Below are 47,336 nucleotides of genomic sequence, written 5' to 3'. Positions count from 1 at the left end.
TCGCCGCCAGCCGGTCATCAATGCTCCAGAAGCCTGCTTGCCTCGACATGGCCGCCTCCCCGTTGCGCGGGAAGTGAATCACGTTATCCGCCGATCAACCAGAGGTTTCCGGAGGTGTCCAGCTTACAAGCCATTCACCAGAATGGCGCAGTCATCAGGTCCAGAGAATACAGGCTCTGAGAGACCGCTTTCCGGCCTCTCCTCGCAGGAGCCGGTGCTGACCCCCTCCCGCATAACCCTCGAAAACAACGAAAAAATCCGGCTGCAGCCGGGTCGGGAGAGCGCTTTTGCGAGGGCAAGTGGCGGAGGGGATGGGCCTGACGTCGAACCTTCTCCAACATCTACCGATTGATTTCATTGTGCTTTTCGTCGAGGAGCTCTAGTGGGATTTGCTTCTGGAGTACACAGAGGTCGCGCCTGCCGGAGGTGGATCTCGGGGATCGCCTTCGACCTCAGCTCCGGTGCTCGGGGTTCTCGAAGTCGAAGCGGCAGCCGGCCGACCAGGCCCTGCGGTCGTTGCCGTGGCTGGGAATCCCCCCGGCATCCTCCAGCATCCGCGCCATGTGCATCAGGTTCCAGGTCATGATTGTGGTGTTGCGCTGCGTGAACTCGTTGTCGAACCCCGCGCCGTCGTCGCCGTAGCTCGGGCCGGGCCCTGCCTCGCCGATCCAGCCGCAATCGGCCTGCGGCGGGATCGCGTAGCCCAGATGCGACAGGGAATAGAGCACGTTCATCGCCACATGCTTGATCCCGTCCTCGTTGCCGGTGACCACGACGCCGCCGGTCTTGCCGTAGAAGATGGACTGGCCCTTGTCGTTCAGCATCCCGGACATGGCATAGAGGCGCTCGATCAGGAGCCGGCAGACCGACGATTGTTCGCCCAGCCAGATCGGCGTGCCGATTACGAGAATGTCCGCCGCTTTTACCTTGCTCCACAGAGCGGGCCAATCGTCGTGATCCCAGCCATGCTCGCGCATGTCTGGCTGCACACCGAAGGCGACGTTGTGGGCGGTCATGCGGATCTCTTCCACGGCGACACCGCTCTTGCGCATGATTTCGGCCGAGCTGCCCATCAACAGCGACGTGTGGGACGCCTGGTCGGGATGCTTCAGCGTGCAGTTGAAGAACACGGCGCGCAGGTCGGAGAAGTCGGTCTTGTTCTCCTCGCACAGGGTGTATTGTTTTTCACTAAGATCCATCGGGCATCTCCATGTTCAGTTTCAGGAATGCAGCGGTCTCCTTCCGAGAAGTTTCCGCATCCATCGGGGATGCGGGATGTAGCGGCGAAACAGACCAGCCCCTGCGTCTTTCGCTTCGGTACGATACAACCAGCGAGGCATTATCCAACATTGCGTCAGCCAAGCAAGCCAATTGGCCGCAACGACTTTTGGCCTTGCGGGTCGGCAAGAAGTTCAAGAAGTGCTGCCTCAACTGAAGCTCCGACTCCACGCGTCCTCGCCGGACGCTTACTCGAAATACGGCTTTGCCCTATCGTCCTCCATCTCGCAACGAGCTATCATCCGACCGCAACGCGACCTCATGATCATGAAAAGCCTTCTTCAGCGGCTGCTGGACAGCCTTCCCAAATACGATCTCGAGACGAGCCCCGCCGAGGCATCGAGGCAGGAGGAACGGGCTCCCGATGCGCTCGAGCGGCTTCTAAGCACGTTGCAGGTTGCGGTGCATCCAATGGCCGTTTGCGAAGCTGGCCCGAACTCTACCCTTGCTCTTCCGGGGCTTCCGCACCCTCTGATCCACTACGTCCTCAAGGGATCGGGCGTTCTGCAGGTCGAGGGCAGCGAGGCGATCGTCTTCGAGCCGCACAGCTTCATTGTGCTTCCGCGCGGATCCGCCCATACAATCAGTGCAAGCGCAACGGACTTGGACTCGCGTCGCTCCGAACAACACGTGGCCATGATAAACCACATGCTCCGGATCTCCACCGGTTCGGGTGAGCCACCGGAGGCGATCCTCATCTGCGGCACGCTGGAGGCGAGTTACGGCAACACGATCGGCATGTTCGACTTGATTGATCGACCGATATCGATGGTTCTCCCGCCCGAGGACGCCTTGAGGAGGGCGTTTGAGGCGCTCCTCGAGGAACTGGTGGACCCGCGGCTGGGATCTCGTATTCTGACCGAAGCGCTTCTCAAGCAATGCCTGGTCTTGCTCGTGCGGCGGGTTGTGCCCGATCCGATGCGCTCGAGTTGGCTCCTGGGCTCCATGGACCCACGGCTCGCCAAGCCTGTGCTGGCCTTGCTCGAGGAACCCGCACGCAACTTTACTCTTGACGAGCTGGCACAAGCCTCCGGCATGAGCCGCTCGGTTTTCGCCGCACGGTTCCACTCCACTTTCGGCACGAGCCCGATCGATCTCCTCAAGCGAATACGCCTGCACAATGCCGCCGAACTTCTGGAGCGGACCGAGCTGCCGATCGCGATGGTGGCGCAAAGCGTCGGTTACGAGAGCCGGACGTATTTCTCCCGAGCTTTCCAGGCGGAATTCGGTGTGGACCCCAGGAGCTTCCGGGCCAGACGGCGCGGACCACCTCTCCAACCCTGAGTGCCGGCAGGACGATCAGGCACATTTTTGGGACGTGAGGGCACCGTTGGCTCTCCTAGGTCACCTTTCGGGAACGTTGTCGCCTGCATCCGGTTGGATTGGAGAGTGCAATACGATCCGGCACGGCGGTTCGGGAGCCACCCGGCCAATGCTGCCGACGTCAACTGAAGGAGAACTCACATGCATAAGGCAATCGCGTTTCTTACATCCACTGCCGCCGGTCTGGCCATGGCTGGCGCCGTGGCCGCTCAAGACGCCCAGCTTCCGGACCTCAGCGATTGGCACGAAGCCTCGCAGGCCGCGGCCCAGGACATGGTCGAGAAATACGGCCAGCCCGACGGCACGACCGATACAATGCTAGTCTGGAACGACAACGGTCCTTGGAAGCGGACGGTCATCTACAAGGAAGCCATCCAGCACGACTTCCCGACGCCGCATCCGGACGTGCTTGAACAGACGATCGACTACGACGTGGCCGTCGACATGTTCGACGACCTCGCCGAGTACGATGGCAGCGTCATCGTCGAGCGGACGGCGGCCACCATGGCGGCACGCTGCGACAAGGAGGCGGCCAACTTTCTGGCTCTCAACCTCGCCCACGACATTCTGACGGGCGAGCGCAGCATCGAGGAAGCCCGCACGTTCTACGCCGACACGATGCAGGCGGTGATGGGCGGCGGCGAACCGGAGAACCCGGAGTATATCCAGGGCTTCACCTTCGACGTGCCCCAGGAGGACCTCACCAACTCCGACGAGGTCCTTTTCGAGAAGTCCTGACCGGACAAAAAGCTGCGGGGCCGTTTGGCCCCGTAGCCTCGTCACGCAAAGAAAAGGAGGCGGAAAATGGCAAGGGCTTATCCGACTACTTCACCCGATCGCTTGGACGCGAAAGCAGCAATCTGGGCGGGTCTGATCGCTGGCGTCGTCTTCATGATGATGGAGATGATTTTGGTGGCCGTTACAGGAGGTAGCCCCTGGGGCCCTCCTCGAATGATGGCGGCAATGGTCATGGGAGATGGCGTTCTGCCACCACCGGCAACCTTCGATGCAATGATCATGATGGTGGCCATGGTCGTGCATGTCATTCTGTCCATACTGCTCGCTGTCTTGTTCGCTTGGGCCCTGTCGCTTTGGAGCCTCAGCGCTTGGGCGGCGGTCGCGCTCGGCGCGGGCTTCGGTCTGCTGGTTTATCTCGTCAACTTCTATCCGGTGGCCGCGATCCTGTTTCCGTGGTTCGCGATGGCGCGAAACTGGATCTCGATCATCAGCCATGTCGCCTTCGGCGCCGTCCTCGCATGGGCGTATCTCGCGCTTGCCCGCAGCGAACGAGGCGCGGCGCAACCGCATGCATGACCCGGTAGAGAACTCGGAAGCCCAAGCCAGAACTCTGGGAAAGCGCCGCAAATGCGCACAACGCCCTTGGAGAATTACCTTGGATCCAAGACGACCCCAGAAATTGCGACGGACCCGCAAACTCGGCCCCCTGCCTGAACCCATAGGATGCAAAAGATGAACATCGACAACAAAACCACCGCATTGGTCGTGACCGATCCCCAGAACGATTTCCTCAGCGAAGACGGTGCCGCTTGGGGGCTAGTCGGCGACAGCGTTCGCAAGAATGACACGATTGCCAACCTCGAGACCTTGTTGACCGCCGCGCGAGACGCTGGCTACCGCACGTTCGTGTCTCCGCACTACTACTATCCGGCCGACAAGGAGTGGCAGTTCGGCGGCACGCTCGAAAACAAGATGCACGAGATCGGGATGTTTGCCCGCAGTGGTCCGCTGGACCTGTCCGGGTTCGACGGATCCGGGGCTGACTGGCTGGAGCGGCTTAAGCCGCTGCTGACCGACAGCAACGTTATCGTGGTCAGTCCTCACAAGGTCTACGGGCCCCAGAACAACGACCTGACGCTGCAGCTGCGCAAACATGGGATCGGTAAGGTCGTTCTGGCCGGGATGTCGGCGAACCTGTGCGTCGAGTCGCACATGCGCGATCTGGTCGAACAGGGATTCGAAGTGTTCGTCGTCTCGGACGCCACCGCAGCCGCCATCGATCCGGATCTCGGTGACGGGTACCAGGCCGCCGTCGTCAACTTCAACTTCATCGCCAGCAAGGTCTTGACGACCCGAGAGGCAGTTGAAGTGCTGCAAGAAGGGTAACGGAAAGCTGCGTTGCTCAACTTCAACACGAAAGAGGAAACGAAAATGACAGACAAACCCAAATCCGGCGAGCGCCTTCCCGAAATCACAGTGCCGCAGCTTGGCGGCGGTGAATTGCGCTTCGGGGCTCCGACGGGCGATCACGACTGGCAGATGGTGGTGGTTTATCGCGGCAAGCACTGCCCGATCTGCAAGACCTACCTTGCGGAACTCGAGCGCACGGTGCCCGACTTCGCCAGGGCCGGGGTCGGCGTCGTCGCGGTATCCGGCGATCCGGAAGATCGCGCCCGCAGCTTCACCGATGAGATCGGCGTGTCATTCCCGGTCGGCCATGACCTGACCGTCGATCAGATGCGGACGCTCGGCCTCTATGTCTCGGAGCCGCGCTCGGAGAAAGAGACCGACCGTCCTTTCGCCGAACCGGGCGTGTTCGTGATCAACGCCGAGGGACTGTTACAGGTCGTGGACATCTCGAACGCGCCGTTCGCAAGACCGGATCTCGCCGGCCTCGCCAAGGGGCTGAAGTTCATCCGCGACAACGATTATCCGATTTGTGGTCGTCTGGCGGCCTGAAGCGTCAATGATGCCCGTAACTGACGCGCCGGGCGGGTTACCGCTTCCCGGCGCATTTCCAATCCGTGACTATCGAAAGGACGACATCACCATGAAGCTCGCTGACAAAAGATGCGTCATCATTGGTGCCGCCCGCATATACCGGGAACGCGCTACTCTGCCAAAGCATGGTAGTCAGTCACGGCTGGCGGATGAACAGAGCCATGCGCGAGGTTGATGTTGCCATCATCGGCGCGGGCACGGCCGGCATGGGGGCTTATCGCGCGGCGCGTACGCATACCGACCGGATCGTTCTGATCGAGGGCGGGCCCTACGGCACCACCTGCGCGCGGGTCGGCTGCATGCCCTCGAAGCTGCTGATCGCCGCGGCCGAGGCGGCGGAGGCGGTGCGCGAGGCCGCAGGGTTCGGCGTGCACGCCGCGCCGCGTATCGACGGTGCCGAAGTCATGGACCGGGTGCGCCGCGAGCGCGACCGCTTCGTCGGTTTCGTGATCGAGACGGTCGAAGGGTTCAATCCGTCCCACCGCTTGAAGGGCTGTGCGCGGTTCGCGGATCCGCACACCCTGCGGCTCGACACCGGAGAGGCCGTGCGCGCCGCGCGCATCGTCGTCGCCACCGGCTCGGCCCCGATCCGGCCAGACGTATTCGACGCCGTCGGCGACCGGCTGATCGTAAATGACGACGTATTCGACTGGACCGTTCTGCCCGGCGCGGTGGCGGTCTTTGGCGGCGGGGTCCTCGGGCTGGAGCTGGCGCAGGCGCTCTGCCGGCTGGGCGTGCGTGTGCGGCTTTTCGGCAAGGGCGGCGGGGTCGGACCCCTGTCCGACCCGGCGGTGCGCGATGCCGCCGCCGCTGCGATCGGCACCGATCTGCCGTTCGACCCGGACGCCGACGTGCAGGGGATCACCCGCGAGGGCGACACGGTGGCGGTAAGGTTCCGCGAAGGAGACGCCACGCGCGAAGAGCGATTCGATTGGCTTCTGGCCGCGACCGGTCGGGCGCCGGCGCTTGACGGGCTGAACCTTGCCGCGTCGGGTCTGACGCTGGATGAGCGCGGCGCCCCCCAAGTCGATCCGCTGACGATGCAGGCGGAAGGTGGCCACATCTTCTTTGCGGGCGATGTCGCCGCCCGCATCCCGCTGCTGCACGAGGCCGCTGACGACGGCCGCATTGCGGGCGACAACGCCGGGCGCTTTCCGCAGGTGCAGACCCATCGCCGCCGCACGTCGCTGGGCATCGTGTTCACCGACCCCAACATCGCCACGGTGGGCGCATCCTTCGCCGAGCTTTCCGAAAGGTCATGCGACTTCGCAACTGGAGCGGTTGATTTCGCTGATCAGGGCCGCGCCCGGGTGCTGCGCCAGAACCACGGTCTGCTGCGCGTCTATGGCGAACGCGCCACGGGCCGTCTGCTCGGCGCGGAGATGATCGCGCCGCGGGGCGAGCATTTGGCGCATCTGCTGGCGTGGGCGGTGCAGACCGGCATGGATGTAGAGACGGCGCTGCAGATGCCCTTCTACCACCCGGTGATCGAGGAGGGCCTACGCACGGCCCTACGCGACCTGAGCGTGAATCTGGGTCGTCGCACTGAAAATCCGCCGCGCAGCATTGACTGCGGCCCCGGCGCCTGAGCCAACAAGGAACGGATGTAACCCGATGAACAAGGACGAAATCCAGTCGTTCGGCGGCATGCCGCCGGTGAAGGCCGTGGCTTTCGACGTCGTCGAAACCCTCTTCTCGCTCGACTCGCTCAGACCCCGTCTGGCGTCGGCGGGGCTCGACGGTCATCATCTGGAGACCTGGTTCGCGTCATTCCTGCGCGATGCGTTCGCGCTGGAGATCTCTGGCGAGTACAAGCCCTTCCGGAATATCGCTTCAGCGAACCTGTCGCTCCTGCTCGAGAAGGAATTGGGCAAGGTCGATCGGCAGGCCGTCGACCACGTCCTCGACGGCTTCACCGAGCTCGTTCCCCACGACGACGTGGCGCCAGCGATGGCGGCACTGCGCGAGGCAGGAATCCGCATAGCGACACTGACCAACGGCAGCGTGAAAGTTACAAACGCGTTGCTGGAACGGGCGGGCGTACGGGACCTCGTGGAGCACGTGATCTCTATCGATGAGATCGGGCACTGGAAGCCGCACGCTGCAGTGTATCAATCCTGTGCGGAAAAGCTTCAGCTGCAGCCAGCCGAAGTGATGCTTGTCGCCGCCCATCCATGGGACATTCAGGGCGCCGGCCAGAGCGGCCTGATGACCGGTTACGTCACCCGGGGTGGCGCGCCCTTCCTCTCGGTGATGAGCACGCCGGATGTCGAGGGGGAGTCACTGACCGAGCTGGTCGGCAAGATCACCAATCTCGAGTGAAGCTGTCCGCCGGAACCTGACCCGTCCAGGCGGTCACCGCGACGCTCCAACCTGCAGTCTTCACCCGCATCGCGGCAACCATCGCCGCGGTACCCATTCCAATGATCGCCAGATCGTATTTCTTGCTCATGATCGCTTCCAATACTTAGAGAGTGTCTGCCGGCGCCTGCTCATCCCGCACAACAGGAGAGTTTCGCCACGTCCCGATCAAAGGTCTGGGCGGCGAGCTTCAGGCCCTCGACCGTGGTGAGGTAGGGAAAAATGGTCTCGCCGAGCGCCTTGGTCGTCATCCCGGCTTTCAGCGCCATGACGAGCGTCTGAATGCTGTCGGCCCCCTCGGGCGCCATGATGACGCCGCCGATCAACCGGTCGGTTCCAGCATCCGCAACCAGCTTGATCAGCCCTCGCGTGTCGCGCGCGGCCAGCGCGCGGGGGACGTTGTCGAGGGAAAGCACGCTGGTCTTGACCTCATGGCCCGCATCGCGGGCTTGCGCCTCGGTCAAGCCGACGCCCGCGACCTGCGGATCGCTGAAGGCCACCCAGGGCATGGCGGCGTTGTCGTAGCGCTCCGTGCCGCCCAACACGGCGTTCCTAGCGGCCAGCTTGGCGCCGTAGGCGGCCATGTAGACGAACTGATCGCGGTCGGTCACGTCGCCGGCCGCATAGACGCCGGGGCGTGTCGTGACCATGTCGTTGCCGATCTTGATCGCCCCGCGCGCGTCAGTCTCGACGCCCATCTCGGCGAGGCTCAGACCCTCGGTCTGGGGCGTGCGTCCCACGGTCAGGACCAGATGGTCGGCCGACAGATCCCGTGCGGCGCCGTCCACCGTCACCGTTAGAACCGCACAGTCCCCGTCGCGCCGCGCGGCGTCGTAGGTCGCGCCGTCGAGCACCGCGACGCCCTCGGCGCGCAGCGTCTCCGTCAGCGCCCGGGACACCTCCGGCTCGGTGCGCGGCAACAGGCGCGAGCGGCATACGATGGTGACCCGCGTGCCCATCCGCGCCATCATCTGCGCCAGCTCCACGCCGATGTAGCCGCCGCCGAGGAAGATCAGGCTCTCGGGCAACTGCTCCAGCTCCAGAAGCGACCTGCTGTCGAGCGTTGGGACATCCGGGAGGCCGGAGATGTTCGGCACGGCAGGCCGTCCGCCGGTGGCGACGATGACCTTGGGTGCTGCGATCTTGCGCCCGCCGACCTCTACGCCGCCAGGGACGAGCCGCGCCCGACCCTCGTCGATATAGGTGACGCCCTCGTAATCCGGTAGCAGGTCGGCATATTTCTTCTGCCTGAGAGTCGAGACGAGATCGTCCTTGGCCGAAACCAGCGCCGCCCAGTCGGCCACCTCGGCCGATCCTCGAAGGCCTGGAAAGCGATGCGCCGCCTGCACGCCGTGCACCGCCTCAGCAGCCCGGATCATCGTCTTGGAAGGCACGCAGCCCACGTTCACGCAGGTGCCGCCGATGGTGCCGTGCCCGACGAGCGCGACGCGCTTGCCCCCTTCGGCAGCAGTGATCGCGGCCGAGAATCCGGCCGATCCGGCGCCGATCACGACAAGGTCGAAATCTCCCCTGGGCGCGCAGCAATCGTCTTTCATCAAGTCATCCATCCGTTCGCATGGTCTGTCGCCGCTGCCGCCGCCAGACGGCGTAGACCGTCAGCGCGACGAAGAAGGCGAGCGCGGGCAGCAGCACATAGTCGAGCCAGCCAAGCCAGGCTGACAGGCCCACGGCGCCGAGAAGCACGATCAGCACTGGCGTGAAGCAGCAGAGCGCCGCGATGACGGTGCCGACGATCCCTGTCGCGATCAGCTTGCGGTCGCTCTGCTCGGTCATCCTTTCAGCCCGAGACGCGCGCCGGGTAGCCCGCGTTGGCCGAGGCGGTCGCGATGGCGTCGGCGCTGGTCGCGGCGGTGTCGAAGACCACCGTGGCGGCGCGGGCTTCGAAATCGATCTCGACGGCGCGCACGCCCTCGACGCCCTCCATCGCGCGCTTCACCGTGATCGGGCAGAGCGCGCAGGTCATGTTGTCGACCGCGAAGGTGACGGTCTGCTCGGCGGCGATGGTCTGCGCGGCGGCTGGAATGGCCGTGATCGGCACTGTGGCGGCCAGGCCGAACAGGGCAAGCGCAAGGATCTTCATGAGGGTGTCCTTTCAGCGTCAGTAGAGAAGCGGGGCCCACCAGTCGATGGTGAGCGCGGCGACAACGAGGATGAGGGAAGCCCAAAGCGCGGTCTTGGTGATCCGCGCCGAGGCTGGCCTTGCGCAGTAGGAACCGGGCTCACAGACGGTCGGCTTGCGGACATACACCTGCCGGAAGCCGGCCGCGATGAAGCCGAGCGCGATCACGGCAAAGACCGGCTTGTAAGGCTCCAGCGCCGTCAGATTACCAATCCACGCGCCCGAGATGCCAAGGGCCAGCAGAACCAGCGGCCCGACACAGCAGGCAGAGGCGAGAAAGGCGCCCAGCACCCCGACTGCCGCCAGCCAACCCTTCCGGGCCGGTCGATCCGCGCCGGCGCTATCCGTTCTGTCAATTGTCAGCACCATGTCGCGCACCTCTCGTCTGTGGCTGACGATGGGTGTAAGGTCTGTAGTAGCTACAGGCTCAAGAGGAAATTCGCATGTCAGATCACGAGAGCGAGAGCGGCTTCACCCGCGGAGATCTGGCGCGGGCGACCGGCAGCAACATCGAGACGATCCGCTATTACGAGAAGACTGGCCTTCTGCCCGATCCGCCCCGGACCGACGCGGGCTACCGGATCTATTCCGCCGTGCACGCCACGCGCCTGCGATTCATCCTGCGCGCCCGCGAACTCGGTTTCTCTATGGAGGACATTCACGGGCTGCTGGGGCTCGAAGACGGTACCGCGCCGACCTGCGCCGAGGTCAACGAGCGGACGGAGCGCCACCTTGCGGACGTGCGGGCGAAGATCGCAGACCTCAGGCGGATAGAGAAAGTGCTTTCGGCTACGGCGGCTCGATGTTCGGGAGAAGATGTGCCGGACTGCCCGGTTCTAGAAACGCTCGAAGGCTCATGAGGGGGCCGGGATCTGCCACTTCGGAATCAGCCACCTTCGATACACGCCCGCGCCTGCTCCCGCATCACCGCATAGTCACCCATCATCTCAACGGCGGCCGATCCCTCCGGCAGCACGGCCAGTTCCTTGGCCGCCCGCGTCTGGAACTCGGTGCTGTACTCCACCACGGGCGGACATGCTGCCAAGCCGTTCGCTTCAAAACCCGCCGTTGCGCAGCCGGTCAACCAGCTCGTCGCGACCGCGAGGACGACGAGCCGCCGCCTCCAGCATCCGGCGTTGGATTGCATTGGTCTTCTCCGTGATTTCGAGATGTTCAACGACACGGCCCGTCCGTTCACCGGACCGCCGGAGTGAGAGCAGGAACAGGAGCACGGCAAGCACGGTGGCGCCGTAGCGTAGCGCCGCCCGCATCCACGGGATCGCGGCGATCCCGGTGAGGAGCGCGCCAATCATCGCCGTCCCCGTTTCCAATCGTCGAGCCGTGCGTAGATCGTAACCGCGATCCCACCGAGCGCGATGGCGATAAACACCCAGCGCAACGTGTCGAGATACGGGACCAGCGGCAGGATCGCGGACTGGGTCTCAGCCAGGACGCTCTGCGCGACCTCGACACCCGCCGCACCCATCGTCGCCATTCCGGCAGCACCGCCTCCCTTCATGGTGCGGCTGTCGGCCAGCACTTCGCGCGCGGGCGGCGTCTCGGCTGCGAATGAGGTCTCCCGGACCGGGAACCGCTCGCCCCACTGCCGCGCGGGCCCCAGGTCGACATGGATGAAGCCCGAGCGCGGATAGAAGCCGAAGCCGAGGAATCCGACCTCGCGCGCCGCGGTCTCGAACGCCACCGGGTCGTGGTTCGCCATGGCGATGTCGAAGGCGGCGCCGTCGAGGTGCTTGGAGCGGGTCGCACCGCCTACGGCGCGGTTGTGCTCGGGACTGCGATAGGCCGAGCGCACGATCAGCGGCTTGCTCAGCCGGTCGCGCAGCGCCTGCAGCTTGTCGAGCGCGGGCTCGTTGATCAGCAGCTTGCCAGTGCCCCGGCACGCGATCTCTGCCGGGCTGAAATTCGGCCAGCGCCATGCGCTCTCCGGCACATCGCGCCAATGGTCGTAAAAGGTCGTGGTCATCGTGTCCTCCAGAAACGAAAAACCCGCCTCGAGGGCGGGTGCGGGTTGGTGCGTGAATTGTCGCGATGGGCAGCTACGGGCTGCCACCGAAGATCTTGAGCTTGATGGCGATGCCCGCGAGCAGCGCCAGCATGACGCCGGTGGTGATCATGCGGACGGCGGTCTGCATGGCGGTGCGGCGCACCAAGCGGATGCAGTCCACCAGCGATCGCAGATCGCGGATGTCGAGCGCGGCCTCGTCGCCGTCGAGACCGACATCGGCCAGCGCACGCTTCGCGCCTTCCTCGGCCGCCCGCGTCAGGATCGCCTCGAACTCGGCGTCGGGCATGCGCACGAAGTCCTCGGATCGGGGTGGGTTCATAGGATCCTCCTTCCGCCGCTCAGCCGACCTTGCAGCCCCAGAAGGACGTGTGGTCAGCTGCGAAGTAGCCGTCCGCGACCCGGAAATACCCCTGCAGCTCGACGGTATCGCCCGCGGTGAGCGGCACCATGGTCTGCAGCCAGATCGCGGTGGCGAGCGAGACGTGGGTGGCGGAGATTTCGCCAAGGGAGCCGCGGATTTCGGTCGTACCGTTCAGCACGAGCCGCCCGCGCATTCGGGCCGTGGCGCTGGCGTTGATCTTGTAGAGCAGCGTCGCGCCGAAGAGGTAGGTGCCGTCGACCGGGGCGACGAAGTGGTTGTTCGCGGCGTCGAAGGCTCCCTGATCGTTGGTGTCGGTGTTGTTGAGGCCGATCTTCGTCCAGGTCCCGACGCCGACATAGTTGTCGTAGTTCGTGTATGCCTTGAACCGCGGCAGCCGGGGCTGGTCGACGATGCCGGTGGCGTTGTCGACGCTCAGCCCGTCGAAGAAGGTGCTGCCGTCGGCGGAGACCGCGAGGCGGAACCGGTCGGAGCCGAAGAGGCCCACAAGCGCCTTGGTCACGAAGTTGGTCTGCAGCGTCAGGCCGAGGTCGTCGCCTGCGGACTCCTTGTTCATGGTGTATAAGAGATCGCCGGTCCCGCCTTCTGCGATGGTCTTCGCCGTCCAGAGCGCGGCGTTGAGCTTGGCCGAGAACGGGTTCGACGCATCCGCCGTGGTGCCGAGCCCGAGGAGCGCCATGTTCTGCAGCGCCGCAGGCGTCGTTCCGATCCAGGCTACGCCGTCGTACACCAGCAGCAGGCTCTCGTCCTCGATCCACGCCCGCCAGCCGGTCCGTGGCGGCAGACGCAGCCACGCCCCGTCGGTCCAGAGCGCGACGTTCAGGTCCCAGCCCGCCCAGCCGCCCGTCGCGCCCGAGCCGACGATGTAGCGGTCGCCGTCGGCGGGGCTCGCAGGGGGTGCTGCCAGGTCCCGATCGATAACAGAGAGCTGGACGAGCCCGTCGAGGATCCGCAGTGCCTCGTTGTGGGTGACATGCTTCTGGGCCTGCGCCGCCAGGATGTAGGGCAGCAGGAGATGGGTCGTGGCATCGGACATGGGATGGCCTTCAGAACAAGAGCGTGACGGTCTTGGGCGCGCCCCGCCCGACGAGGGCGGAGAGTTGAGAGATACGGATGTCGAGCGTGTCGCCGGGGGCGAGCGGCGCGCCCCAGTCGGCGGTCTGGGCGGCCGCGGTGTAGAGCGCGCTGGTGGTGGCGGTGCTCAGCGCCCGCTTCACCGTCGCGCCGTCGAGGATCTCAACCTCGTAGGTCTCCAGTTCCTCGCCGAGCGGCACCTCCAGCCCACCCCAGCTGTCGGCCGAGAGGGCGCGGGACCGGCGCGTCCACCGGATGGTCAGATCGCCGGACGTTCGCGGCGTGCGCCACGGCTGCTCGATATGGGCGACGGAGAATGGTCGGAGACCGACACCCTCGGGCGCGAAGGTCTGCGCCACATAGGTCTCGTCGCTGACCGGGCGGCTTGCGGGGCCGATGCGCCAGTTCCATGGAATCCCGAGATCGGCCTCGGCGATCGGCAGCGATGCAAGGCTGTCGTCGAGCACCACCACCCGTGCGCCAGCGGGCGCAGGATTGCCCATGGCGCCCTCGGTGCCGCGTTGGCCACGCAGGAGCCGGGTCAGACGATACCGACCCGGCGCCAGCAGTTCCGCTGCGCCCGCCTGAACGATCTCCCAGACGCCGGGCGCGCTCTCGATGGCCAGCGCGTTGGCCCCGCCGAACAGCGTCAGGTCGGTGACGCTCTCCAGAGTGCCGGTCAGCAAGTCGACCACCAGCGCGTTCCCGAGGTCGAAGCGCGACGTCGGTCCCGCAAAGAAGTCCGAGACCAGTGTGCCGATCCGGGCGCGGCTGCCGAACGTGGTCAGCAGCTCGAAGCCATCCGTGGAGGGGCTGCGGAACACCGCCATCTCGCCCGGCCAGGGAATGGCGTGCGCTGCGACGAGCGGCCGATGCGCGGGCTGGTCCTCGGTCAGCTGCGGCAGGTCCATCAGCACGGCATCCGGCGCGCCGAACACGACGGCACGCGTCAGCGACGCCGCGCGAGGATCGCCGGGCGGCAGGTCGTAGGTCGCGCGGTCTTGGCGGACCGCCTCGATGCCGCGCGCCTCGGCGTCGGCGATGGAGACGAGCCGCAGATCGACCAGCCGCCCGTCATGCGCGAGCCGGATCGCGTCGGCCGGATCGAGCGCGAGCCGCGATGGCGGCAGACGGAACACCGCCGTCTCGCGCCCCACCCACGCCTCCATCAGCGCGCGGCGGCAGCGGCGCTCGGCCTCCTCCGGCGGTACCGCCATGGGGAAGGACTCGGAGGCGATCCGCGTCGTGTCCACGGTGATACGCCGCGCCTCGACGAGGGCCGCGTCGTAATCCTCGTCGGCGCGGGCGACCTGCCACTTCAGCGCCTGCGGCAGTTCGGTCTCCTGGCCGCGCGTCAGCTCCAGCACGTCGCCCTCGCGGGCCGCCACCAGATCGTCGGGCCCGAGAGTGGCGACGGAGGCCCGGCCGCGCATGACGAAGTGGATCACCCCCTCGGTCTCGACGGCGTCGAAGCCGAAGTGGCGCGACAGCGTGGTGATCGAGGCGCGCGGGCTTTCGAGCGCCGTGATGGCGTAGCCCTCGACCGCGCCCCAAAGCCCGGTGACGTCGATCCTCGCCTCGGGCAGCCCGGCGCGCAGGCAGAGATGCCGGACCAGCGCCGCCAGCGACACGGCACCCAGCCGCCCCGTCAGCCAGTGCCCCAGTCGCCAGTTCGCCCCGTCCGTCCAGACGTCGGTCAGTGCGGGGAAGAAGGGATAGGGCCGCGCGTCCCATGTCCAGGCGGCGCATTCCGGCACATGCACCATGCGGCCGCCGTAGACCGAGGACAGCGGGTTGTTCGCCGCCTCGCCCCACCAGAGATAGGTCGCCTCGAGATAGGCGCGCTGGATCGCGTCATCGCGCCAGCCCCGCGAGAAATGCGGCGTGAAGCTCTCCGTGGACTTGGGGTCGAAGAAGACGTTTGGCTGGTTGGTGCCCCGGTCGATGGCGGGACAGCCGAGCTCGGTGAACCAGACCGGCTTGGATTGCGGCGTCCACGCTGTCGGCGTCCCGCTCTCCACCCCGCCCGGGCGGTCATAGTGCGGGTTCGACCACCAGGCGCGCAGATCCTTGTAGCGGAAGACCCAGGGCTTGGCCGCCGCGCCATCCGTGATCGGAGTGCGGACCTGAGCGGAGCGATCGGCGGCGCTCGCGTAGAACCAGTCGAAGCCTTCGCCGCCCGCGATATTCCCCTGCAAATAGGCCCGGTCGTAGATCGCGGGCCAGCCCTCGGCCGCGTCGAGATGCTCGAAACCGTCGCGCCAGTCGGAGATCGGCATGTAGTTGTCGATCCCGATGAAATCGACGTTCCCGTCCGCCCAGAGCGGGTCGAGGTGAAAGAACACGTCGCCGCTGCCGTCGCCCGGCTGGTGACCGAAGTACTCCGACCAGTCCGCCGCGTAGCTGATTTTCGTGCCGGACCCGAGGATCGAACGGACATCGGCGAGCAGGTCCCGATACGCCTGCACCGCCGGATAGGTGGCCGCGCCCGAGCGGATGGTCGTCAGCCCCGGCATCTCGGTGCCGATCAGGAAGGCGTCGACCCCGCCCGCCGCCGCGCAGAGATAGGCATAGTGCAGCACCATGCGGCGCAGGCCCCAGTCGCCGGGCGTGCCGGTCCAGCTGACGCTCTCGCCCGAGATACTGAAGCTGGCGGGCGTGGCCGCACCGAACAGCGCCGCGACCTGGCTTGCGGCCGTGGCGGTCTTGTCGACCGATCCTGCAAATCCCGCCGCAGGCGAACAGGTGATCCGTCCCCGCCAGGGGAACGCGGGCTGCCCTGTCTCGGCGGCGTTGTCGGAATAGGGGTTCGGCAGCGTGTTGCCGGGCGGCACGTCCATCAGGATAAACGGGTAGAAAGTGACCCGCAGCCCGCGGGCCTTCATCTCCTGGATCGCCTGCACCACCGCGAAATCGGAGGGCGTACCGCCATAGACGGGACGATCCTGATCATCGCGGCTGACGAGGAAGGCGCTGGCGCGGCTGACGCCGTTCACCGACCAGCTGGCGGGCGTGGTGGATTTGGCCGAGACCTCGACGCCCGGCCGCACCTTGCAGGAGCCCGCACGCAGATCGTCGCCGAACCAGGCGACGACGAGGCTGACGCTCTCGACCGCCGGGGCCATCGCCTGCAGCCGGTCGAGCGCCTCCACCATGTCGGTGGAGTCTGCCAGCGCGTTCAGGTTCTCGGGCACCGTCGCGCCGCCGTCGGTCTTGCGGATCGCCTGCGTCGCGTAGGTGAATTCGCCGGAGGCCGGGATCATGGTGACGGCGCGGGTCAGTCCCTCGGCGGTGTCGGGATCGGCGAGCGGGCGGAACACCTCGAAAGAGAGTTGCGGCAGGCGGTTGCCAAAGGTGGAAAGCGCCAGCTCCTCGAAGACCACATAGGCCGTGCCGCGATAGGCGGGCGTGCTGGCCGCGCCCATCCTGGCCGCGGTGAACGGATCGGCGGTCTGCGCTTCGTCGCCGGGATACCAGCGCCAGGTGACGCCGGAAAGGTCCATCGGTTTGCCGTCGGCCCAGATGCGGCCGATCCCCGTGATTGGCCCCTCGCAGAGCGCGACGGCGAAGCTCGCATAGTAGAGATACTCGGTGGTCTTGACCTTGCCGCCCCCGCCGCCCTTGCCGCCGCCCTGCGTGGTGGTCTTCGTCTCCTCGCGAAAATCCGTCGCCCAGATGATGTTGCCGCCCATCCGCATCCGACCGTAGAGCCGCGGGATGACCGCGCCCTCGGTGGCCGAAGTGACGCGCAGCGTGTCGAGACGCGCGCCCTCGATGCGCTGCGTCGGCGCCAGCGACGAGATGATCCAGCCGTCGACGACCGAGCCTATGCTGGAGCCGATGAAGCCGCCGATGGTGGCGGCGCTGACGCCGAGGATCGCGCCGCCGATCGAACCGCCAATGGCGGCGCCTGCAGCACCGAGGACGAGGGTGGCCATGTTCGGGTCTCAGCGTTGCGGGAACAGAAAGGCGAAGGCGATGCGCCGCCGCCAGGATGGGGTCAGCGGTTCCTCGATCACGCCGAGCCGCTCGTAGGCGTGGAGGAAGCTGTCGGGTCCGGTGAGGATCCCGACATGCTTGGCAATGGCGCGCGGTATCATGCGAAAGAGGACCAGCGCACCGGGACCGGCGTCGCACGGCTTGATCTCCGGCATCATGCGGCGCGCGCCGTCCGCCAGGACTTCGCGCGGGCCCGTCTCGCCCCAGTCCCGGCTGTAGGGCGGGATCGGGAACGGCTCGGGGCCGACGACTTCACGCCAGACGCCCCGCGCCAACCCGAGGCAGTCGCAGCCGACGCCCCGCAGACTGGCTTGATCATGATACGGCGTGCCGAGCCAGGAGCGTGCGATGGCGATGACGCGCTCGGGATCGGCGGTGGCTCTCGTGCATCGCGATGCGATGCACTGCCGCCCGTCGTTTCCAGCGGAAACAACGTTGGTCACAGCACGGACCCCTCATGCCCGCCATCCTTGGTGGCGTAGCGCAGCACCGCATCTTGGCCGGGGATGTGCGGGAAGCCCCGGAAGTTGGCGGTGTTGGCGAACTTCGCGCCGCAGGTCTCCATCCGCTTGTCGCAGCCAGCGCGAATGGTGAAGGCATCGCTTTCGGCGATGGACCGCACCGGCGCCTCAAGCAGGGTCAGCACGGCGATGCCATCCGTGACGTCATGGCCCAGCACTTCGGTGCGCCGTCCCGCGTTCGCGCCGCTGGTCCAGTCCAGCGTGCCGAAGGTGAACCATCCGGAGGCGAACCCGCCAAGGCCTGAGGCGGTGAAGGCCCGGTCGCGCAGGGGATCGATGACGGCGCCCGTCCCCTTGAAGGCCGGATCCTCGAGATCGACGCCGCAGCGCGCATCGCCGAGGGCGGCGTCGCAGGTCGCCTGGAACGTCCGCCCGATTGTCTGGCCCAGCACATGGGCGAGCGAGCGCACCTCGGCGACGAAAGCCAAGCGCCCGCGCCGGATCTGGCCGATGGCGCCCCGCCGCATCAGCACGCGCTGGCTCGTGTCTGCCCAGTTCGCCCGCCAGACCTCGACCTCGGCATTGTCCCAGCGGCCGTCGAGGATGTCGGTCTCGGTGATCCGGTCCGAGGTCAGCACGCCCTCGGCATCCTGCGCATCGACCGAAAGGTCGGAGCCCGAGCGCACCTCGGAGGCCGTGAGCCCGCTCTCGGGCTCGAAGTCGGTCCCGTCGAAGCTGAGCGTCCGGTCGTGGTCGGTGAAGCCGAAACTCACGCCGTCGGCACGCGCGATCCGCCAGCACCAGGCGAGCGTCGTCGTGCCCTCGTCGAGATGGGATTGCAGGGCAGGATCCAAGTTCTTCATCGGCGCAGTTCCAGCAACGGAATGGAGGTGATCGAGCCGAGCCGCTCGAGGTCGAGCGTCACGTCGAGCGCATCTGTGTCGAAGCGGACGGGCACGTCGAATTCGAAGCCCGCGGTGATGGCGACGCCGGAGCCTGGCGCAGTACCGAAGGTGACGACGCCAGTGGCGGTGTCGACCGACCAGCCGGAGGGCTGCTCGACCCCGCCGAGCGCGATGCGCACGGTGCCCGTCACCGGCTTCGCGATGCCGCGCGTCCAGGATTGCGCGCCCGAGGCGTAGCGCTTCACCAGCTGGAAGGCGGTCGTCGCGCCATCGCCGGTGCCGATCGCCTGATCGGTGGGCGACGGCGTACCCGAAGGCAGGCAGGACTTGTGGTCGCCCCAGTCCTTGAAGCGGAAACCGTGCAGCCGCCCGTTCCGTGCCTCGAAGAACGCGACCACCGCCGCCAGATCGTCGGCGCGGCGGATGCCGTAAGCGACATCGTAACGGCGGCGCGAGTTGGCCCAACTGGCGTTCCTCTCTTCGTCGCCCGAGGCGAGCTCGACGATCTGCGTGCGCCGCTCCGGCCCGCCCCGCGCGCCGCGGCTGATGTTGTCGGGAAACCGGACCTCGTGGAACGCCATCACATTCCCCTCCGCCCGAGCGACACGGCGCGGGCGATGTCGGCCGCAACCTGCGTCCGCGATTGACGGAAGCTCTCGGCGTCGCGGGCCATGATCGTGACGTTGACCCCGCCGCCCGCGCCGTAGCTCTGCGCCTCGCGACGCGAGAGCACCCGCTCGCCGCGTTGCAGGATCGCGGGCACCTCGTCATGGCGCAGCCCCGCCATGCCGCCTGAATGCATTCGCGGGGCGGCAGCGAAAGCCATGGCCGGGACCATCCGCGACGGTCCGGCCGATCCGACCATCCCGCCCGCATGCAGGACGTTGGCGAGTAGCGGGGCCAGGAAAGGCCCCAGTGGGGCGTTTCCCCCCGCTACGCCGCCCGCGCCGGAGAACATGCCGGAGAGCGCGTTTGCGATCGGCCCGAGGATGAACCGCCGCGCCGCGAGTTGGGCGAGATCGGCCAGCAGCGAGGTGACGAGATCGCGGAAGTTCAGCTTGCCGGTCTTCACGAACTGGCCCACCGCGTTCTCGGCCGACTGGAAGGCGCCGACGAGGCTCTGGCCGATATCGCCGCCGATGTCGCGGGCCTTGCTGGCATAGTCGGAGAGCGCCGCCGTGACCGCCTGCCAGCCAGTGACGGCCGCCTCGGTCGCGGGCTCTGCAGCTGCGGCAGTAGCCCCGGCCGCCGCGCCTGCATCTGTTGCAGCGCGCCCGGCATCGCCGAGCGCCGTCTCCAACCTCTCGGCCGCACCAGTGGCCTCGGTCAGCGCATCGGCACCGTTCGGCGGGACAACCGTCCCCCGGACGGTTGTCTGATCCGCCTCACCGTCGGTGCCGCGCACGGCATCGCGCAGCGCCTGCCAGCTTTCGAGAGGCGCACGTGCCCCCTCGGCCAGATCGCGCGCGACGTCACGGTAGAGGTTCGCGGATTCGAGCGCGCGGTTCGCCGCCTCGGTCAGACCGAGATCGGGCGCGGTGAGCGGATTGTCCTCGAAGGCGCGGTCGAACGCCGTCTGCGCGGCGGTGGTCGCAGCCGTCGCCGCACCCTCGAAGCGGTTCTCGATCTCGCCGAGGTCGAGGTCCGGCACCAGCGAGATGCGCTGCTCCGACCCGAGTGCTTCGAGTCCGGCGTTGATGCCGCCGATGAAGCCGTTGATGCGCGAGACCACGCCGTTCAGCATCGCCTCGACGCCATCGACCAGGCTGTTCGCCGCTTGGAACGCCAGATCGCCGATGGCGGCGGGCAGCAGACCCCAGATCGCCTTGATCGCCTCGTAGGCGCCCTCAAACGTGTTGGTGGCTGTATTTCCAAAAGCCACAACGCTCTCGATGGCGCTCTGCATGCCAGAAGCGGCATCCGCCTTCAGATCGAAGAACATTGCCGTGGCCGCAGCGCCCGCCGCCGCAGCCCCCATCTTGATCCGATCCCAGACTTCGACGGCAAGGTCCTTTAGGAGCGACATTGCCTCGCCAAAGCCGCCAGCTCCCGACACAAGCCGGGTGAACTGGTAGACGAGTTCGCCAGCGCCGACGATCAGCGCCCCGATACCGGTCCGGATCAGCGCGCCGCGCAAAACGACGAGCGCGGTTGCAAGGCCACGGACCGAAAGCGCCGCAGCGGCCATTCCCGCCACCCAGCGGCTCGCGAGAAAGGCCGCGAAGGTGGCGGCGTAGGTGGTCAGGCGGCCGATGTTGTCGAAGAGCCCGCGGATCGAGGTGCCCAGCGGACCCGTGCGGCTTGCCACGGCCGCCATGGCGTTGGCGACGGCCTCCAGCGCCGGTGCTGCGGCGACAGCCAGCTGGTTCGAGAGCCCGCGCCAGATCAGCCAGAGCCGGGAGATCGCATCGTTGGTCCGCTCGATCTGTTCAGCGTCCTGCTCGGAGACGACGACTCCGAAAGCGAGGACGTCCTCCGTCGCCTGGCGCAGCGTCGCCGTGTCGATCCGCGACATGGCGATCGAACCTTCCTCGCCGAACAGCTGGCCCGCGACTGCTGCGCGTTCAGCGGCAGGCACGAAGTCCTCGATGGCCGCGTTGATCGCCCCCACGCGTTCGTCGAGCGACAGGGCCAGCAGATCGGAGGCCGAAAGCCCCAGCCGCTCGAGCGCCTGCGCCGCAGGCCCGCCACCCGCCGCGGCCTGGCTCAACCGCCGCGTCAGATCCTTCGTCGCCTGCTCGATGCCGGACATCGACACGCCCGCCAACTCGCCCGCCCGCTCGAGCGTCTGGATCGAGGCGACGGTGGTCCCGAGCGACTGGGCGAGCTTGGCCTGCGTATCCACCGCCTGCAGGCCGGAACGCACCATGGCGACGCCCGCGGCCGTGGAAGCTGCGACGGCAGCAGCTGCCGCAACTCGCACCTGCCGTGCGAAACCTGCGAGCCGGGCGTTGGCCGCCTCCATCTCGCCACTGAGACGGCCGAAGCCGCGCGCGCCGGCCTCGCCGACACCTTCCAGTTCGGCGCGCACCTGTCGGCCGCCAACCGCGGCGAGGCGGACGGACACACGCTTTTCAGCCATCGGGACGTTCCATCTGTTCGTTGAGTTTGGCCACCATCACCGCTTCGATGACCGGCAGCAGTTCAGCCATGGCGAGCGGCGGCACGCCGAGGGCGTTACCGAGCGCCAGTGCCGCCGACATGTCCCAGCCGACGACGGTGCCGGGCAGGACACGGAGCTGACCGCCGAGACGTCCGACAAGGTCCCATACCTGCCAACCCTCATGCGTAAGGGGCCGGTTCAGCCTTGCCGGGCAGTCCGGGCAGGCTTGCGCACAGGCTTGGCAGTATCGCTCGCCCCCGCCGAAGGACCATTCGGCAAGGACGCGGAGACGTTTTTTTCCTGTTCCAGCAGCAGCCCCTTCGAGACGTAGGTTAGCTGGAAGGCCTCAAAGATCGGCCAGACATCGAGCAGCGCGTCGATGGCCTCGGGGCTCGGGTCGATGGGCTTGCCGTCCGCATCGCCGATGCCCTCCCAGGCGAGCACCGCCCGTCGCGCGAGCGCCTTGCCGAAGGCGACGGCGCGTTCCTCGTCCGATGCGTTCTCCGGAATTGCCTCGACGGTCGGGTCGCTGCGCGTCGCCACCATCAGCGCCGTGGTCAGCGGGCGCAGGTGAACGCGGACGCCGGGGGCGAGGTCATGCCAGCGCGGTGCATTCGTCAGATCGAGCGTCAGCATCAGTATACCTCAATGTCGTTGATCAGGGTGGCCGTGCACATCCGGCCGACAACGCTGTCGCGAGCGGCCTGCCAGTCGAAAGTGGCCTGCACGCCCTGCGGCCCGGAAATCTCGATGCGTGGGCGCGGCAGGTAGACGGCGTGGACGGTGAAGGTGAAGCTCTCGCCAGAGGGCAGCAAATAGGCGAACTCGAGCTCGCAGGGATCGCCATTGATCGCTTGCGTCACCAGCGTTTGATCCGCAAACCGGACTTCGATGGAGCCGGTCAGCGCGGCGATAGAGGGGTCTGCCCCATCAATGCGGCCGTCCGACCGGATGGTCTCGATCCGGTCGAGGTTGTTGGCATAGGTGATATCGGCCGAGACGACGTTGCCGAGGGCGGAGCCATTGCGGGTGATCGCCCCATTGAAGTGGCCGAAGCGCTGCAATTCGAGAGCGGCAGGCGTGCCTGCACTGGTCGTAGTTCCAACCGTCTCGCCCTGCGCTACCAACCGCGCGGTGGCGGTCAGGAGCCCCGAGCGCTGCATCTGCCAGGTGATCTGGTCGAGCACGCAGCCGGAATACATCGCATAGCGCGGCACTTCGGGCATGCCTGTCTCGATGGACATGCTGGGCAGTGTCCAAGAACCCGACTGAAACTCGTGCGTCCAGGGGCCGGTACCGGTCGTGGTTGGATCACCAAAAGCCGCCTTCAGCCAGAACCCGAAGCCTGAGGCATCGAGCGGCACAACGACATCGCCGTCCGCTGTCACCGCATCCTTGATCGGCGCTAGCGGATCGCGGCCGTAGCCCAGCAATTCCGAATTGAGCAGCGGCTGCTCCGCCCCCAGCGAGGTGCTGGCGAAGGGCATTTTGGTAAAACCGCCCGCAGGCGGCGTGCCATAGGTCGTCTCGAACGCAAGCGCCATCTGCGCCCGCGCCCCTTGGGCTCGTGCCATCGTTTTCTCCTCGGGTTATCGGGATCAGCTGAGTGGATCAGCCGTGGAATAGTGCAGCACCACCGGGATCACGGCGGCCTTCAGGCTCGCGGCGCCCTCGACCGGCAGATCAACCGGGCGCGGCGCTTCGGCTTCGATCCAGTCGCAGAGGCCGCCCAACGTGCGGTCGGCGGCGATGTTCGTGCCGATGCTGGCGGTCAGCGCGTCGAAGGCGGCGTCACGGGCGGTGCCCTGAATGACCGCCTCGATCTCTGCGCGGTGCTGGTAGTGGTAGCGCAGCGGCGACAGCGTCACCTCGGGCTCTCCCGGCTCACCGTCGCGCAGGATCAACAGCCCCTCGGCTGGCACGCGCTCGGGAAGCACCTCGCCACGCAGTGCTGTGGTAGGCAGCGCCGAAAGCCGTGCGTGCAGCGCGGTGAGGATGGTTTCGCGAACAGTCATGGTGTCTTTCTGGGCTCGACAGTAGAAATTGTTGGCTCGACGCCCCCATGAGCTCCGGCAAAAAAGGCTGCGAACTGCGATGGAAGGAACTCGGGAAAACTACTAAGTCTTGTGTGGGTTTTTCACCGGGAAGTCAGATGATCACAGACAGATTCGAAGATTTTGCGCAATCGCTGCGAGTTTTCATTGAACAGAAATACAGATTCCAAGAACTGTTCCTCATCGATTCAAGCGAGGCGATCGGCAATGTTGAGCTCGCCTGTAAGAGCATGCTCGACACATTCGCCAGCTTGTACGACGCAGTTCAAGAAACTCCGGAAGTCGATTTTGATTTTTATGCACACCCTCTTTGTTGCGCTGTTCTTGCATACAGAAATGCCAAGCATCACAATAAAGCGCACGGCATCCGCAGTGTGCACCGCCATGCGCAGCAGAACGAACGCCAAGACTACCTCCTTGTAGATTTTCCTGCTGGAGACAGCGAAGACGGCGCAGGGTTCATCGACCACTACGCTTCTTGGGGAGACTTTTGTGCGCTCCTCGACATGCCAAGGGATCAAAGCCGCTTGCGCGCAAATGCTCGGAACCTCGTCAGAGACCGCATCGAGGCAGATGGATTTGAACGTTTCGCTGATCAGGACGGAGTTCCAATCCATCGGGTTTTTATAAACATGATTCCAATAATTATTGGCGCTGGATCAGAGTTTATTACCTCTTTAAAGCCGCATATTCGCGTTCATAGTGTGGAAGCCGAGCATTTCGTTTCGCATTTCGAACATGTAGAGCAAGCTAACTTTTCTCGACCTAAATACACGGAGTTGACGAGTTCGGTTTTTGGTTAGGATCGCTGACCAACCCATTTCGCCACGATCAACCCCGGGACGCTGTCGAGCGCCCGTTCGGCATCCCTGTCAAGCTTCAGCCGCTTAGGCAGCTTGACCTGCGGGACCAGCAGGAAGATTGGTGCGGTGACTTGGTTACGGCCGGTCTTTGAGCGCGAGGCCACCGCCTGGCCACGTTTGTTAATCCGTGCGCGGTCGGCCACCAGCAGGCTCGGACCTCGGCGGCGATAGACGAACCGCAGGCGCAGACCGCGCCGCCGCTCCCATTCGCCCGGGGTGATCCGGCGACCGCGCAGGCCTCGACCCGCAGCTTCGGTCGGGATCGCGAGGTAGAACCCATCTTTCGAGCGGATCAGCGGACCAGTGTCGTGGGCCCCGACAATGGTCGGAGCTTTGGACCAGACCAGCGCGGCGGCATCAAGGCTTTCGCCGGAGCGCGGAAAGGTCTGGTTGCGGATCGAGTTGGCGAGCCGTCGCCCGAGACCTGCGCCAGTGACCTGGGTCCGCCACGAAGACTTCAACCCGGTCCCGGCCTCGCGCATCGCTGCGGTGACGGCTTTCTCGCCGGCCTTCACCTCGGCTGCCATGGCGGCGACGAGATCGGGCGTGATGTCGAGTTTCAACTTCATGCTGGGCGCAGGTCCACGGTCCAGACGAGCCGCTCGCGGTCGCGAACGGGCTCGCCTTGTATGAGGAAGGCGTCCCCGTCGATTTCCACGCGGTCGCCGGGACGCGGGTTCGCGACATCGGCCACGCGCAGGTCGATACGAGTGGTCTCGGACCAGAGCCGAGCATCGCCGAAGTCGGTGATCGAATCCGCCTGCCGCGAGACGACGCGTACCAGCACTGGCGCTCTGCCATCAGCGATGTAGACCGCTTCCCGCCCGATGTTGGGATCCGAGAACAGCGCATTAACGATGGCGGAAAACGCTGTCATCAGAAGCTCGCGTTCAGGCGCACCCGTCCTATGGTGTCACCGGCCCCGCCTGCCACGGCTTCGGTTGCGACGCCGATCAACGTGTTCGATGTGGCCACGCTCGTGGTGCGCTTGTTGGTGTCGTCCCAATAGACCTTTGCGCCGACTGCCCAGGCCTGCGAGCCGACCTTGGTGAGGTCAAAGACGCCGACGAGTGCTGCCTCGACAGGATCGTTTAGAGTGGCGTCCGCGGATGCGATGCCGAAGATGGAGCCAACGAGCAGACCGTCGCCGGATGTCACGGCATAGGGCGCGGTCAGGGTGATGGTGTTGCCGGGCTGGACGTAGTTCTTCATTGCAGGATCCTTTGCAAACAGGAACGGGCGGCCCGATTGGACCGCCCGTCAGTGGTGAGATGTCTGGGATGGCCCGGCCTATGCGCCCGGGTTCTTGTAAAGACCGCGCCAGTCGATGGCCTTGGCGCCGAAGTCGAGGCGGCACTTGATCTCGACCCCGTCGACGTCGAAGCCGTTGCGCGTCTCGATGTAGGCGCCCTGCTGGCCTTCAAGATAGGCGTATTCGATGGTGTCGATCTGGTTCGGGCTCGCGGCCAGATACCAGGCGGTTTCGCTGGCGGCGTCAAGCCGCGGCTCGCTGATGGGCGCGAGCGTCCGGATCGACTGCGGCACGACGCTGGACGTCGCGGCGGGCACGAGGTTCTGCGCGACCAGCTGCTCCGCCTTCAGTTCCAATGAGGCGGGCACGATCAGGAAGGCCGGGCGGACGTTCAGCACCGTCTTCTTGTCGAGCCCGGTCTGCTTGGCCATGGCGGCGCGGGCCGCACCGACGCTGCTGACATCGAGCGCCGCCCCGGTGCCCGCGAGGTTCTTGTGCGTGGTGTGGAACAGCGCGTTGCCGTCGGCCATCGCCGGGTTGGCGGTGATGATCCCCCAAACCACGTCGCTCTCCAGCTGGGCGATGGAGTTGCCATACATCGCCGGGATACGGGTGAAGGCGTCGAGATCGTCGTTGATCAGCGTCTGGCGGGTGATCGCGACCACCCGGCCATAGGTCTTGACCTTGTAGCTCTCCTTGCTCTCGCCGAGCGTGCCGCGCTTGAACTCTCCGCTTTCGCTGACTTCCAGTAGTTGCGGTGCCTCGCCGAGCTGCACGCGGTGCATCGCCTTGAAATCGGTGGCGAGCACCTGGCGGCAGAACAGCATGAAGGTCCGGGGATAGGCCTCGTAGGCCTGCCGGAGGGTCTTGTTGGTGACGGCGGAGAGGATCTCCGGGAAGTCCGAGGTCGAGTGGAGCGCGCGCGTCGCCACCTCGTCGCGCGAGAGGCCGCGTGTGTTCACGCCTGCGTTGCCGAGGCTTTCGCGGGCCAGCTCCATGAGCGTCATGCCACGATACTGGCGCGCGGCGTCTTCCAGCTGGAAGAGCGTCGGGCTGTAGCGGTGCAGCAACGCGTTCGCGACGGCATCGCGGCGGGTGACCTGTTCATCGCGGCCGCCCAGCGGGATCGACACTTGGCTGAAGGTCCGCGTTTCTTCGGATTTGGCGGCGACTTGATCGATGATCAGGCGACGGGCCTCATCGACGTCGGTGCCGCGTTTGACCAGATCCTCGGCAAAGCTGCGCTCGAGATTCAAGCGTCCAGCCAGATCATAAATAGTGGAGACGCGGTCACGCTCGGTTTCGCGCGCGCGGGTCGCGACCGTCTCGGTGTCGGCTGCGGCGGCAGTATCGGATTTCTGGGGCTTGGGCTGGGTTCGAGTTTCGACTGTGGCACCCTTTGGATCGGGCGCAGCCGGTTTCGGTTCGGTCATTGTGGTGTCCTCGGTTTTGACCGGCTCGGTCGGCTTTTGCGCTTGGGTTGCGGCGGCGCTCGCCGGATCATTGGATTTGTCCGTCATCGGAGTAGCTCCTGTTTGGGTGGATGGGACGTCCCGGCGATGAAGGACGCAGTCGTGAAGGGGGGATTGTGCGCGAAAACCCGCGGCGGGGTCCGCGCCAACGGGCACGGCGGACACCTCGAAGGGCGTCCAGTCGACCGCGCGCCAAAGCTCGCGGGCCGCCTCGGATTTGGAGACCTCGAAGCGGTGAACCTGGTAGCCGATGGAGACCGCCCGGATGTGGCCCGCCTGGATGTCGCGCCAGATCGGCTCGACATCGGCGCGCTCAGAGATGCGGACCTGCGCGACGCCGCGACCGTTTTCGATGCGTGCGGACCCTGGCACGACCGAGCCGATCACCGCGTCGAGCGTGTCGACCTCGTGCACCTTCAGAAACGGCGCGCCCGCATTCAGCCGATCCAGCCGCACATGGTCGGGATCGAGGCTCAGTTCCTCGTCATAGGGCTCCCCGAACAGGGTCGAGCGGCGAACCCGAGCGCCCGACGACCAGATCACCTCGACGGTGCGAGCGTCGGTGTCGGCTGAGTTCGGCGCAAGCTCCGCCATCCGGCGCAGGGCCGGGATTTCGATCATCGTGTCCATGTTGGTCAGTCCTGTTGGTCGGCCTGCGCCGGGTCGGTGTCCGTGTCGGCGGCGGGCTCGTCGTCGGCCGGTTCGTTTGTCGGGTCGCTGGTTTGCGCGCTGCCGGTCTTGCTGACGCGGCGCGGGTCACTGTCGAGCACCAGCCCGAGGTCATCGAGCTTCGCGTTGGTGGCCGCGATCTCCGCCAGCACGGCATCCGGGTTGCGGCCCTGTTGGGCGATCACCTCTGCGAGCGTCATGGTGCCGGAACGGATCGACAAGAGGTTGGCCATCGCGTCCTTCTGCGGATCGACCGCCTCGAACTTTGGCGGCGACCATTCGACGGGCACCTCAGGCGTCGGGATCTGGCCCGCTGCCCACGCAGCCTCGGTGAACCAGCGCCAGCTGGGCGCGCAGAACATCGGGATGAACAATTGCCATTGCACGGCGTCGATCATCCGGCGGAACTCCACCAGCCCGGCGCGGATCGAGGAATAATTGACCTGGCTAAGATCGCCGGTCAGCAACTCGTAGGGCACCCGGAACCCGGCCGAGATCGTGTGCAGGCTCGCCCGCTTGTACTCGGCGTAGCCGCCAGTGGCCGACGGTTGGTTGAACCGAATGTCCTTACCACCCCGCGCATATGCGATCAGCCCCGGCTCGAACTGCTCGACCCGGTTCCCGTCAGCATCGACCACGGAGGGCGCGATGCCCTGCTGGGCCTCATCATCGCCGAAGACAATGGCAGTGACACAGGCCTCGGTTTTCTTTCGGACGAGTTCCGCCACCTCATAGTCATCCAGATCGCGCAAGCTGCGGATCACAGGCGCGCCCCAAGGCACGCCGCGCGCCTGCGTGCGCTGCTTCTCATAGACATGTGCGATCTCCGTCGCCGGGACCGGGCGGCTCTGCAGACCGTTCTGCAAGGCGCCATAGGCATCGCCCGGATGCTCGGCATGAAGCCAGTAGACCCGGCGCTTGCCAACCGGGTCAAACTCGATCCCTTGGACGAGCCGACCTGTGCCAATGGCGCCAGATTTCGTGGCGTCGAGGAAGTCGGCCTCAAGCACCTGCACTTGCAGCGGCACGGGCAGACCGTCGCTCGCACGGCGCAGACGCCGGCGCACCAGGACCTCGCCCGCCTCGACCATCTCGCGGCAGATCAGGGTTTGCAGCCCATAGAAGTCGAGCTGGCCGTCAGCATCGGCCGTGTCCGACCACTGGGCGAAGAGCGCATCGACCTTTCGATCCAGCTTGTCATTGCCGCTGGCGGCGCGCGGCATGATTCCCGCGCCGATGATGTTGTTGACCAGCACTGCTACGGCCTTGGCCGCATGCGGGTTGTTGCGCACCAAGTCTCGCATCCGGTCGCGCAAGAGCGCCCCGGCCACGCCAACCTCAGTATCGGCGGAGGATCCGGGCGCACGCCAGCTTTCGGTCCGCCGCCCGCCCGCGGCGCCGTCATAGGCACGGGTCAGGGTTTCGAAGGCCTGCCTTGCAAGAACGCGGCGAGCCGCAACACGGGGAGCTACGGTAGCAATCGCATGATCAAACCAGTTCGCCGACATCAGCGATCTCCACGCGAGAAGCCGGCGAGACTAGCGACCGGTAATGGTCGGTTCGTCCCCGCAATGGCACGCTCGATGGTTCGGATCCGGGCGAGCAGATCCTCGGCCGAGCCGTAATCGACGGATTTGCCGTCATAGCTGACCCGGGTCGTACCGCTGGCATAGGCCCGGCGCAGCGCCGAGAGCTCGGTTTCCGTCCAGTCGGTCATCTTCAGAACCATCCCCCACGCCGTCCGAGCCAGTCGGATTGGCGTTTGCCTTGCGACGCCTGCGTTTGCCTGTTGATCTGCCCCGCGGGATCCGCAGAGGCGTCAGCGACCCCGAGCTGATCCTCAAGGTCGCGCCATTTTTCGTCCGTCCAGCGATCCGCACCCGCGATCCAGGCAGCGGCACGGGCATAGACCCGGCAATCCAGCGCTTCGTTGCGTTCGCGCAGCTTCTGCCATTCCAGCCGAGCAAAGCCGCGCTTTGTGCGCACCGTCACCAGCTGTTCGGCCACGAACTGCTTGAGCCATTCGTTCTCGACCCAATGCGGCAGGTGCACCGTGCCCGGTGAGAACGTCGCCCCGGCGGCCATGTCTTCCTCGGTCGGCCGTTCCAGCCGCAGGAAGCGATAGGTCTCGGCCTTGAAGGTCGATACCGCTACGGTCCAGAGCCGCGCGCCGCGCCGCAGACGTTTGCCACCTTCGGTCGCGTCCACATAAGTCGGCCCTGACACCGGGCTGGCCCGGTTGAATCCTTCCACGCCCTTCACGGGTGCGACCTGTGCGAACCCTTGAGCCCGCGACCAGCCATAGACCGCTGGGGCCTCGTAGCCCGTGTCGATGGCAAGCCGCGCAATCTTCAGATGCGCGCCGCGTTCATGCGGCCAAGTGCGACCGAGCAGTTCCGTGAGTTCGCCCCAAGCCTCATGCCGGTCGGGCCCGCCTTCGATAACGATATGATCGACGAGCCAGCTTTCGAGCCCTCGACCCCAGGCCCAGACATCGACCTCGATCCGGTCCTTCTGCACATCGGCCCCGGCGGTCAGGAACAGCCCGCCCGCAGGGACATTGCCCGGTTTCCAGCGTTCGCGCTGGTCATAGAGCCTCTGCCAGTCCGGCGCTTCGCCGGTCTCGACCCAGGTCTCGCCGAGGATCGTGTTGCGAAACGCCTTGATCGCCTCATCCGACCCTTGAGCCGCGTCCCAGGCCCGCACGATCCGCTCCCAGCTCAGCCAGCCGATGGGCGAATAGAGCGCCGAGAGGTGGTAGCCGACGGTATTGGGATCGGCGGCCGTAGCGGTCGGCCGCCATTCGCCTGCTTCCAGCATCGCCGTCTTGTGGTGTTCGGCGATGGGAGTCTCGCAGCCTTCGCAGTGATATTCCGCTGTTTCTGGTTGGCCCCTTTCCCAGCGCAGCCGTTCGAATTTCAGCCACTGCATCGCACCGCAATGCGGACACGGCACGAAGAACCGGCGTTGATCGCTGGCCTCATAGTCCCGTTCGATCCGGCTCATCCCCCGGATCGTCGGCGTCGAGACGAGGAACACCTTGCGCCGGTGCGCGAAGGTCAGCGAGCGCGCTTCCGCCAGCGTCACCGGATCGCCTTCCTCATCGGCCGAGGCCGGATAAGCATCGACCTCGTCGAGGAAGATGTACCGCGCCGGGGTCGAGCGGAGACCTACCGCCGAATTTGCCCCGGTCATGATCAGGATGCCGCCCGCGAATTCCTTGGACAACATGGTATTGCCCGCGTCGCGCGAGCGTGCCGGCTTTACCCGCTCCCGCAGCTCCGGGCTTTCGTCAATCAGCGGATCGATCCGCTGCCGCGAGTTCCGTTTCGCCAATTCCACCGTGGGCTGGACGGCGAGCATCGGCCCTGGTGCCTGGTGGATCGCGAAGCCGATCCAGTTGTTTCCCGCTTCGGTCGCGCCGACCTGAGCGGCCTTCATGAAAACGATCCGTTGGGTCGGATCACCGGGCGACAGCCGATCCATGATCTCGCCCATGTAGGGCGTCCTCGCCGTGCGATACCGGCCCGGTTCGGCCGATGCGCGGCCAGACAGCATCCGGTGCCGATCGGCCCATTCGGACACGGTCAGATCCGGATCCGGCGTGAGGCCCGCGCCCCAGGCGCGCAAGATTTCAGCCGCACCCTCGAAATCCTTATCGGAGATCGGGTTTGACCTCGGCAAGATCGTCGAGCTGGGCACGGACATGTTTCTCCAGAACCTTTTGCATCGCGGCGGGCTCGATCACGATTTCTTGGCCTACCGCTTCGCTGCATGAGGCCGAGAGCTCAGCCGCCATCAGCGCCGCCGCCCGCGCGGGCCAATTGACCCAGACATCACGTTCCTGCCGCGCCAACCGAAACACGAGCGACAGCGCGCGGGCCCGGTCGATCAACTCGCCCTTGAGCTTCTGCAGCCGGAGCCGGCGCTCCTGCGCCTTCAGCACCTCGTTGGCCGTCTTGGCCTGCAGGAACGTGGTGCCGCTGCCGACGGGCGGTGCGGACATCCCTTGTTCGCGGAGCGTTTCGCCCACGGCCGAGACCGCGGCCTCGGAGACTGGCTTGAGCTTCGGCTTCGGCGCCTTGCGAGTCTTCGACGGATCGGTCGCCTGCGCGCGCAAAGCATCACTGGCCTCCGCGTCGATGCTGCCATCGGAATGCAGAACCAGTCGTCCCGTGGTCTTGGCCTTCTGGATTGCTCCGCGTGAGAGGCCGACGCGGGCGGCATACTGGCGCTCGCTCAGACCCTCCATGACGCGCTCCGATTATCATTCAAAATCATGTGCTTATGTAGTTGATAAGCCTCCGCACCAGAGCGAACGTGGTCCTGCGAAAACGATGCAACTCACCACGGAGCCGCCACGATGACCCGCCTGAACCCGCAGACAACGCCCCGCCACGAACTTCGCGCCGAGAAGGTACGCCGCAACAAGGAGGCGGCTTTGAACGCCTTCATCGGCAAGAAGGCCGAGATCGACGAGATGCTCGCCCGGCTCCAGAGCCTCAGCGACGATCACTTCAACTGCCATCCCGACGAGATCGGCTGGGCCACGGTTGGCAGCCTCGAGCACTACGCCTGCCTCCTGAAGCGCATCACCGACAGCGCCTTTGGCGAAGGCGAATACGCGGAGTGAGCCCGATGACCAGCACCCTTGCAGAGCGCTACAACCGCGAAGCCACCCGCCTGATGCCACACATGGGCAACGACCTGCAGGTCGACCCGAGCATCAAAACCGCGAGCGAGATCGACGAGATCGTCTTCCGCCGCAGCGAATATCTCGGCGGCATGGCGGCCGTCCTCCTCGCCCTGATCGCGCGCGACGACTGAGCCATCGCGCGTCGGTCCCGGCCCGCCCAAGCGGCGGGCTCGCCTCGGTAGAAGCCAAGCATTCCGCGCGGCTCAGACCCGGAGGCAACATGACCAAACTCACCGACACCCAAGCCATCATTCTCAGCGCGGCATCCCAACGCGACGGCTATTTGGCCTTGCCGTTGCCCGACAGCCTGCGGGGCGGCGCTGCCACCAAGGTGGTCAGCGCGATGCTCGCCAAAGGCTTCCTTGAAGAGGTCGATGCCGATATGCGCAACGGCGAGCCCGTCTGGCGCGAGACCGGCGACGGTCATGGCGTGACGCTGATCGCCACCGACACAGGCCTCGCCGCCATTGGCATCGAGACTGACAACGCTGCCGACAGCCCAGCCGAGGATGCCGCACCCAAGCCGCGCAAACCACGCGAAGGCACCAAGCAGGCGACTCTAATTGCGATGTTGCGCGCACCAGACGGCGCGACTATCGCAGAGATCATGGCAGCGACCGGATGGCAGTCACACACGGTGCGCGGCGCGATGTCCGGTGCGCTCAAGAAGAAACTCGGGCTCGAAGTGACCTCGGAGAAGGTCGAGGATCGGGGCCGCGTTTACAAGCTGCCCGCCGCCTGACGCTCACGGCCTCAACAAACTGATTGCCGCCGTCCCTTTGGGGCGGTGGTATCTTGCTGCTATTCATACTTGCTGAAAGAGTCGCCGAGAGCAGACATTGGGGACCGGTGAAAAGCTGCCCTACAAATAATGAAGACAAACAGGACTGCAAAAATTGTCATCTCGAGCAACAGTATCACAGCGCATCAGGAATGCAGCACGGCACAGAGATATCCGCTTTCTGCTTCATTTCACTTTGACAAGGAACCTGTCCAACATCGTCCAGCACGGTATTCTGCCTCGAGAAATGCTCTACCCCGCGGAGTTTACAGCCTATGCCGGTGCACAACATCGCTTGGATGCAAGTGATCAGGCGGTGTCATTCAGCATCTCCGGTGCCAGTCAAAAAATCTTCTCCGCCAAGTCGCGTGATTCCAAGCAAGCTGAGTGGGTCATGCTCTTCATAGACCCAAGTATACTCTGGACGCACAACTGCCGTTTCTGTTTTCGGAACGCCGCTACCCGTGAAATGCTTGATCACCGTGGGTTCCTTGGCGGCCCATGGGCTTTCGAGCAGATGTTTTCAGACAAAATGGCCCCCACTCGCTTCAAGGGACAGGCATATCGCGAAGAAACCGGCATCCCGTCTTTCTTACCAACAGATCCCGATGCGGAAGTTCAGATTATTGGATCCGTTTCAGCCGACCAGATTATTGGCGCATGGACTTGCTGCAACGATTATGCTGCCGCGATCCAAGGTGAGCTGGACAAAATCCTTGGTCCCGAACGGGACGTCCTAGTTGAAGACTTCAACACTGCGTCGAATGGGTATTCAGAATGGATCCTGCCTCGCTTCATGTTGTGAACTCGCATAAGAGCTTAATCTGCTGCTCGCATGCGGATCGCCTCGAACACCCGCCGCAGGGCGAACGAACGCGCAATGCTGACCACCGTGAAGATCGCGCCCATTTTCAGGTTCTGCGCCAACGTCGTGTGCAGCCCGAAGATCGGAAAGATCAGGATCTGCGTGATGACCGCGACGCCGTAGCCGACGGCAACATTGGCGACGGCTTCGACCAGCGACATGAGGCGTGATTGCTTCATGCTGGCTCTCCTTCATCCGTCGGCCAGCAATTGAGCCGCGAGAGTTCGGAGCGCATGCGCGGCAACCAGTGGGACCACGCCGTTGCCGCAGAGCCGAAGGCGGTCCACCCGGTGGGCCAACCCATCAGCGCCTCGACGAATGCTGGGTTCAGCGTCCGGCGCTGCTCGGAGGTATCGCGCCCAACCGTCGGCGTCGCCAGGACCTGGCGGCCAAGCAGGCCGTTCACGGGCGTATTCGCCAGTGTCGTGGCCCCGTCCTTGTGATCCCGCGCCGTTGGCGTCATCCACATCTGGCTGGCACTGGTCAGGTCGGCGGACTTGCGGTTGCCCGCGCTCGGCTTGTTCCCGTCGGTCGCCATCGGCGTGGGCCAATCCCGCGCCATGCCGTCCAAGCCCTTCTCGTGTTTCCGGGCGCCGCCCCGGCTGCGAAAGCTGTCGATCTGCGGGGTCGGCCACATGGCGGCCGAGGTCGCCAGGTTCATCCCGTGCTTGCCCGCTTCCTGCGACGGCGTCGGTTTCGTCTGCCGGTTCTCGTTCGCGCTCGCCCGGGGTGTCGGCCAAAGCCGCAGCATCTCGGTCCGGTTCCCACCGCTCGAGCGGGTCCCGGAGCAGGCGCGCGGGGTCGGCCAGTTGGTCATGCTCACGGTGCGCGAGGATGAACAGGCGCTCCCGTTTGTGGGGCGCACCGACTTCCGCCGCCGTAAAGAGGCCTGCCGCAAGCTTGTAGCCCATGCCGACCAATCCGCCGGCGACTTCGGGGAAGCCGAGGCGGAGATGATGGGCGACGTTTTCGAGGAAGACGAAGGGCGGCTGGACCTCTTCAATGATCCTGGCGACATGCGGCCAGAGGTGGCGCGGGTCGTCTGCGCCTTTGCGTTTGCCCGCGACGGAGAACGGCTGGCACGGATAGCCCGCAGTGACGATGTCCACCGCGCCGCGCCATGGGCGGCCGTCGAAGGTTCCAACGTCGTCCCAGACAGGCGCTGGATCCAGGGCCGCCTCTTCCATCCGTGCCACGAGGATGGCCGCGGCGTAGGTTTCCCGTTCGACATGGCCCACAGTTCGATATCCGGGGATGGCGATGGTGAGCCCGAGGTCGAGCCCGCCTGCGCCGGAGCAGAGCGAGAGGCCGAACAGATCTCTGGCTCCGGAAGCGCGCCCGGAGGAAGGTAAAGCCAGGTCATGCATCGCCTCAGCGTGGGTTGGCCGTCAGATCGGCGAAGCTCTCGCCGGTTCCGTCCAGCACGGCCTCTTGGCCGGAGAATTGCTGCCAGCGCTGCACGGCGACATCGACATAGGCCGGGTTCAGTTCGATCCCGATGCAGACGCGGCCTGTGGTTTCCGCTGCGATCAGCGTGGTGCCGGATCCCATGAACGGCTCGTAGACGGCCTGACCCGGGCTGGAATTGTTGAGGATCGGCCGGCGCATGCAATCGACGGGTTTCTGGGTCCCGTGGACGGTTTCAGCGTCTTGATCCTTGTTGGCGATTTGCCAGAGCGTGGTCTGCTTTCGGTCGCCTGCCCAATGGCCTTTGCCGGTTTTCTTCACGGCATAGAGGCAGGGTTCGTGCTGCCAGTGATAGTCGCCGCGGCTCAGCACCAGACGATCCTTCGCCCAGATGATCTGGGACCGGATGTTGAAGCCGGAGGCTTCCAGGCTTTCCGCGACCGTCGTTGCGTGCAGCGCGCCGTGCCAGACATAGGCGACATCGCCCGGGAACAGCGCCCAGGCCTCGCGCCAATCCGCGCGGTCGTCATTCAGCACCTTGCCGGTGCGTTTGGTTGCGGCCGCTCCCGCCTTGTTGCGCCAGCCGGGATCATATTCGACGCCATAGGGTGGATCGGTCACCATCAGGAGCGGCGTCACATCACCCAGCAGTCGCTCGACATCCGTGGCCACAGTCGCATCCCCGCAGAGCAACCGATGCTTGCCCAGCACCCAGAGATCGCCGGGGCGGCTGATCGGGGTTTCCGGGGCCTCGGGAACATCGTCCTCGCCCTCGCGGAAGGCGGTTTCAGGGGCGACCTCACCGGCCAGCAGCGCCTCAAGCTCGGCATCGTCGAATCCGATGAGCGACAGGTCAAAATCCTCGGCCAGCAGGTCGTTCAGCTCGGCCGACAGCAGCGCCTCATCCCATGTGCCGAGTTCCGTCAGCTTGTTGTCCGCGATCCGGTACGCCCGGCGTTGCGTCTCGGTCAAATGGCCCAGCACGATCACCGGTGCCTCGGTCAGCCCCAGCTGCGTGGCCGCCAACACCCGGCCATGGCCCGCGATCAACTCGCCGTCATCGGCGACCAGACAAGGGACGGTCCAGCCGAACTCCGCCATGCTCGCGGCAATCTTCGCGACCTGGTCCGCACCATGCGCCTTGGCGTTCTTCGCGTAGGGCTGAAGCCTGGCCAGCGGCCACATCTCGATCGCATCCGGGGCAAAGCTCAGGGTCATGCGGGTCAGTTCGCCTCAATCAGCTGGACTCCGGACACCGGCTGCCAACCTGGACTCCGCGAGGGGTCCAGCGGCCACCGGGTGTGTCCGATGCCAAAGGTTTGTTTTGTTGCGGTTTTCAGCGGGTCGCGGGTGGATGCCTGCTAAGGGTGGCTTCCCAAAAAACCGGCCCTGTCGCTGGCGATATTGCGCGCTTCGCCCGCCAGCATACGAATATCGCCAGGAAGGAACCGGAAATCAGTGGGTTAGCGGGATGGACCCCGGTTGGATCCCGGTTGGACCCCGGAAGCCAGCCGCGCGGCCTCTGCCTGCGCGCTCCTCTCCCGAGTATGCGGTGATTGATAGGCCAAGATGCGCCTCGCGTCTCGCCCACCGATGTCTCATCGAAAAGTGTCTCACGAAGGTGATTGCGCTTGACGGTTTGTCGGGAAATCTCAGCGGTGGGGGCGCTGCCAAATCACGAAGTTGCGCCCGTTTCGTCGAGAATGAGCCGAGCGGTTTCTGCCGGCTGATCCCACATCGGAAAATGCCCGCATTTTTCAAACCAATGCAGCTTTGCGGATGGAAACGCCTCCATCGCCCTGGCGGCCTGTCGTGGCAGACACAAACGATCCTGCCGACCCCATCCTACGACGACGGGGCGGGATGTCCCTGCCGCCGGTCCCTCCTGCTCCGGGGCGGCTGCGAGGTCGCGCACAAGCGCGTCGAAGGTCTTGGTCGCGGCAAAGCTCTTCAATTCGGTCGCCACGACGTCACCTTCCAGCTTCCAGGGACGTGCCGACAGCTGCGCCAGGAGCATGCTACGGGTCACAGCGGATCGGGAAAGGGTCGGCAGTGCAGACTCGAGACCGCGTACGAGCCGGATCGACGCCAAAAGTGTGGAGCGGAAGTATGTCCGTTCCCAGCCCCGCCAGAAGCCGCCGGGATCGAGAGCGATCGTGGCGCCGACTTTCCCGCGACGCGCCATCTCGAGCACGATCCTTGCGCCGAGCGAGCTGCCGACGATGTCAATGCCGTCAAGCCCCTGTTCGCCGATGAAGGCCTCGACGCTGTCGGCGAGCCCCGTGAAGGTGCTGCTGCTGGTATCCCCCGGTGTTGCGCCATGGCCAGGCAGATCAAGGGCAATGACCTCGCGCGTCTCGGAGAGAGCAGGAAGGATCGTCGTCCAAGACCGCCACGAACCTCCAAGGCCGTGCACAAGGAGGAGCGGGCGGCCCGCGCCTTTGCGTATAAAATTCAGCATTCCTTGCCTTTCCCGAAGTCGACGCAGAATGCAACGCAATGTCACCTTGAACGCTTCGTCCGTTTTCAAGACAACGCACGGATCGGCGATTTGATCCTCTGCTGTCCATCATCCCGCTCACGTCAGGCCGATCACAAACTCCATTGACCGTTTCCCTGCCAGTCGTTTGCCGTTCAGCCGCCAAACGATGACCGCGATGCCGTACTGCCAACGTCGGTTCGCCGTGGCCCGGCTGATGCCAGGAAGCCATGTCGGTTTTCACTAAAAAAAGACGGGGAGAGCCGTCTCCCGACGCACTCTCCCCATCTTGCCTTCGGAATAGCATGGATCTGTTGCAGATGTCGAAGGAAAAAGTGTTGCAACACATTGGAGTCACTGCGCATTCAGCCGCGCAGCGATCTTGGTCAGCGCCAGCTGCCAGCGGCGCCACGCCGTCGTGCGATCGCAGCCGAGCTCACCGCTGATCTGCTTCCAGGGCACACGGGCCGCGCGCGACCAGACCAGCTTGCGCTCCGCCTCCTCGATCCAGAGCACCCAGTCGAAGGTCTGCTCGAGCCGGGTGATTGCTGCTGCCGAGGGCCAGACCCGCATCGGCTGCGGCTCCATCGCCGCGATCTCGCGGCTGGTCCGCACGATGTCGGGCCAGGTGTTGAAGTAGCCCTGTGCCTTCACAGGCGGCAGCTTGCGCAGGGTGCGGAACGCTTCCTCGAAATGATCGGCGACGCAGTCGGCGGTCCATTCGCGATCAGCCATGGCGCGCCTCCCTGTCGGACGGGCGCGGGCCGTAGAGCTTCTCGCCCAGCTGGCGGACTAGTTCACGCTCGGGCCAGGTGAGGCGGTCGTCATCAGCGGAGACCGCGAGGACGCCCTGTTCCTGCCAGCCCTCGCGCTTGACCTGCTCGGGATCCCGGCGCCGGCCGCCGTAGCCATGGGGATGCCATCTCATGCGACACCCCCGTTCGTCTCGATCGCCCAGAGCAGGATGGCGATGGCGTCGGCCTCGTTGTCGTCGGCCGGGCTGAAGCCGCGGGCGCGGACGGCGGCGACCATGGCGGCCTTGTCGGCGTTGCCCTTGCCTGCGGCGTGACGCTTGATCGTGCCGACCGGGACGCCCTCGTAGGGCACGCCGCGCAGTTCCGCCCATGCGGTCAGCGTGGCCATGAGCCCGCCGTAGATGTGGCTTGCGTCGGTGCCCGCGTGGCGGCGGACTTCCTCGAACCAGATCGCGGCGACAGGACCGGACAGCCGGTCGATCTCGGTCAGCCAGTTGGTGAAGCGCAGGTAGCGCATGCCGCCGCCGTCGAATCGGCCGGGGCGCAGCGAGACGGTGCCGCTGGTGATCAGGCCGTCATGGCCGCGGATCGCCCAGCCGGTCGAGGTGCCGAGGTCGAGCGCGAGGATGCAGCGGTTGCGGGGGGTGTCGAGCGGCAGCGATTCAAACCTTGCGCCGTCGCAATTCGGGATCAGAGTCGGCTGAGCCATGATGGGTCTCCTTTGCCGGTGGCCTGTGGTGGTGGAAGACGACGGCGGTCTGGTGCTTGGCGGTACGGGGCCGCCGTCGTCGGATCGGAAAGCACAAGGGAGCGTCACGGCGGCGCGCGCGGCTGACCCGGACGTATGGGAGGAGTGGCCAACCCTGTGGGGTGGCCCTCCCATACGTAGTATGGGGGTTTGACACCTAACTGTTCCGAGGCGTTCAAGTGGCTGAAATCATTGCGGAATAAGACTTCATGAAGTCTTCGGGCATGAGTTAGGGACCTAACTCTTATTTGCCCGTAACCCGTTGATTTCGTTGAGTGCACAGTTGGCGCTGTCATATGAGTCAGGCCTCACTCATATGAGTTGGGTCGTCCTCCAGCCCCTCCGGGTAGACCCAGACGGCGGAGTTTTCGACCTGCAGGCAGAGCCCGGATAGGGGGCATTTGAAGTGGCTGGGCAGGACCGGACGGACCTCCGTGGTGACCTCGCCAGTGGCCGGATCGACATGGTCGACGGGCGCGCCGAACTGCATGCCCTCGACGCAGAGGTAGCCGAACCGGGACCGGGTGACGGGGAAGCCGAACCCCGAGGGGTCGCGCAGGAACTTCACGAAGCCCTTGGTCGCCAGCACGCTGAGGCGCTCGCGAATGGTGTGCTTGCTGCCCAGCCCGCCACGGTTCTCGAAGGTCTCGGCGAACTGCATGGCGGTGTAGAGGCGCTCGCCCGCCGCCTCATCCAGCAGCATGCCGAGGATGACATCGTGCTTGCGCAGCCGTTCGGCATCGAGCCTGGCGCCGACCTCCTTGCGCACCAGGCGCTCGTTCAGCGGGTTCAGCTCGACCCACTCGCCCTTCACCTTGTCGATGAGCTTGCCCGGCAGCGCGGGGCCATTGCGCAGCTCGATCTCCAGCTTGCGGACGCTGCTGTCCTCGTCAGGCCGGTGCATGAGCAGCCCCGAGGTGTAGAAGCCGCGCAGCGCGCTGGCGCCGGAGAGCGCGAGGAAGGGATCGTCCTTGACCTGATGCTTGGTGGCCTTTCGGGTGTGGTGGGCGAGGATGATGCCCGCATCCGGATTGACAGCTTCCCTCAGGAGCTCGACCCGGTCCTTCAGGAAGAACATCATGGCGGTGTTGTCGTTTTCGCCGCCGCCCTCGGGGCCGCCATCGAAGAGGTTGCGGATCGGGTCGATGACGATGATGTCGGGCGGCGCGTCGGGGAATGCGGCCCTGATCGCCTCGGCCACGCGGGCGATGCCCTCCGCGTCGAGCAGCAGCTTCAGTTTCGGGGTGGCGATGAAGGTGTCGCGCGCGGCGGCGATCACGGCAGCGGGCAGCGCGATCTGCTGCATGCGCTCGCGCAGATAGTGATACTGGATCTCGGCCTGCAGGTAGAACACGCACAGCGGCCGGGGCGGCGTGAAGCCGAGGAACGGCACGCCAGCGGCCATGTGCACGAGCCAGCAGATCAGGAAGTCGCTCTTGCCGACCTTGGGCGCGCCGCCCAGCACCAGGAGCCCGCCCGGGGTCAGCACGCGCGGCCCGATGATGTCCTCGGGCATCGGACTGGTGTCGTCGAGGAGAGCGCCTAGGCTGAATGTCGGCAGCGGGCTGGCCGGGGCGTCGGCATAGGCCGTGCGCAGGAGTGGTGGGCCGTTGCGCTTCACATGCAGCGCCCAGAGGCGTTCGGACTCGGCCTGCAGCCGATCGAGCGGCCAGGATGGGCGCATCATCGCGGCGTTGTAGCCGCAGATCGCCTCCCAGCCCGCGAAGGGGTCGAGGCGGCCCTCGTGCACCAGGCGCACATAATGGCCGATGGCGGCGCTGGCCCCCTGAAACCGGGACCAGTCGTCGACCGCGCCCTCGCGCACCGGCGTCGTGAGCACCGCGTCGATGCCGGGCTTCGCGGTCGGCGCGGCAACGTCGCTGGCGAAGCCCACGCCGGGCAGCGGCGGCATCTCGGCGACCTTCTCGGCGAAATCCGCAAGATCCACCTCGACGTCGCGATGTTCGCGGATCTGCACAAGGCGCTGGTGGCCGTGCTTGTGATAGACGGTGCCAGGCACCCGGATCGGCTGGTGCGCCGAGCGGAAATGCGTGTCGCCGCCGACCTTCACGGCGATCTCGCCGCGCAGGCGGCAGAGGGCGACCAGGTCGTCGCTCTCGGCGGGTTCGGTCAGTTTCCACCAGACATGGAGCTTCGCCGCGCCCTCGGGCGTGCGCCCGCCGCTTTCGATGATGAGCGTGGGCGCGCCGAGGTGGCGGGTGACATGGTCCAGCTTGGCCGGGATGTCGCCCGCATCGAGATCGACGACGATGGCCTGCATCTGCAGCACGTCGGCGGCGCGGGCCTGGCCCTGTTCCTCGACCGTGCCGGGAATGACATAGACGGCGGCGCCCTCGCGGTTCGCCCATCCGGCGAAGGTTGCGAGTTTCTCGGGCGCAGTGTCGTCGGCCGGGATCCAGATGTTGTGCGGCTTGCCGTCTCGGCCCTGACCCTTGTCGACGAAGCCGCGGAGCGGGATCAGCCCCTCGCACCAGCTGAACACGGTGTCGAGGAACACGGCGATCTGCTCGGGGTCGGGGTCGCAGCCGAAGGGGTTCTCGGACGGTGGCCCGTCGTTGAAGTCCATCCACGGGTTGAAATGCAGGATGCCGTCGTCGCTCATGCCGGCAGCCCCCAGCAGCGTTCGGACCACGGGCAGAAGCGGCATTCGAAGAAGTCGGGCGAGATGGCGATGCGCGGCAGCAACTCGCCCGCGTCGGTCGCCTGCAGGATCCGCACGCCCCGGTCGGACATGCGCTGCGCGAGATCGGCGTCGAAGGGCACCAGTTCGTGGTGCATCTCGGCCGTGTCCTTGTTGATCGCGGTGAACACGGCGGGCGCGGCGCTGATGCCGGGCACGCTGGTTTCCATGTAGGCCTGATAGACCGCGATCTGGGCGGCGTAGACCGGCTTCGACTTGCTCACGCCGTCCTTGACGCAGGCGCGCCAGTTCTTGGCGTTCATGGTCTTGCATTCCCAGAGAGCGGGAACGGCCAGACCGAAGCCCTCGGGCCCGGCGGCAATGATGCCGTCGACATGACCGCGGATGCGCCCGCCCGCGACCGAGAAGCCGAACTGGCCACCATCGGTACGGTTGCCCTTGCGGGTGTAGAGGTCGAAGCCCGCGCCGCGCAGCCAGGCGACGGCCAGATCCTCGAGCGCGTGGCCGATGGCGAAGATGCGCAGCGATTGGCCGCTGAAATCCTGGCCCTCGTCCTTCGGCGTCGCCGTGAACTCGAACTGCAGGGCCCGCTCGCAGGCATGGCCGAGGCGCGAGCCGCCCAGATAGTCGCGGGGCGGCCGCGTGGTCTGATCGGCGGTCAGCGACCGATCGACTGCGGCGTTGACCCGGTCGGCGAAGCTGGGGCGATGGTTGTAGTCCAGCATCAGAACGGCACCTCCGACGTCTGCGCCCGGGCGATGTCGGACATGGCCTCGCGGAAGCCCTCGACGGCTTCCTCGATCAGCGCGCGCACCTGCGCCTCGGTCAGTTCGGCGAGCGGGGTGGCCCAGCCGATCTCGTCCATCAGCAGCGCCACGCGCTTCATGGTGGCGGTGATCGCGGCGCGCTCTTCCTCGGTCAGGTCAACCATGGCGAAACGCTCCCTGGCCAAGCGCGTCCAGAAGGACTGGCAGGGCATCGAGCAGAACCAGACCGAGGGCCGGCGCCGCTTCGACCGGTGCGGATCGAACCAGCCAAAGCCACGGGTGGGTTGCCGGCAGACAGCACAGAGCGTCCCACGCGGATGCCAGAGCCGCCGCCGGTCCTCGGCCGTGATGGGGGTGGATGTGGACATGGGTCATGCCGCCCTCCGTTCGGGCCGGGCGGCCGTGTCGATCAGCTGGCGGATGGCGCGCTTGTTGAAGCCGAAGGTCATCAGAGCGGAGGCGCGGTAGCGCGTCAGGCCGAAGTCATGGCGGCATTCGGGTGGCAGGTATTGCAGCTGCTTTTCGGTCGGCGGCTGGCGGAGCCAGGAACGGGTCTTGAAGGCGCTCTCGTCGGTCTCGTGCGTGTTCAGCCAGTCGTCGGCCTGTGCGAGGCAGACCGTGCGCTCGCCGACGCCCAGCAGATGCGGGCGTTCGCCCTTCGCCCCGCCGATCGCGTACCAGACCCCTTCCAGCCAGAAGATGCCGCCCCAGGCCGCGAAGCCCGTGGCCATCAGCGCGTCGTCCGTGCCGTAGAGGTCGACCCACGCGAAGCTGGACCGCTTCAGCAGGTCGATCTCGGTCATCATGAAGCCCGAGAGCGGCGCGGCGGCCCCGCCTTCGCCGGCCTCTTCGTCCTCGCGCGGGCAAGCCTCGCCGCAGAGCGGGCATTCGGTGGCGGCCAGCGGGATCTCCGCCTCGCAGGCCGGGCAGGTCTTCGTCGGCGCCTCGCCGGTTTCGGTCTTGCCGTCGAGATCGACATCCTGTTCCAGCGTGCCGTGGATCAGGCTCGACGTCCCGAAATCCAGCACGACGCAGTCGGTCTTGACGATGCCGGGATATTCCTCGGGATCGACGGTGCGCAGGCCGCGCCCGACCATCTGGATCATCGTGGACTTGTAGGAGCTGGGCCGCAGCAGCACGACGCAGGACGTGGGCGGGTGGTCCCAGCCCTCGGTCAGCACCGCCACGTTGACGATGACGCGGATGTCGCCCGCCGCGTAGTCGGCGAGGATCGCCTTGCGGGTCTCGGCCGCCAGATCGCCGTGGATCAGCGCGGCGGAAACGCCCGCCGCCCTGAAGGCGTCGGTGACGTGTTCGGCATGGGCGACGGTGGAGCAGAACACCACGGTCTGCCGGTCGCCCGCCTTCTCCTTCCAGTGGCGGATCACCTCGTCGGTGACGGGGGCGCGGTCCATGATGCCCGCGACCTCCGCCATGTCGAAATCCGACATGGTCTTGCGGACCGAGCGCAACTCGCCCTGCACGCCCACGTCGATGACGAAGGTGCGCGGCGGCACCAGGTGGCCCGAGGCGATCAGCTCGCCCAGCCGCACCTGATCGGCCACGTTGTCGAAAACCTCGCGCAGGCCCTTCCTGTCGCCCCGGTTCGGCGTCGCCGTGACCCCGAAGATGCGGGCGTCGGGATTGGCCTCGCGCACCCGGTCGATGATGCGGCGGTAGCTGTCGGCGACGGCGTGATGCGCCTCGTCGACAACCAGCAGGTCGAGGCGTGGCATGTCGGCAAGGTTCGAAGCCCGCGCCAGCGTCGGCACCATGGCGAAGGCGACCTGGCCACCCCAGGACTTCTCCGTGGCGTCGATCACCGATGTGGCGACGCCTGGCACCACGCGCTGGAACTTTGCGCGGTTCTGCGCCGTCAGCTCGTCGCGATGGGCCAGCACGCAGGCCTTGGCGCCGTCGCCGATCATCTCGCCGGTGACCGCCGAGAGCATGATGGTCTTGCCAGCACCCGTGGGCGCCACGCCCAGCGTGTTGCCGCGGGAAGCGAGCGCAGCCACGCTGCGCTCGACGAAGGTCTTCTGGCGGGGGCGCAGGCGCATCGCTGGTCTCCCCCTTACTGCGCCCAGCTCGGCCGACCGGCGGCGCCGGGGGCGGACGCAGGCTGGCTGGGCTGGGTGACCGTGGTAGGCTGCTGCGGGGCGTGGCCCTGCGCCGGGGCGGCGGTGAACTGCGGCGCGACCGCGCCCATGAGCGCGGCGTAGTCGCGATGGTCGGGGGTGACGGCGGCGCGGATCTCGTTCTTGTCCTCGCCGTTGGTGTCGGTGCCGATGTCGATGCGGGCGACGAATTCGACCCCGTCGAGATCGCCGAACCCGTTGATGCGGCGGCGCGCCTGCGCCTCGGGCGAGTTGTCCTTGTCCGACACGCCGCGCGCCGAGTTGAGGATGCCGCGGATCAGGCCGCGCCCCATGTTGGCCCAGTCCGGGCCCTTGGGGCTGTAGAGACCGATCAACGACCAGATCTTGCGCCGGGCATAGGGCCCCTCGAGCACCGTATATTCGACGTCAAGATAGACGGCGCCGGTGGCGGCGCGGCGCGCCCAGCCGCCGGTCCAGCCCTGCGAGGGGTCGTCGTAGCCGCCGGGCCGCAGTGAGGCCCGCACCTTGGCGAGCGTGCCCTTCGGGATGACGTTGGTGTTGGATTGGGCGGAGTTGAAGTCGTTCCAGGGTCCGGACATTGCGCGGCTCCTTTCAGTTGGAGGGTGGGACGCGCAGCGGCGTCAGTGGGGAAAAGCCACCCCGGCGACCGGATCGGGACACCGGGCGTGGCGCGGTGCGCTCAGCCATGGCCGGGCTCCTGCGCGGGGGCGGGATCGGCGGGCGTCACCGGCGGCCAGGTCAGGCGTTCGGAGGCAGGCGCCGCAGGGCGCTGGATCTTCTCCATCAGCCGGCCGAGATGCGGGGCCTCGACCATGTCGAGGCGACCGGAGCGGTCCTTGGCGGGATAGCCCCAGGGGTTCAGCGTCTGGCAGACGAAGGCGCGCTGCGGCTGGCCGCCGGGGTCCGGGATGTCGGCCATGGTGATGACCTGATCGACGATCCCGGGCAGCTCGAGCCCGGTCTTCGAGCCGTCGATCTGCGGCTGGAAGACCTTGCGGTTGAAATCGTCGAGCCGCTCGTCGAGGATCCCGACGAACCAGACGTGCTTGCCGCGCGTGTGCTGCAGATGGGTCAGCCAGCCTATCATCTCGCGGCCATGCAGCCCGTAGGCGCCGCGGATGTCGGGCTTGCCTGTCTTCTCGGAGAACGCCTCGGGCTGGCCGCGGCACCACTGGAAGCAGAGCCGCCCGGCCACGGTGATCGAGTCGATGAAGACGGTCTCGTATTTCCCGATCACCGTGGGATCGCCGTAGCGGCCGCAGACCTCGTCGAAATGCGCCTGGCTGTAGGGTTGGTCCTCGCGCAGCGCCGGGTTCGGCCCGCCGATGAACACCGCGAAATCGCGGCATTCCTTCCAGGTGCGGGGCCGGAGCGTGTCGATCTCCAGCCCCTCGACCGCCAGATCGCCAGCCTCGAGATCGAGGAAGAGCGTGGTCGAGGCATTCAGCGTCCAGAGCAGGCTGGTCTTGCCGATGCCGGACCGGCCGAAGATGACGCCCTTGATCCCCTTGCGCTGCGCGAGCCGTTCGTCGGCGCCGATGATGGGAAGGGCCATCACTGGCCCTCCTTCTTGATCACGGCCGTGGCGGCGCGGTCGGCGCCGATGCACCCCGCCTCGCGGACGATCTTGTAGAGCCGCTTCAGCGCATCGGCCCGGCGGTAGGCGGCCGTGCTCTCGCGCTCCGCCTCCACGATCGCGAAGGCGATCTCGTCGACGGTCGCCTCGACGACCGGCAGCGGCTCGCGCGGCTCGTCACCGGCGCGCTGCGGGAGGGCGATGGTTTCGGGGAGTTCTTCGAGGGCGTAGCTCGCGGCGCGAAGACGGGTGATGTCGTCCGGCTGGTCCGGCATAGCTTTTCTCCGTGAGATGAGGTGATTGAGGAGGCGCATCACGCGGCCTCGCGGACGTCGGGCGCGGGCTCGGCGACGTAGATCGCCAGGAGCGGCGTCCCGTCGGC

Annotated in this window: 56 protein-coding genes and 1 pseudogene (1 of these 57 running past the window's edge); 13 read left to right on the top strand and 44 right to left on the bottom strand. The window is 66.1% G+C overall.

Annotation, left to right across the window (positions count from 1 at the left end):
* Positions 1-452: 452 nt before the first annotated feature.
* Positions 453-1,199 carry a flavodoxin family protein gene (locus tag ACOHX0_RS16735; protein ID WP_420678283.1) on the bottom strand — a complete coding sequence of 249 codons (747 nt, stop codon included), beginning with the start codon at positions 1,197-1,199 and terminating at the stop codon, positions 453-455.
* 340 nt (positions 1,200-1,539) lie between these two features.
* Between ACOHX0_RS16735 and ACOHX0_RS16730 the strand changes: the two genes are divergently transcribed.
* The 7 genes from ACOHX0_RS16730 to ACOHX0_RS16700 all read left to right on the top strand — a co-directional run bounded on the left by ACOHX0_RS16730 (position 1,540) and on the right by ACOHX0_RS16700 (position 7,662).
* Positions 1,540-2,562: a helix-turn-helix transcriptional regulator gene (locus ACOHX0_RS16730; RefSeq protein WP_420678282.1), complete on the top strand. Its 1,023-nt coding sequence runs from the start codon at positions 1,540-1,542 to the stop codon at positions 2,560-2,562.
* Positions 2,563-2,916: 354 nt separating this feature from the next.
* Positions 2,917-3,339 carry a hypothetical protein gene (locus ACOHX0_RS16725; RefSeq protein WP_420678281.1) on the top strand — a complete coding sequence of 141 codons (423 nt, stop codon included), beginning with the start codon at positions 2,917-2,919 and terminating at the stop codon, positions 3,337-3,339.
* A 66-nt stretch (positions 3,340-3,405) separates the two neighbouring features.
* Positions 3,406-3,915, top strand: coding sequence for a hypothetical protein (locus ACOHX0_RS16720; RefSeq protein WP_420678280.1), 510 nt, complete (start codon positions 3,406-3,408; stop codon positions 3,913-3,915).
* 156 nt (positions 3,916-4,071) lie between these two features.
* Positions 4,072-4,725, top strand: coding sequence for a cysteine hydrolase family protein (locus ACOHX0_RS16715; RefSeq protein ID WP_420678279.1), 654 nt, complete (start codon positions 4,072-4,074; stop codon positions 4,723-4,725).
* A gap of 45 nt (positions 4,726-4,770) precedes the next feature.
* Positions 4,771-5,298 carry a peroxiredoxin-like family protein gene (locus ACOHX0_RS16710; protein ID WP_420678278.1) on the top strand — a complete coding sequence of 176 codons (528 nt, stop codon included), beginning with the start codon at positions 4,771-4,773 and terminating at the stop codon, positions 5,296-5,298.
* 203 nt (positions 5,299-5,501) lie between these two features.
* Positions 5,502-6,929, top strand: a complete 1,428-nt coding sequence (locus tag ACOHX0_RS16705; protein ID WP_420678277.1) for a dihydrolipoyl dehydrogenase — start codon at positions 5,502-5,504, stop codon at positions 6,927-6,929.
* Positions 6,930-6,954: 25 nt separating this feature from the next.
* Complete coding sequence (locus ACOHX0_RS16700; RefSeq protein WP_420678275.1) at positions 6,955-7,662, top strand: haloacid dehalogenase type II; 708 nt, start codon at positions 6,955-6,957, stop codon at positions 7,660-7,662.
* Here ACOHX0_RS16700 and ACOHX0_RS16695 read toward each other — a convergent pair.
* The 5 genes from ACOHX0_RS16695 to ACOHX0_RS16675 are packed head-to-tail and all read right to left on the bottom strand — an operon-like array spanning position 7,646 to position 10,210.
* Positions 7,646-7,792, bottom strand: a complete 147-nt coding sequence (locus tag ACOHX0_RS16695) for a hypothetical protein (protein WP_420678274.1) — start codon at positions 7,790-7,792, stop codon at positions 7,646-7,648. The two genes, ACOHX0_RS16700 and ACOHX0_RS16695, sit on opposite strands and share 17 nt — an antisense overlap.
* A gap of 40 nt (positions 7,793-7,832) precedes the next feature.
* On the bottom strand, positions 7,833-9,257 hold the full coding sequence (gene merA, locus ACOHX0_RS16690) for a mercury(II) reductase (RefSeq protein WP_420678273.1): 1,425 nt from the start codon (positions 9,255-9,257) through the stop codon (positions 7,833-7,835).
* Between the two features lie 4 nt (positions 9,258-9,261).
* A complete protein-coding gene (gene merF, locus ACOHX0_RS16685; RefSeq protein WP_420678272.1) occupies positions 9,262-9,495 on the bottom strand; it encodes a mercury resistance system transport protein MerF in 234 nt (77 codons plus the stop codon).
* 4 nt (positions 9,496-9,499) lie between these two features.
* Positions 9,500-9,802 carry a heavy-metal-associated domain-containing protein gene (locus tag ACOHX0_RS16680; RefSeq protein ID WP_420678271.1) on the bottom strand — a complete coding sequence of 101 codons (303 nt, stop codon included), beginning with the start codon at positions 9,800-9,802 and terminating at the stop codon, positions 9,500-9,502.
* A gap of 18 nt (positions 9,803-9,820) precedes the next feature.
* A complete protein-coding gene (locus tag ACOHX0_RS16675) occupies positions 9,821-10,210 on the bottom strand; it encodes a mercuric transporter MerT family protein (protein ID WP_420678270.1) in 390 nt (129 codons plus the stop codon).
* A 74-nt stretch (positions 10,211-10,284) separates the two neighbouring features.
* Between ACOHX0_RS16675 and ACOHX0_RS16670 the strand changes: the two genes are divergently transcribed.
* Positions 10,285-10,701: a MerR family transcriptional regulator gene (locus tag ACOHX0_RS16670; protein ID WP_420678269.1), complete on the top strand. Its 417-nt coding sequence runs from the start codon at positions 10,285-10,287 to the stop codon at positions 10,699-10,701.
* Between the two features lie 26 nt (positions 10,702-10,727).
* Here the strand turns inward: ACOHX0_RS16670 and ACOHX0_RS16665 are convergent, their stop codons facing one another.
* The 14 genes from ACOHX0_RS16665 to ACOHX0_RS16600 all read right to left on the bottom strand — a co-directional run bounded on the left by ACOHX0_RS16665 (position 10,728) and on the right by ACOHX0_RS16600 (position 23,803).
* Positions 10,728-10,886, bottom strand: a complete 159-nt coding sequence (locus tag ACOHX0_RS16665) for a hypothetical protein (protein WP_420678268.1) — start codon at positions 10,884-10,886, stop codon at positions 10,728-10,730.
* A gap of 10 nt (positions 10,887-10,896) precedes the next feature.
* Entirely contained in the window at positions 10,897-11,154 is a 258-nt protein-coding gene (locus ACOHX0_RS16660; RefSeq protein ID WP_420678267.1) for a hypothetical protein, read from the bottom strand.
* Complete coding sequence (locus tag ACOHX0_RS16655; protein WP_420678265.1) at positions 11,151-11,825, bottom strand: YcbK family protein; 675 nt, start codon at positions 11,823-11,825, stop codon at positions 11,151-11,153. The genes ACOHX0_RS16660 and ACOHX0_RS16655 overlap by 4 nt, the downstream gene beginning before the upstream one ends.
* A gap of 73 nt (positions 11,826-11,898) precedes the next feature.
* Positions 11,899-12,186: a DUF6127 family protein gene (locus ACOHX0_RS16650; RefSeq protein WP_420678264.1), complete on the bottom strand. Its 288-nt coding sequence runs from the start codon at positions 12,184-12,186 to the stop codon at positions 11,899-11,901.
* A 19-nt stretch (positions 12,187-12,205) separates the two neighbouring features.
* A complete protein-coding gene (locus ACOHX0_RS16645; protein WP_420678263.1) occupies positions 12,206-13,282 on the bottom strand; it encodes a DUF2793 domain-containing protein in 1,077 nt (358 codons plus the stop codon).
* A 10-nt stretch (positions 13,283-13,292) separates the two neighbouring features.
* Complete coding sequence (locus ACOHX0_RS16640) at positions 13,293-17,258, bottom strand: baseplate multidomain protein megatron (RefSeq protein WP_420678262.1); 3,966 nt, start codon at positions 17,256-17,258, stop codon at positions 13,293-13,295.
* A 9-nt stretch (positions 17,259-17,267) separates the two neighbouring features.
* On the bottom strand, positions 17,268-17,720 hold the full coding sequence (locus ACOHX0_RS16635; protein WP_420678288.1) for an NlpC/P60 family protein: 453 nt from the start codon (positions 17,718-17,720) through the stop codon (positions 17,268-17,270).
* A gap of 38 nt (positions 17,721-17,758) precedes the next feature.
* Positions 17,759-18,643, bottom strand: coding sequence for a DUF2163 domain-containing protein (locus tag ACOHX0_RS16630; protein WP_420678261.1), 885 nt, complete (start codon positions 18,641-18,643; stop codon positions 17,759-17,761).
* Positions 18,640-19,266: a phage distal tail protein, Rcc01695 family gene (locus ACOHX0_RS16625; protein ID WP_420678260.1), complete on the bottom strand. Its 627-nt coding sequence runs from the start codon at positions 19,264-19,266 to the stop codon at positions 18,640-18,642. Before ACOHX0_RS16625 ends, ACOHX0_RS16630 begins: the two co-directional genes overlap by 4 nt.
* Positions 19,266-21,767: a phage tail tape measure C-terminal domain-containing protein gene (locus tag ACOHX0_RS16620; protein WP_420678259.1), complete on the bottom strand. Its 2,502-nt coding sequence runs from the start codon at positions 21,765-21,767 to the stop codon at positions 19,266-19,268. Before ACOHX0_RS16620 ends, ACOHX0_RS16625 begins: the two co-directional genes overlap by 1 nt.
* Complete coding sequence (locus ACOHX0_RS16615; RefSeq protein ID WP_274590647.1) at positions 21,760-21,888, bottom strand: DUF7697 family protein; 129 nt, start codon at positions 21,886-21,888, stop codon at positions 21,760-21,762. The genes ACOHX0_RS16620 and ACOHX0_RS16615 overlap by 8 nt, the downstream gene beginning before the upstream one ends.
* A 98-nt stretch (positions 21,889-21,986) precedes the next feature.
* Positions 21,987-22,424: a hypothetical protein gene (locus ACOHX0_RS16610; protein ID WP_420678258.1), complete on the bottom strand. Its 438-nt coding sequence runs from the start codon at positions 22,422-22,424 to the stop codon at positions 21,987-21,989.
* The gene (locus ACOHX0_RS16605; RefSeq protein ID WP_420678257.1) at positions 22,424-23,362 is read right to left on the bottom strand and encodes a phage tail tube protein; all 939 of its coding nucleotides are present in this window, start codon (positions 23,360-23,362) and stop codon (positions 22,424-22,426) included. Before ACOHX0_RS16605 ends, ACOHX0_RS16610 begins: the two co-directional genes overlap by 1 nt.
* A gap of 24 nt (positions 23,363-23,386) precedes the next feature.
* Complete coding sequence (locus tag ACOHX0_RS16600) at positions 23,387-23,803, bottom strand: acyl-CoA transferase (RefSeq protein ID WP_420678256.1); 417 nt, start codon at positions 23,801-23,803, stop codon at positions 23,387-23,389.
* Positions 23,804-23,940: 137 nt separating this feature from the next.
* On the opposite strand from ACOHX0_RS16600, the gene ACOHX0_RS16595 reads away from it, so the two are divergent.
* Positions 23,941-24,645, top strand: a complete 705-nt coding sequence (locus ACOHX0_RS16595) for a hypothetical protein (protein ID WP_420678255.1) — start codon at positions 23,941-23,943, stop codon at positions 24,643-24,645.
* Here the strand turns inward: ACOHX0_RS16595 and ACOHX0_RS16590 are convergent.
* From ACOHX0_RS16590 to ACOHX0_RS16555, 8 genes are all read right to left on the bottom strand, one after another.
* A complete protein-coding gene (locus tag ACOHX0_RS16590) occupies positions 24,642-25,274 on the bottom strand; it encodes a DUF6441 family protein (RefSeq protein WP_420678254.1) in 633 nt (210 codons plus the stop codon). The two genes, ACOHX0_RS16595 and ACOHX0_RS16590, sit on opposite strands and share 4 nt — an antisense overlap.
* Positions 25,271-25,582: a head-tail joining protein gene (locus ACOHX0_RS16585; RefSeq protein ID WP_420678253.1), complete on the bottom strand. Its 312-nt coding sequence runs from the start codon at positions 25,580-25,582 to the stop codon at positions 25,271-25,273. Before ACOHX0_RS16585 ends, ACOHX0_RS16590 begins: the two co-directional genes overlap by 4 nt.
* On the bottom strand, positions 25,582-25,917 hold the full coding sequence (locus ACOHX0_RS16580; RefSeq protein ID WP_420678252.1) for a DUF2190 family protein: 336 nt from the start codon (positions 25,915-25,917) through the stop codon (positions 25,582-25,584). The genes ACOHX0_RS16585 and ACOHX0_RS16580 overlap by 1 nt, the downstream gene beginning before the upstream one ends.
* A 78-nt stretch (positions 25,918-25,995) precedes the next feature.
* Positions 25,996-28,059: a prohead protease/major capsid protein fusion protein gene (locus tag ACOHX0_RS16575; protein ID WP_420678251.1), complete on the bottom strand. Its 2,064-nt coding sequence runs from the start codon at positions 28,057-28,059 to the stop codon at positions 25,996-25,998.
* A gap of 5 nt (positions 28,060-28,064) precedes the next feature.
* Entirely contained in the window at positions 28,065-29,606 is a 1,542-nt protein-coding gene (locus tag ACOHX0_RS16570; protein ID WP_420678250.1) for a phage portal protein, read from the bottom strand.
* Positions 29,606-29,815 carry a phage head-tail joining protein gene (locus ACOHX0_RS16565; protein ID WP_420678249.1) on the bottom strand — a complete coding sequence of 70 codons (210 nt, stop codon included), beginning with the start codon at positions 29,813-29,815 and terminating at the stop codon, positions 29,606-29,608. The genes ACOHX0_RS16570 and ACOHX0_RS16565 overlap by 1 nt, the downstream gene beginning before the upstream one ends.
* A 2-nt stretch (positions 29,816-29,817) precedes the next feature.
* A complete protein-coding gene (locus tag ACOHX0_RS16560) occupies positions 29,818-31,806 on the bottom strand; it encodes a phage terminase large subunit family protein (RefSeq protein WP_420678248.1) in 1,989 nt (662 codons plus the stop codon).
* Positions 31,754-32,350, bottom strand: coding sequence for a hypothetical protein (locus ACOHX0_RS16555; RefSeq protein WP_420678247.1), 597 nt, complete (start codon positions 32,348-32,350; stop codon positions 31,754-31,756). The genes ACOHX0_RS16560 and ACOHX0_RS16555 overlap by 53 nt, the downstream gene beginning before the upstream one ends.
* 111 nt (positions 32,351-32,461) lie before the next feature.
* Here ACOHX0_RS16555 and ACOHX0_RS16550 point away from each other — a divergent pair, with 111 nt between their 5' ends.
* The 4 genes from ACOHX0_RS16550 (at position 32,462) to ACOHX0_RS16535 (ending at position 34,380) form a co-directional block, all read left to right on the top strand.
* Positions 32,462-32,731: a hypothetical protein gene (locus ACOHX0_RS16550; RefSeq protein ID WP_420678246.1), complete on the top strand. Its 270-nt coding sequence runs from the start codon at positions 32,462-32,464 to the stop codon at positions 32,729-32,731.
* A gap of 5 nt (positions 32,732-32,736) precedes the next feature.
* Positions 32,737-32,925 carry a hypothetical protein gene (locus tag ACOHX0_RS16545; RefSeq protein ID WP_420678245.1) on the top strand — a complete coding sequence of 63 codons (189 nt, stop codon included), beginning with the start codon at positions 32,737-32,739 and terminating at the stop codon, positions 32,923-32,925.
* Between the two features lie 89 nt (positions 32,926-33,014).
* On the top strand, positions 33,015-33,536 hold the full coding sequence (locus tag ACOHX0_RS16540; protein ID WP_420678244.1) for a DUF3489 domain-containing protein: 522 nt from the start codon (positions 33,015-33,017) through the stop codon (positions 33,534-33,536).
* A 154-nt stretch (positions 33,537-33,690) separates the two neighbouring features.
* Complete coding sequence (locus ACOHX0_RS16535; RefSeq protein ID WP_420678243.1) at positions 33,691-34,380, top strand: DarT ssDNA thymidine ADP-ribosyltransferase family protein; 690 nt, start codon at positions 33,691-33,693, stop codon at positions 34,378-34,380.
* Between the two features lie 14 nt (positions 34,381-34,394).
* Here ACOHX0_RS16535 and ACOHX0_RS16530 read toward each other — a convergent pair whose 3' ends face one another.
* The 16 genes and pseudogenes from ACOHX0_RS16530 to ACOHX0_RS16455 form a co-directional block, all read right to left on the bottom strand.
* Positions 34,395-34,619, bottom strand: coding sequence for a DUF7220 family protein (locus tag ACOHX0_RS16530; protein WP_420678242.1), 225 nt, complete (start codon positions 34,617-34,619; stop codon positions 34,395-34,397).
* Positions 34,616-35,101 carry a hypothetical protein gene (locus tag ACOHX0_RS16525; protein WP_420678289.1) on the bottom strand — a complete coding sequence of 162 codons (486 nt, stop codon included), beginning with the start codon at positions 35,099-35,101 and terminating at the stop codon, positions 34,616-34,618. The genes ACOHX0_RS16530 and ACOHX0_RS16525 overlap by 4 nt, the downstream gene beginning before the upstream one ends.
* A gap of 187 nt (positions 35,102-35,288) precedes the next feature.
* Positions 35,289-35,807 (bottom strand): annotated as a pseudogene (locus ACOHX0_RS16520) (DNA cytosine methyltransferase); the annotation flags it as partial.
* Between the two features lie 4 nt (positions 35,808-35,811).
* Entirely contained in the window at positions 35,812-37,065 is a 1,254-nt protein-coding gene (locus ACOHX0_RS16515; protein ID WP_420678241.1) for a site-specific DNA-methyltransferase, read from the bottom strand.
* A 457-nt stretch (positions 37,066-37,522) separates the two neighbouring features.
* Positions 37,523-38,308 carry an alpha/beta fold hydrolase gene (locus tag ACOHX0_RS16510; protein WP_420678240.1) on the bottom strand — a complete coding sequence of 262 codons (786 nt, stop codon included), beginning with the start codon at positions 38,306-38,308 and terminating at the stop codon, positions 37,523-37,525.
* Positions 38,309-38,680: 372 nt separating this feature from the next.
* Positions 38,681-39,061 (bottom strand): DUF6362 family protein, encoded by a 381-nt coding sequence (locus ACOHX0_RS16505; RefSeq protein ID WP_018303644.1) that lies wholly within the window; start codon positions 39,059-39,061, stop codon positions 38,681-38,683.
* A complete protein-coding gene (locus tag ACOHX0_RS16500; RefSeq protein WP_028720215.1) occupies positions 39,054-39,254 on the bottom strand; it encodes a hypothetical protein in 201 nt (66 codons plus the stop codon). The genes ACOHX0_RS16505 and ACOHX0_RS16500 overlap by 8 nt, the downstream gene beginning before the upstream one ends.
* On the bottom strand, positions 39,251-39,790 hold the full coding sequence (locus ACOHX0_RS16495) for a hypothetical protein (protein WP_246374557.1): 540 nt from the start codon (positions 39,788-39,790) through the stop codon (positions 39,251-39,253). Before ACOHX0_RS16495 ends, ACOHX0_RS16500 begins: the two co-directional genes overlap by 4 nt.
* A gap of 340 nt (positions 39,791-40,130) precedes the next feature.
* Positions 40,131-42,452, bottom strand: a complete 2,322-nt coding sequence (locus ACOHX0_RS16490) for an AAA family ATPase (protein ID WP_420678239.1) — start codon at positions 42,450-42,452, stop codon at positions 40,131-40,133.
* Positions 42,449-43,216, bottom strand: coding sequence for a hypothetical protein (locus ACOHX0_RS16485; protein ID WP_420678238.1), 768 nt, complete (start codon positions 43,214-43,216; stop codon positions 42,449-42,451). The genes ACOHX0_RS16490 and ACOHX0_RS16485 overlap by 4 nt, the downstream gene beginning before the upstream one ends.
* Positions 43,216-43,422, bottom strand: coding sequence for a DUF6511 domain-containing protein (locus ACOHX0_RS16480; protein WP_420678237.1), 207 nt, complete (start codon positions 43,420-43,422; stop codon positions 43,216-43,218). Before ACOHX0_RS16480 ends, ACOHX0_RS16485 begins: the two co-directional genes overlap by 1 nt.
* A 207-nt stretch (positions 43,423-43,629) precedes the next feature.
* Entirely contained in the window at positions 43,630-45,318 is a 1,689-nt protein-coding gene (locus ACOHX0_RS16475) for a DEAD/DEAH box helicase (RefSeq protein WP_420678236.1), read from the bottom strand.
* Between the two features lie 14 nt (positions 45,319-45,332).
* Positions 45,333-45,956, bottom strand: a complete 624-nt coding sequence (locus ACOHX0_RS16470) for a hypothetical protein (protein WP_334253324.1) — start codon at positions 45,954-45,956, stop codon at positions 45,333-45,335.
* A 101-nt stretch (positions 45,957-46,057) separates the two neighbouring features.
* On the bottom strand, positions 46,058-46,933 hold the full coding sequence (locus tag ACOHX0_RS16465) for an ATP-binding protein (protein ID WP_420678234.1): 876 nt from the start codon (positions 46,931-46,933) through the stop codon (positions 46,058-46,060).
* Entirely contained in the window at positions 46,933-47,229 is a 297-nt protein-coding gene (locus ACOHX0_RS16460; protein WP_420678232.1) for a hypothetical protein, read from the bottom strand. Before ACOHX0_RS16460 ends, ACOHX0_RS16465 begins: the two co-directional genes overlap by 1 nt.
* A 38-nt stretch (positions 47,230-47,267) precedes the next feature.
* On the bottom strand, positions 47,268-47,336 hold the final stretch of the coding sequence (locus ACOHX0_RS16455; RefSeq protein ID WP_018303655.1) for a hypothetical protein. It continues 126 nt past the right edge of the window; 69 of the gene's 195 nt are visible here — the last part of the coding sequence; the start codon falls outside the window, past its right edge; the stop codon is at positions 47,268-47,270.

This window comes from Cribrihabitans pelagius (genome assembly GCF_048820915.1).
Lineage (GTDB): Bacteria > Pseudomonadota > Alphaproteobacteria > Rhodobacterales > Rhodobacteraceae > Cribrihabitans_A > Cribrihabitans_A pelagius.
This window is presented reverse-complemented; position numbering and strand designations above follow the sequence as displayed.

Excerpts from the sequence above, each read along its gene's own strand:
- ACOHX0_RS16630 (WP_420678261.1), bottom strand. The coding sequence starts at position 18,643 with ATGAAGAACTTGGATCCTGCCCTGCAATCCCATCTCGACGAGGGCACG.
- ACOHX0_RS16675 (WP_420678270.1), bottom strand. The coding sequence starts at position 10,210 with ATGGTGCTGACAATTGACAGAACGGATAGCGCCGGCGCGGATCGACCG.
- ACOHX0_RS16465 (WP_420678234.1), bottom strand. The coding sequence starts at position 46,933 with ATGGCCCTTCCCATCATCGGCGCCGACGAACGGCTCGCGCAGCGCAAG.
- ACOHX0_RS16655 (WP_420678265.1), bottom strand. The coding sequence starts at position 11,825 with ATGACCACGACCTTTTACGACCATTGGCGCGATGTGCCGGAGAGCGCA.
- ACOHX0_RS16610 (WP_420678258.1), bottom strand. The coding sequence starts at position 22,424 with ATGCTGACGCTCGATCTGACGAATGCACCGCGCTGGCATGACCTCGCC.
- ACOHX0_RS16600 (WP_420678256.1), bottom strand. The coding sequence starts at position 23,803 with ATGACTGTTCGCGAAACCATCCTCACCGCGCTGCACGCACGGCTTTCG.
- ACOHX0_RS16680 (WP_420678271.1), bottom strand. The coding sequence starts at position 9,802 with ATGAAGATCCTTGCGCTTGCCCTGTTCGGCCTGGCCGCCACAGTGCCG.
- ACOHX0_RS16590 (WP_420678254.1), bottom strand. The coding sequence starts at position 25,274 with ATGAAGTTGAAACTCGACATCACGCCCGATCTCGTCGCCGCCATGGCA.
- ACOHX0_RS16530 (WP_420678242.1), bottom strand. The coding sequence starts at position 34,619 with ATGAAGCAATCACGCCTCATGTCGCTGGTCGAAGCCGTCGCCAATGTT.
- ACOHX0_RS16585 (WP_420678253.1), bottom strand. The coding sequence starts at position 25,582 with ATGACAGCGTTTTCCGCCATCGTTAATGCGCTGTTCTCGGATCCCAAC.
- ACOHX0_RS16545 (WP_420678245.1), top strand. The coding sequence starts at position 32,737 with ATGACCAGCACCCTTGCAGAGCGCTACAACCGCGAAGCCACCCGCCTG.
- ACOHX0_RS16705 (WP_420678277.1), top strand. The coding sequence starts at position 5,502 with ATGCGCGAGGTTGATGTTGCCATCATCGGCGCGGGCACGGCCGGCATG.
- ACOHX0_RS16510 (WP_420678240.1), bottom strand. The coding sequence starts at position 38,308 with ATGCTGAATTTTATACGCAAAGGCGCGGGCCGCCCGCTCCTCCTTGTG.
- ACOHX0_RS16695 (WP_420678274.1), bottom strand. The coding sequence starts at position 7,792 with ATGAGCAAGAAATACGATCTGGCGATCATTGGAATGGGTACCGCGGCG.
- ACOHX0_RS16550 (WP_420678246.1), top strand. The coding sequence starts at position 32,462 with ATGACCCGCCTGAACCCGCAGACAACGCCCCGCCACGAACTTCGCGCC.
- ACOHX0_RS16640 (WP_420678262.1), bottom strand. The coding sequence starts at position 17,258 with ATGGCCACCCTCGTCCTCGGTGCTGCAGGCGCCGCCATTGGCGGTTCG.
- ACOHX0_RS16605 (WP_420678257.1), bottom strand. The coding sequence starts at position 23,362 with ATGGCACGAGCCCAAGGGGCGCGGGCGCAGATGGCGCTTGCGTTCGAG.
- ACOHX0_RS16650 (WP_420678264.1), bottom strand. The coding sequence starts at position 12,186 with ATGAACCCACCCCGATCCGAGGACTTCGTGCGCATGCCCGACGCCGAG.
- ACOHX0_RS16735 (WP_420678283.1), bottom strand. The coding sequence starts at position 1,199 with ATGGATCTTAGTGAAAAACAATACACCCTGTGCGAGGAGAACAAGACC.
- ACOHX0_RS16480 (WP_420678237.1), bottom strand. The coding sequence starts at position 43,422 with ATGGTTGACCTGACCGAGGAAGAGCGCGCCGCGATCACCGCCACCATG.
- ACOHX0_RS16625 (WP_420678260.1), bottom strand. The coding sequence starts at position 19,266 with ATGGCGTTCCACGAGGTCCGGTTTCCCGACAACATCAGCCGCGGCGCG.
- ACOHX0_RS16615 (WP_274590647.1), bottom strand. The coding sequence starts at position 21,888 with ATGTCGGCGGCACTGGCGCTCGGTAACGCCCTCGGCGTGCCGCCGCTC.
- ACOHX0_RS16730 (WP_420678282.1), top strand. The coding sequence starts at position 1,540 with ATGATCATGAAAAGCCTTCTTCAGCGGCTGCTGGACAGCCTTCCCAAA.
- ACOHX0_RS16580 (WP_420678252.1), bottom strand. The coding sequence starts at position 25,917 with ATGAAGAACTACGTCCAGCCCGGCAACACCATCACCCTGACCGCGCCC.
- ACOHX0_RS16725 (WP_420678281.1), top strand. The coding sequence starts at position 2,917 with ATGCTAGTCTGGAACGACAACGGTCCTTGGAAGCGGACGGTCATCTAC.
- ACOHX0_RS16540 (WP_420678244.1), top strand. The coding sequence starts at position 33,015 with ATGACCAAACTCACCGACACCCAAGCCATCATTCTCAGCGCGGCATCC.
- ACOHX0_RS16565 (WP_420678249.1), bottom strand. The coding sequence starts at position 29,815 with ATGACCGACTGGACGGAAACCGAGCTCTCGGCGCTGCGCCGGGCCTAT.
- ACOHX0_RS16470 (WP_334253324.1), bottom strand. The coding sequence starts at position 45,956 with ATGTCCGGACCCTGGAACGACTTCAACTCCGCCCAATCCAACACCAAC.
- ACOHX0_RS16720 (WP_420678280.1), top strand. The coding sequence starts at position 3,406 with ATGGCAAGGGCTTATCCGACTACTTCACCCGATCGCTTGGACGCGAAA.
- ACOHX0_RS16575 (WP_420678251.1), bottom strand. The coding sequence starts at position 28,059 with ATGGACACGATGATCGAAATCCCGGCCCTGCGCCGGATGGCGGAGCTT.
- ACOHX0_RS16710 (WP_420678278.1), top strand. The coding sequence starts at position 4,771 with ATGACAGACAAACCCAAATCCGGCGAGCGCCTTCCCGAAATCACAGTG.
- ACOHX0_RS16555 (WP_420678247.1), bottom strand. The coding sequence starts at position 32,350 with ATGGAGGGTCTGAGCGAGCGCCAGTATGCCGCCCGCGTCGGCCTCTCA.
- ACOHX0_RS16475 (WP_420678236.1), bottom strand. The coding sequence starts at position 45,318 with ATGCGCCTGCGCCCCCGCCAGAAGACCTTCGTCGAGCGCAGCGTGGCT.
- ACOHX0_RS16595 (WP_420678255.1), top strand. The coding sequence starts at position 23,941 with ATGATCACAGACAGATTCGAAGATTTTGCGCAATCGCTGCGAGTTTTC.
- ACOHX0_RS16620 (WP_420678259.1), bottom strand. The coding sequence starts at position 21,767 with ATGGCTGAAAAGCGTGTGTCCGTCCGCCTCGCCGCGGTTGGCGGCCGA.
- ACOHX0_RS16670 (WP_420678269.1), top strand. The coding sequence starts at position 10,285 with ATGTCAGATCACGAGAGCGAGAGCGGCTTCACCCGCGGAGATCTGGCG.
- ACOHX0_RS16645 (WP_420678263.1), bottom strand. The coding sequence starts at position 13,282 with ATGTCCGATGCCACGACCCATCTCCTGCTGCCCTACATCCTGGCGGCG.
- ACOHX0_RS16495 (WP_246374557.1), bottom strand. The coding sequence starts at position 39,790 with ATGGCTCAGCCGACTCTGATCCCGAATTGCGACGGCGCAAGGTTTGAA.
- merA (WP_420678273.1), bottom strand. The coding sequence starts at position 9,257 with ATGAAAGACGATTGCTGCGCGCCCAGGGGAGATTTCGACCTTGTCGTG.
- ACOHX0_RS16515 (WP_420678241.1), bottom strand. The coding sequence starts at position 37,065 with ATGACCCTGAGCTTTGCCCCGGATGCGATCGAGATGTGGCCGCTGGCC.
- ACOHX0_RS16715 (WP_420678279.1), top strand. The coding sequence starts at position 4,072 with ATGAACATCGACAACAAAACCACCGCATTGGTCGTGACCGATCCCCAG.
- ACOHX0_RS16500 (WP_028720215.1), bottom strand. The coding sequence starts at position 39,254 with ATGAGATGGCATCCCCATGGCTACGGCGGCCGGCGCCGGGATCCCGAG.
- ACOHX0_RS16660 (WP_420678267.1), bottom strand. The coding sequence starts at position 11,154 with ATGATTGGCGCGCTCCTCACCGGGATCGCCGCGATCCCGTGGATGCGG.
- ACOHX0_RS16505 (WP_018303644.1), bottom strand. The coding sequence starts at position 39,061 with ATGGCTGATCGCGAATGGACCGCCGACTGCGTCGCCGATCATTTCGAG.
- merF (WP_420678272.1), bottom strand. The coding sequence starts at position 9,495 with ATGACCGAGCAGAGCGACCGCAAGCTGATCGCGACAGGGATCGTCGGC.
- ACOHX0_RS16460 (WP_420678232.1), bottom strand. The coding sequence starts at position 47,229 with ATGCCGGACCAGCCGGACGACATCACCCGTCTTCGCGCCGCGAGCTAC.
- ACOHX0_RS16560 (WP_420678248.1), bottom strand. The coding sequence starts at position 31,806 with ATGTCCGTGCCCAGCTCGACGATCTTGCCGAGGTCAAACCCGATCTCC.
- ACOHX0_RS16485 (WP_420678238.1), bottom strand. The coding sequence starts at position 43,216 with ATGCTGGACTACAACCATCGCCCCAGCTTCGCCGACCGGGTCAACGCC.
- ACOHX0_RS16700 (WP_420678275.1), top strand. The coding sequence starts at position 6,955 with ATGAACAAGGACGAAATCCAGTCGTTCGGCGGCATGCCGCCGGTGAAG.
- ACOHX0_RS16570 (WP_420678250.1), bottom strand. The coding sequence starts at position 29,606 with ATGTCGGCGAACTGGTTTGATCATGCGATTGCTACCGTAGCTCCCCGT.
- ACOHX0_RS16490 (WP_420678239.1), bottom strand. The coding sequence starts at position 42,452 with ATGAGCGACGACGGCATCCTGCATTTCAACCCGTGGATGGACTTCAAC.
- ACOHX0_RS16525 (WP_420678289.1), bottom strand. The coding sequence starts at position 35,101 with ATGAACCTGGCGACCTCGGCCGCCATGTGGCCGACCCCGCAGATCGAC.